Below are 57671 nucleotides of genomic sequence, written 5' to 3' on the forward strand. Positions count from 1 at the left end.
TAAGATATTCACTACTAAACTTTTATCGAGCACTTTTGCCATGTCGCAACAACCTTATACACATTGCATGTCTCACCTTCTCATTTCGCTCAGGTGCAAACAACATCAGGTCCCATTTTTAGGAATTACGGAACGCGTTTGAGTTCTTTCTTCACTTTATGGCTTTGCAATAAAATGAAGGTTTCCGGACGGTTAAGCAGCAGCCATTCTTTGAGGCTGCCGGCTTTAATTCGGCGCCCCAGATATCGAATCGCATTGAGCACATATTCCGGTACAGGCGTTTGATTGTAGAGCGACAGATAGATCATTAAACGGAAGGAGTGAATAAGGTAAGCTTTTTCCAGCGCCTTTTTTAATTCACTTTGGGTCTGCGCACAACATAAGGTGTCATAGGTGGCAATAAACGCATTGTAACGTTGGGCGAAAAAGGATGGACTTTTACTGCTGTTAGTCAGTGATCCAACGCGGATACGCTGTTTGTAATACGTCTGGCGAGTGACCCATGCCTGTTGGCAATGCATAAATACCGATAAGGTAAATTTGTGATCTTCATGCACGCGATCGACGAAGCGCAAATGATGCTGCTGGATAACGGTTTTTCTTACCACATAATTCCAGGCCGCCGACGTATAGGAGCCATTATGCAGCAAACTTAGCAGGACATCCTGTGGCTTCTGAATGCCGGTCAGGTTATGCCTGACTTTAGGCCACGTCACGTCCGGTTTGTCTTCGCGGTAAGCGCTGGAATTAAAACAAAATAAATCGGTATCGGGATAATTGTCGACAACCTGGGCCAGCTCATTGACGAATCCTTCCACCACCACATCATCCGGGTCGCAAAAGAAAACGAACTGCCCTTCAGCGACCTCAACGCCTTTATCACGCGCATTACCTGCGCCACCGTTGGCAATAGTGATCAGTTTCACCTGAGGAAGATGGCCATAGTGCTGTTCAATTAACGCCACGGTTCCATCGGTAGAACTGTCGTTAACAATGATAATTTCGTTTGGCGCGCTAATTTGTCTTAATAATGAATCCACACATTCGACAATATATTTTTCAACATTGTAAGTGGGAATAATGACCGATAACAGGATGTCAGACATACAGGTTTTCTCTGCTGTTAGAAAAGGACAAATAAATCCACCAGCCCGAGACAGGCACTGACCAAAGGCGAATAGTAATTTTAAAATAACAGGCGCTTACATTGAGCAGAGACATTTTACTGCCTGAATGACTAAAATGCCTGCCTCAATCTCAACAGGGTCCGAATGTGACAAAAACCATGGTTAGAAAATCTGAAGAATAGCTCGCTGATAATCATCTCCCCGTTGAGGAACCATTTAGGCACGGCCGTCTGTTCAGGGGGGGTTTAGGCCGGACATCTGTAACTAAAAATGAATTGTTGTTAAAAACTTCGCCAGACTGCTGCACTTAACACGCACCGCCTGATGCAACTATTCCTAATCCCCTCTCGCCATCGCGTTAAATAACGTTGAATTTTAATTCTTTTTTCTTTTTCCTTCCTCCTGTGAATTTAAAAAAGCGAAAGGCGTGTTTTTCGTTTCACCTGAATGTTTCACTTTTCTGATACTCAAGTAACCAAATGTACGGATTTCCAGGTTTAAACGAATTTTATTCACCCGGATTAATGTATCGACTCTCCCGTCCTGGCGTTTTTAAGATTTGTCGCATCAGGTCTTTCTCAGAGACGCGGCGGTCTCGCTTCAGGCCTTTTGCCGGTTTTCACCTTTAGATTGTCAGAAAAATCATTTAAGCCGTGCCGTCGCCTCTGCCAGGATGAAAGCATCAGTTCTCAACAAAAGATAATCAATAACTTTCAGTTATAAGGAGTCGTAATGAGAGTGCTCACCCTGGCAGGTAGTCCGAGATTTCCTTCACGGTCCACATCGTTATTAGCGCTGTGCCAGCGCAAACTGGAAGCATCCGGTGTTGAGGTTATTCCCTGGAATATTCATAACTTTCAGCCTGAGGATCTGATCAACGCCCGCTTCGATTCCCCGGCTATTCTCGCCCTGAGCGAAGACCTGGCTCAGGCTGATGGCCTGGTCATTGCCACGCCGGTTTATAAGGCGTCTTTCTCGGGCGCGCTAAAAACCGTTTTGGATCTGTTACCTGAACGCGCGCTGGCCCACAAAGTGGTGCTGCCGTTAGCCAGCGGGGGCAGCGCTGGCCATATGCTGGCCCTGGATTACGCACTCAAGCCCGTATTAAACGCCCTGAAAGCCGAAGAAGTGCTTCATGGTGTTTACGCCGAAGATAAACAAATTCATCACTATGATCGCCAGCCGGAACTGGATCCGGTACTGGCTACCCGTCTGGAGGAAGCGGTGCACACGTTCTGGCTGGCGCTGTCCCGACGTCATCAGCCCGTTGCCCTGGCTGTGTAAGGAAACAATGATGAAACGAATAATCAGCGCGTGGTTAATGGCAGGGATGTTCGTGGCAGGCGCACAGGTGAATGCCGCAGAACCCGCCCCTGCACAGGTTCGCATCGGCTATCAAAAAGGATCGGTCAGTATGGTGCTGGCCAAGGAGCATCAGCTGCTGGAGAAGCGTTTCCCTGCTACCCGTATTCAATGGATCGAATTCCCGGCCGGACCGCAAATGCTGGAAGCGCTGAACGTTAACAGTATTGATATTGGCAGCACCGGTGATATTCCGCCTATTTTCGCCCAGGCAGCCGGGGCGGATTTGCTGTATATCGGCTCAGAGCCGCCTAAGCCGAAAGCTGAGGTCATCCTGGTCAGCCAGAACAGTCCGTTGAAGTCGGTTGCCGATCTCAAAGGCAAAAAGGTGGCGTTCCAAAAGGGTTCCAGCTCGCACAATCTGCTGTTGCGTGCGCTGGAAGAAGCGGGTCTCAGTATCAAAGATATCCAGCCGGTTTATCTGACGCCAGCCGATGCGCGCGCCGCTTTCCAGCAGGGTAACGTGGACGCCTGGGCAATATGGGACCCCTACTATTCTGCCGTACTGCTTCAGGGCAATGTCCGCGTGTTGAAAGACGGCACCACGCTGAACCAGACGGGACCGTTCTACCTTGCAACCCGCCATTTTGCGCAGGAACACAATGACTTCGTCTTAGCGACGTTAAAAGCCTTTAGTGATGCCGAAGCCCTGACGCGTAGCGAACGTGACCAGAGTATTCATCTGCTTTCGACATCGATCGGTCTGCCTGAGGCCGTCATTGCCAGCAACCTGGACCACCGTCCACCCAGCCCGGTCAGTCCGGTCAGTGCGCGCACGGTTGCTATGCAGCAGAAAACCGCCGATCTGTTTTATGCCAATCATCTGATTCCCGTAAAAGTATCGATTGCCGAGCGCATCTGGCATCCCCAGGCCGTGACGCAATAAGGAGAGAAAAATGAGTGTTTCCGTATTCTGGTTCCTTCCAACCCATGGTGACGGCCATTATCTTGGCACGGCTGAGGGCGCGCGTCCGGTTGATCATGCCTATTTACAACAGGTTGCCCAGGCTGCCGATCGTCTGGGATTTGGCGGCGTACTGATCCCTACCGGGCGTTCCTGCGAGGATGCCTGGCTGGTGGCGGCATCGCTGATCCCCGTTACGCAGCGTCTGCGCTTCCTTGTCGCGCTGCGTCCTGGCGTGATTTCCCCCACCCAGGCGGCGCGTCAGGCTGCAACGCTCGATCGTCTTTCCAACGGACGCGCGTTGTTCAACCTGGTGACCGGGGGCGATCCCGAGGAACTGGCCGGTGATGGCGTCTTTCTTGACCACCGTGAGCGCTATGCAGAATCGGCCGAATTTACCCGCGTCTGGCGCCGCGTGCTGGAAGGCGAAACGGTGGATTACGAAGGCAAGCACGTGCATGTACGAGGTGCGCGTCTGATGTTTAAGCCGGTACAGCAGCCTCGTCCGCCGCTGTGGTTCGGGGGTTCGTCAGAGCCCGCTCAGGATCTGGCTGCCGAACAGGTTGATGTGTACCTCACTTGGGGAGAACCGCCTGCACTGGTGAAAGAAAAAATTGAGCAGGTGCGGGCGAAAGCCGCAGCACAGGGCCGAAAAGTCCGGTTTGGCATCCGGCTGCATGTCATCGTGCGAGAAACCAATGAGGAAGCCTGGCAGGCAGCCGATAAGCTGATCGCGAATGTGGATGATGCCACCATCGCCAAAGCACAAAGTGCCTTCCAGCGCACCGACTCGGTAGGCCAACAGCGCATGGCCGCCCTGCACGGCGGACGCCGCGATAAACTGGAAATCAGCCCCAACCTTTGGGCTGGCGTTGGGCTGGTGCGCAGCGGGGCAGGCACCGCGCTGGTTGGCGATGCGCCTACCGTAGCGGCTCGCATGAAAGAGTACGAAGCCCTGGGCATTGAAACCTTTATTCTCTCTGGTTATCCGCATCTGGAAGAGGCTTATCGCGTCGGCGAGCTGCTGTTCCCCCATCTGGATCTGGCTATTCCCCAGATTCCCCAGCCTCGTGTTGTTCAGGCGCACGGTGAAGCGGTCGCCAATGATTTTACGCCAGAGAAAAAAGCCGCGCGGGCATGAGGAGATAACGATGACCAGACTACGTCAATCCTTCTCAGCGGCGCTGGTGCCCTGGCTGCTGCCGGTGTTACTGGTGGTGGTCTGGCAAGTTGCGTCACAGACCGGCTGGTTGTCCAGCCGTATCCTGCCAGCGCCGGAAAAGATTGTGACGACCTTTTGGCAGTTGGCTGTCAGCGGAGAGCTCTGGCAGCATCTCGCCATCAGCAGCTGGCGAGCGTTACTTGGCTTCAGCATTGGCGGATCGCTCGGCCTGGTACTGGGATTAATTACCGGCACTTCGCGACTGGGTGAGCGTTTGCTGGATACTTCGCTGCAAATGTTACGTAACGTGCCCCATCTTGCGCTGATCCCATTGGTCATTCTGTGGTTTGGCATTGATGAGTCAGCCAAAATTTTTCTGGTGGCGCTGGGTACGCTGTTTCCCATCTACCTGAATACCTATCACGGTATTCGTAATGTGGATCGTGGGCTGGTTGAGATGGCCCGTAGCTACGGCTTATCCGGCTGGAGCCTGTTTGTTCAGGTGATCTTACCGGGTGCGTTACCGAGCATCATGGTGGGCGTCCGCTTTGCTTTGGGGTTGATGTGGCTGACCCTGATCGTCGCCGAGACAATTTCGGCTAACGCAGGGATTGGCTATCTGGCCATGAATGCCCGTGAATTTCTGCAAACCGATGTGGTGATGGTCGCCATTATTCTTTATGCCCTGCTGGGAAAACTGGCTGATGTCAGCGCACTGCTGCTGGAACGCGTCTGGTTACGCTGGCATCCGGCCTATCAACGTCAGGAGAAAACAGCATGATAAACTCCGCCAGCCCGGCGCGTCTGAATGCGGGTACCCCCGTAGGTGTGAAGGGCGTCAGTAAAAAATACGGTGAACGCACCATTCTGAATCATATCGATCTGCATATTCCTTCCGGCCAGTTTGTTGCCGTAGTCGGCCGCAGCGGTTGCGGTAAAAGCACCCTGCTGCGTCTGCTGGCCGGTCTGGAAAGCACGACCCAGGGCGAGCTGCTGGCAGGCAATGCGCCGCTGCAGACCGCACGTGAAGAAACCCGGTTAATGTTCCAGGATGCGCGACTGCTGCCGTGGAAAAAAGTGATTGATAACGTCTCTCTCGGCCTGCGTGGCAAGGCATGGCGTAAAGCCGCCCTGGAGGCGCTGGAAGCGGTAGGCCTGGCGGACAGAGCGCAAGACTGGCCTGCCGCTTTATCCGGTGGGCAGAAACAGCGCGTGGCACTGGCCCGGGCGTTAATTCACCGTCCCGGCCTGCTGTTGCTGGATGAGCCTCTGGGTGCGCTGGACGCCTTAACGCGAATCGAGATGCAGGAGCTCATCGAATCGCTGTGGCAGCAGTACCACTTCACGGTTCTGTTGGTCACGCACGATGTCAGTGAAGCGGTCGCGATGGCTGATCGGGTATTACTGATAGAGGAAGGCCAGATAGGACTGGATTTGCAGGTCGATTTGCCCCGGCCACGGCGACGAGGCTCGGCGCGTCTGGCAGAGCTGGAAGCCGAAGTGCTGGATCGGGTGATGCGCCGCGGCGCGGCAGAAAAGCCCCCCCGCTACGCGCAACAGCGTTAAAGAAACGGCGGGCATTTTGCCCGCCGTTTCTTATCAGGCATTCAGTGCCTTGGTGATTTTCTCGTACAGATCGCCTGACAGTTTATCCAGTCCTTGTAACTGTTCCAGCGCCTGGCGCATCAGCGCCTGACGGTGGGCATCGTAACGTTTCAGACGAATTAATGGCTCAATCATACGCGAAGCCACCTGCGGATTGCGGGTGTTCAGATCCGTCAGCATCTCCACCAGGAAACGATATCCGCTGCCGTCTTCGGCGTGGAAGGCGGAAGGATTACCCGAAGCAAAAGCGCCAATCAGTGAACGGATGCGATTCGGGTTGCCCATACTGAAGGAACGATGTGACAGTAAACGGCGCACGTTGAGTAAGGCATTCTGCGCCGGGCTGGTAGCCTGCAACATAAACCATTTGTCCATGACCAGGCCATCCTTGTGCCAGCGCTCATCATAGTCGGCTAACAGCGCATCACGACAGGGTAACTGTGCCGCCACCGCAGCGGAGAGTGCCGCCAGGGAATCCGTCATGTTATTGGCATGGTGGTATTGCGCCTGCACCAGTTTATCCGCCAGATCCATATCACCAAACGCCAGATAGTACAGACAGATGTTCTTCAGCGAACGTTTGCCGATTTCCGCATGATCAACGTGGTACTCCGCCTGCTGATTGGCGTTATAAACGGCAAAGAATTCATCTGCCAGTTCCCGCGCCAGGGTACGAACCAGAGCTTCGCGCACCAGTGCAATTGCCTGAGGATCGATAATCTCAAACAGTTCGGCGATTTCGTTTTCGCCAGGCAGCGACAGAATCAGAGCGGTCAGCGCCGGATCGCTGTTGGCATCCAGCAGCACCGTGCGAAAGGCATCAGCGACATGCAACGGCAGCGACAGATGCTGGCCCTGCTGATGGCGCGCGACATTGAGGCGCAGGTAGGTCGCCAACAGACTTTGCGCCGCGTCCCAACGTGAAAAATCGTTGCTTGCATGACGCATCAGGAACGTCAGCTGCGCGTCGCTCCACTTGTAGTCGAGCTTCACCGGCGCGGAAAACTCACGCAGCAGCGATGGCACCGGCTGGAAGTAAACGTTGTCAAAAATAAAGGTCTGGAACTCTTCCGTTACGTTCAACACGTTATGCACCGGATGACCGTTGTGCTGCAACGGAATGACCTTACCCTGTCCGTCATACAGTTCGATGTCCAGCGGGATATGCAGAGGCAGTTTCTCTTTCTGCTCGGCCGTCGGCGGCGTGTGCTGCGTCACGTGAAGCGTGTACTGCTCCAGTTCCGGATTGTAGTCATCACGTACCGAGAGCGTAGGTGTACCTGACTGACTGTACCAGCGACGGAACTGGGAAAGATCAACGTTAGACGCGTCTTCCATGGCCTGAACGAAATCATCACAGGTCGCCGCGCTACCGTCATGACGTTCGAAATAGAGCTGCATGCCCTTCTGGAAATTCGCTTCGCCCAGCAAGGTGTGCATCATACGGATCACTTCTGATCCCTTTTCATACACCGTCAAGGTGTAGAAGTTGTTCATCTCGATAACCTGATCCGGGCGGATCGGGTGCGCCATCGGGCTGGCGTCCTCGGCAAACTGCGCGCCGCGCATAATGCGCACATTATCGATTCGGTTTACCGCACGCGATCCCAGGTCGGAACTGAACTCCTGATCGCGAAACACGGTCAGCCCCTCTTTCAGGCTCAGCTGGAACCAGTCGCGACAGGTCACACGGTTACCGGTCCAGTTGTGGAAATATTCATGACCGATGACCGCCTCAATCCCCAGATAATCTTTATCGGTGGCGGTTTCGGCTTTGGCCAGCACGTATTTGGAGTTGAAAACGTTAAGTCCTTTATTCTCCATGGCCCCCATGTTGAAGAAGTCCACCGCAACAATCATAAAGATGTCGAGGTCATACTCCAGGCCGAAACGCTCCTCATCCCACTTCATGCTGTTCTTTAATGACGTCATCGCCCAGTCGGCACGATCCAGATTGCCGCGATCGACGAAGATCTCCAACGCAACATTCCGACCCGAACGCGTAGTAAAGCTGTCACGCAGCACGTCAAAGTCGCCCGCGACCAGCGCAAACAAATAACAGGGCTTAGGAAACGGATCCTGCCACTTCACCCAGTTACGGCCCTTGTCGTCCTGACCGCTGTCAATGCGATTTCCGTTAGACAGCAGGAAAGGATAACGGCTGCCGTCGGCAATGACGGTGGTCGTGAAGCGTGCCAGCACGTCGGGGCGATCTAAATACCAGGTAATATGCCGAAAGCCTTCGGCTTCACACTGGGTACAGAGCGCTTCACCCGATTTGTATAAGCCTTCAAGGGCACTGTTACGATCGGGATGAATGTCATTGACGATTTTCAGCGTAAAGCTGTCCGGTAACTGGCTGAGCACCAGGCAACCCGCCTCTTCACGCCAGGCCGTCCAGGCCTGTCCATCCACTTCCAGCGAGATCAGCGTCAGATCTTCGCCGTCCAGACGCAGTTCAGCCTGGCTGTCTCCCTGACGCTTAACCTGACTCACCGCCGTCACCCGCGTGGTGCTTTCATCGAGTTCAAAGGTTAAATCGATATCGGTGATGGTGTAGTCTGGTGCACGATAATCGTGTCGATATTTTATTTGTGGCTGCTGCGTCATATTCCGTCCCGCATTAAGTAGTTATTCATCAACGTCTTTGCATTATTCACTCAAGTATAAGCCTTACGCGTCAAACGTCTAAGCATGATGCGCCGAGCTTAGCATGCACAACGTGCACATCAGGTAGAATGGCTACAATTTGTTAACAATGACACATTTCGTCCTCGACTCGCTATCCTGAAATATGCTGTGATCGCTGTCTATTAGTGATTTATACTTTTGCGTCTTTTACGACGTTTAATACACCGGGCTCTGCGCCACCGAACAGGATGCCGAAACGCGCCATGACAGGACATGCTTCCCCGATACTGACTTCGCTGCTGGATACGGATGCTTATAAGCTCCATATGCAGCAAGCCGTATTCCACCGTTACCATGATGTCACGGTGGCCGCGGAGTTTCGCTGCCGTAGCGACGAATTGCTGGGTTTTTATGCTGACGAGATCCGTACAGCCATTGACGCCATGCAGGCACTGGCGCTGACCGATGCTGAATATGCCTGGTTATCTGATCTGCCCTTCTTTGCTGATGACTACCTTAACTGGCTGCGAAATTTTCGCTACGACCCGCAGCAGGTAGAAGTTCGCAATCATCATGGCAAGCTGGCTATTCGTATTCAGGGCCCCTGGCGGGAAGTGATCATGTGGGAAGTCCCCCTGTTGGCCTTGATCAGTGAAGTGGTCCATCGCCACCGTACACCGGCCATCAGCAGCCAGCAGGCCGTGGATTTTCTGCATCAGAAACTCGCTACCTTTAAGACTCAGGTTGCCGACACTGACATGTCACGTTTTCGCCTGATGGATTTTGGTACCCGCCGCCGCTATTCCCAGGATGTGCAGGAATCGATCGTCAGCACGCTGAAACAGGATTTTCCCTGGCTGATGGGCACCAGTAACTACGATCTGGCCCGTCGCCTCGCACTCACGCCAGTGGGTACTCAGGCCCACGAGTGGTTCCAGGCTTTTCAGCAAATCAGCCCGGTACTGGCGAACAGTCAGCGCGCTGCCTTACAGGCCTGGCTGGATGAATATGACGACAAGCTGGGCATTGCACTCACGGACTGTATCGCCATGGATGCCTTCCTGCGGGATTTCGGCCCGGTGTTCGCCCGCCGTTACCAAGGGCTGCGTCACGATTCAGGTGACCCGGTTGAGTGGGGCGAAAAAGCGCTGGCCCATTATCAGAAGTTGGGTATCGATCCGCTCACGAAAATGCTGGTGTTCTCAGATAACCTCAATCTGGATAAATCGCTGGCGCTGTATCGCCACTTTGGTCAGCGTACCAACGTCGTCTTCGGCATCGGCACGCGCCTGACTTGTGATATTCCTGGCGTTACGCCGCTCAATATCGTGATCAAGCTGGTGCAGTGCAATGGTAAGCCGGTCGCCAAGCTTTCCGACAGCCCAGGTAAAACCATCTGTCAGGATAAAGCGTTCGTTAAGGCTCTGAGAAAAGCCTTTGATCTGCCACTGGTTAAAAAAGCCAGCTAGCGTCTTTGTTATCGGGGCGTTATCGCGCCCCGCCTTCCTGCAATAAATCGGTTATTCCCCTGAATTTTGCTTGTTTCCTGTTGACTCACAAGTAACATAGCTACACCCCACTCTGGGGAATTCATTCACACACTTCTTCTATATAGAGAGATATTTATGAGCGTAGTGCCTGTAGCGGATGTACTGCACGGTCGCGTCGCGGTTGACAGTGAAGTCACCGTACGTGGTTGGGTGCGTACCCGAAGAGATTCCAAAGCCGGTCTTTCCTTTATCGCTGTCTATGACGGCTCCTGCTTTAATCCCGTTCAGGCTGTCGTCAATAATTCTCTGAATAATTATCAGGACGAAGTGCTGCACCTGACCACCGGCTGTTCCGTCATTGTCACCGGTAAGGTCGTTGCATCTCCGGGTCAGGGTCAGGCATTCGAAATTCAGGCGACAAAGCTGGAGGTCGTGGGCTGGGTAGAAGATCCCGACAGCTACCCAATGGCGGCAAAACGTCACAGTATCGAATACCTGCGTGAGGTGGCCCACCTGCGTCCACGTACCAACCTGATTGGCGCCGTGGCGCGCGTTCGTCATACCCTGGCCCAGGCGCTGCACCGCTTCTTCCATGAGAACGGCTATTTTTGGGTTTCCACGCCGCTGATCACCGCCTCTGACACTGAAGGGGCCGGTGAGATGTTCCGCGTTTCGACGCTGGACATGGAAAACCTGCCGCGCAACGATCAGGGCAAAGTCGACTATTCGGAGGATTTCTTCGGGAAAGAGGCGTTCCTGACGGTTTCAGGGCAGTTGAACGGTGAAACCTACGCCAGCGCCTTGTCGAAAATCTACACCTTCGGCCCCACGTTCCGTGCGGAAAACTCCAATACCAGCCGCCATCTGGCAGAGTTCTGGATGCTGGAACCGGAAATCGCTTTCGCCTCATTAGACGATGCGGCAGCCCTGGCGGAAGCCATGCTCAAGTATGTCTTCAAAGCCGTGCTGGATGAGCGTGCAGACGATATGGCATTTTTTGCCGAGCGCGTAGACAACGATGCGATTAATCGCCTGGAGCGTTTTGTTACCACCGATTTCGCCCAGGTCGATTATACCGATGCCGTCGATATCCTGATGAACTGCGGGCAGACCTTTGAGAACCCGGTGTCGTGGGGCATCGATCTGTCCTCTGAACATGAACGTTATCTTGCCGAGAAGCATTTCAAAGCGCCGGTGGTGGTGAAAAACTATCCGAAAGATATCAAGGCATTCTATATGCGCCTTAACGACGACGGGAAAACCGTGGCCGCGATGGATGTGTTAGCGCCGGGTATCGGTGAAATTATCGGCGGTTCTCAGCGTGAGGAACGTCTGGATGTGCTGGATGCGCGTCTGGAAGAGATGGGGCTGAAAAAAGAAGATTACTGGTGGTATCGCGATCTGCGTCGCTATGGCACCGTGCCACATTCAGGGTTTGGATTAGGTTTCGAACGTTTGATCGCCTATGTCACCGGCGTACAAAATGTAAGAGATGTTATCCCCTTCCCACGGACGCCACGCAACGCGAACTTCTGATTTTCAGCATTAAATATAAGAAATTCATATATATAAAGAGGTCGGCATCGCCGGCCTTTTTTTATTTTTGTAAATTTTGATATGACTCACAAAGTTCCGTTATTTTTACATTTTGTAATACATTTTTTATATTTGAAACAAGATTACGACTTTTGTAGCATTTTCGCAGTAGAATTACCCGATGGGGGATGGAAAGATGCGTGCAGACACAGGAGACACCAAACTTCTTTCAAGGTTCACGTAAAGTTTTCTTGACGGCAGTGGCAGGTGTCCAAATAACTCCAATGAGGGTAATAAATAATGATGAAGCGCAACATTCTGGCAGTGGTTATCCCTGCTCTGCTCGCCGCCGGCGCAGCTAACGCAGCAGAAGTTTATAACAAAGACGGCAACAAGCTGGACCTATACGGTAAACTCGATGCGCGTCATCAGTTTTCTGACAACGCAGGCGCTGATGGTGACAAATCGTATGCTCGCTTCGGTTTTAAGGGCGAGACCCAAATTAATGACCAGATGACTGGTTACGGTCAGTGGGAGTACAACTTCCAGGCAAACAATTCTGAAGGCGGCGATGCGAACAATGGTAATAAAACACGTTTAGGCTTCGCCGGTCTGAAATTCGGTGACGCTGGCTCAATCGACTACGGCCGTAACTACGGTGTGGTTTACGATGCAATCGGCTGGACCGATATGCTGCCAGTATTCGGTGGTGACTCAGGTAACTCTGATAACTTTATGAATGGCCGTAGCACTGGTCTGTTGACTTACCGCAATACCAACTTCTTTGGTCTGGTAGATGGTTGGAACTTTGCTGTTCAATACCAAGGTAAGAACGACAACGCGAACAGAAATGGCCAAACTGCTAACGGCGATGGCTGGGGTGTGTCATCTTCCTATACTTCTCCAATCGGTGTAGGCGTTGTAGGTGCATATAGCAGCAGTGATCGTACTGATACGCAGTCTCAAGGTGTCGCGGCAAATGGTAACGTTATTGGTGCAGGTAAGCACGCTGAGAGCTGGGCAACTGCTCTGAAATATGATGCGAACAACATCTATTTGGCAGCGATGTATGGTGAAATGCGTAATGCAGCTCAAATTACAGTTCTGACCACACCTGGAAACACTGTTGACGCTTTTGCTAATAAGGCTCAGATTATTGAACTTGTTGCACAGTACCAGTTTGACTTTGGTCTGCGTCCATCTCTGGCCTACGTTCAGTCTAAAGGCAAAGATATCGAAGGTATTGGCGATGCTGATATCTACAAATATTTCGATGTTGCAGCAACTTACTACTTTAACAAAAACATAGCCACCTACGTTGATTACAAAATTAACCAGTTGAAAGACAACAACCCGCTGGGTCTGAATACAGATGACGTAGTTGGTGTTGGTCTGGTTTACCAGTTCTAACTTTGTTGATGCAGTACAAAAAACGGAGCTTCGGCTCCGTTTTTTATTGCCGTTTCCTCGCACTAAGCCCCGCGCTATCACACTGTTAACATTAGAACGGGTAATTCTGTCGCACAGACGATGAATTTTATCGCAAACGGTTGGCATTTCGCCGTGCTGACGTTAACCTGATGGTTCATTTGCTAAAGTTCACGCTACTGGACCCGACTCATGTTTGAATCGATCTCTGCTGCACCCGCTGACCCCATTCTTGGCCTGGCCGATCTCTTTCGTGCCGACGACCGCCCCAATAAAATCAATCTCGGTATTGGTGTTTACAAAGATGAAACCGGAAAAACCCCGGTGCTCACCAGCGTTAAGAAAGCAGAGCAGTACCTGCTTGAACACGAAACCAGCAAAAATTACCTGAGCATTGACGGTCTGCCAGATTTCGCGCACTGCACGCAGGAATTGTTATTTGGTCAAGGCAATGCCCTGATCGCGGCGGGCAGAGCCCGCACGGCGCAGACGCCGGGCGGTACAGGCGCACTGCGCGTCGCCGCGGATTTCCTGTCTACTCAGACGTCCGTTAAGCGCGTGTGGGTGAGCAACCCGAGCTGGCCGAACCACAAAAACGTGTTTAATGCCGCCGGGCTTGAGGTATGCGAATACCAGTACTATGACGCAGCAAACCATACCCTGGATTTTGACGGCATGCTGGCCTCACTGAAAGAGGTGAAAGCCGGTGATGTGGTGCTGTTTCATGGCTGCTGCCATAACCCGACCGGTATCGATCCTACTGCAGAGCAGTGGCAACAGCTGGCACAGCTCTCTCTGGCTAACGGCTGGCTGCCCCTGTTTGACTTTGCCTACCAGGGCTTTGCCCGTGGTCTGGAAGAGGATGCTGAAGGTCTGCGCATTTTTGCGGCAAGCCATCAGGAACTGATTGTCGCCAGTTCTTATTCCAAGAACTTCGGCCTGTATAACGAACGTGTGGGTGCGATTACGCTGGTTGCGGGCGATGCCGCGACGGCCGACACCGCATTCAGCCAGGTGAAATACACCATCCGCGCCAACTATTCTAACCCGCCGTCACACGGTGCGGCCGTGGTGGCCACGATTCTGGGCAACGACGCGCTCCGCACTATCTGGCAGCAAGAGCTGTCTGATATGCGTCAGCGTATCCAGCGCATGCGCCAACTGTTTGTGAACACCCTGGCGGATAAAGGTGCGCAGCAGGACTTCAGCTTTATCATCAAGCAGAATGGCATGTTCTCGTTCAGTGGGCTGACCAAAGATCAGGTCATTCGCCTGCGCGAGGAGTTTGGGGTTTATGCCGTTAATTCAGGCCGCGTAAACGTTGCCGGTATGACACCAGATAATATGTCTGCACTGTGCGAGGCGATTGTCGCCGTACTTTAAGCGCATCGCGTATAAAAAAATGGGCCACTCTGGCCCATTTTTTATTGCAGGAAAGGATTGGTCAGACGTTCACGCCCCAGCGTTGACACAGGCCCGTGACCGGGTAAAAACGTCACATCGTCGCCGAGCGGCAGCAGCTTATTATTTATCGCATCAATGAGATGTTGATGATTACCCTGCGGGAAGTCGGTACGCCCGACGCCGCCGCTAAAGATCACATCACCTGAGACCAGTAAGCGGCCTTTGGCATCAAAAAATACAATGTGCCCCGGCGTATGTCCGGGACAGTGCAGCACATCAAGCGTGACCTGACCAACCTGAACGGTATCCCCCTCCTCCAGCCAGCGATCCGGCGTCAACGGGGCACAATATTCCAGCCCAAACATTTGGCTTTGAGTAGGTAAGGATTCCAGCCAGAAAGCATCCTGCTTTTGCGGGCCGACCAGCGGCACCTGCCAGAATGCAGCCAGTTCTGCCGCTGCCCCAACATGATCGAGGTGACCATGCGTAAGCAGAATCTGTGCAGGCTTCAAATCAAGCTGCGCCAGCGTTTGCCTGATGGTATCGGCATCGCCACCCGGGTCCACCAGGGCCGATTCACGCGTGGTTTCGCACCAGATAACCGAACAGTTCTGGGCGAAGGCGGTGACGGGGATAATGTGATAATTCATAACGCTCCATGGTCGGCACCTGCAGCGTTGCCGACGTTACTACCAGTGCCTGACGGGACCGGTATCAATATGTACAAAGTTGCTGCTGGGGTAATATCCTACACCACCGGCACGCATTTTTAATGCGGCTTTGCGTACATTCGCCAGCGTCACCCCTTCAATGTGGAAATCCATCGCCTGGCCTTTGGTGTGATAACTGTGTTTTGCCACACCGGGCCCGGATTCCCGCAGCATATTGTTCGTCGCCAGTGAGCGATAGCCGGAGACGAGCTGGACGGGTTTGCGCGTTTCTAACAGCGCCTGAAGGCGATAGAGCTGGTCAAATAAGTGGGGATCGATACTTTTGGTTTTATTGGCACGGTAGTCGCGGAAAAAGTGGTTCAGGCGTGACAATTCACTTTTGTCGTAACTTTTACCGTTAAAGAATTCCGTTTTAAGGGTTTCACCAGTGTGAAGATTATTGAGCGTTAATATCCGCGGGCGTGAAGTGGAGAGTGAAGCCATCGCGGTCTCTGGCAGTAAGGCCAGGCCGGCAGCGGCACTTCCGCAAAGCAGCAGTTTGCGACGTAAAGAATCGATTGTAGACATGGAGCGGTTTACCTGAAAGCAGAGTCAAAGACATGTGCAAAAAACGTACTGGCGAACCATAACTTTATGGCGGTAGCACGTCAACCCATTATGGGCAAGTTTGGAAGGCGGCTCCGGATAAAGCCGCCTGAATGACAGGACTGAATAACGGACATACCGTACGACTAACGATTGAAAATCAACTATTAGAGTAATAACTGCTGCGCACGGCTTAAGACCTGGCTCGCCGAACGCGCCGTATTATCATAATTGTAAATATCTGTACGGAACTGCGTTTTGCCGTCATCCGCAACCCAGGCCGTTAAATAATACAAGTTAACCGGGATGCGATGCCGAATGGGTACATAGCGCGTGTCGCCCTGCTTGAGCGTGTCAGAGATACGCGCGTCATTCCAACCGACATCCTGCAACAGAATACCGGCCAGTTCCGAAGCTTTATTCACGCGCACGCAGCCCGAGCTGAGCGCACGAATATCGCGCTGAAACAGATTGTGGTTCGGCGTGTCATGCAGATAAATCGCATCCGAGCTTGGCATATTAAACTTATAGCGACCGAGTGAATTGGTTTGCCCAGGTGCCTGACGTATGCGGTAAGGGAAAGATGAGGCTGACACCATGCTCCAGTCAATCATGCTGGGATCGATGACTTCGGAATCGGCGCTCCAGCCAGACAGCAGCGTATATCCATGTTTATACAGATAGGTTGGGTCCTGTTTCACCTTAGGAATAATGTCCTGACGCACCAGATTGGTCGGCACATTCCAGGGCGGATTCAACACCACATTATTTAGTGCGCTTCGCATCAACGGCGTTTTACGATCTGGTCGTCCCACGATGACCCGGGAGGACAGCACTTTAGTGCCGTTGTTGTAATAATTCAGCGAATAGTTGGGGATGTTCACCATAATGCCGTTGTGCATATCATCCGGCAGCAAACGCAGCCGCTGGATATTCAGCGCCAGCAAGGCCGCACGCTGTTGAGGAGAGACATTCAGCCATTCCCGTGTACGCAGGCCAATCGCCCCATCGGCGTCCAGCCCCTGCCACTGTTGAAAGCGTTTTACCGCCGCGACCAGCTCATCGTTATAAACATTCACACTGCCGGGCGCAGCGGGAGCATTCTGGACGTTACCCTGAACACCGGGTGCCGCAGCAGGTATATCGTTAACCGTGACTGCCGAAGGGCTCACGGCGACAGGCTGCTCGCTGTGGCTGACGGCAACGGGTGCGGTGGGAACGGCATCCTCATTGGGCGCGGGTGCGGTTACCTGTGCACTCAGCATGCCGCTGCGGCGAAGAATTTCCCGCAACGCCGGCACATCGTCACTGACCTGTCCAGGTCGTAACGTGTCGCGATTTTTAATTTGTGGCCAGGGTTGTTTATCTTCAAGCAGGCTTTTCAGGGCCTTATGCATGAGTGGATACTGCGGATGCTGCGGCACCAGTGAATTAACAAACGCCGCCGAACTGCCCGCATTGACGGCATTTTGCCAGGCATTGATCACGGATACAGAAGGCACAGCCAGCTTGTAGGGCGTGGTGCTGTACAGCCAGATTTCTCCCTGAGCAGGCACCGAGGAGACAAACTGCAAATAGCCTAGCATCGCATCAGACAACGTGACATCACGGGCAAAGCCTGTGATGTCAGGATCGGTCAGGCGATCGACCCAGCGGGTAAACTGCGGCTGCACGCCGGAGAGGGCAACCTCCGCCAGCTGCTGCTGAAATTTCTGTACGGCTTCATGATCCTGCCAGATCGGCTGCATGTTACGCGCGGCGTAGAGCGCGGCCAGAGAAGCACCGTAAAAAGGCTGGCTGTCGCCTGAAAACGCCTGGCGAATCTTCTGCTGACTCTCACTGACGGATGTGGTGGCGTACGCCGCGTGCGTACCGGGCATCGCGGCGATGATCGCAGCCTGAGCCATTGCACAGGGAATGAGCGTGAGCGCTAGCGTCAGCCACGAACTAACCTGATGAATTTTGAAGCGTTTATACAGTAACATCCCTGCCCCCTTCATTGATCTACCGCGCAGCCTGTCAGGAAACAACTGCGATCGGGCTGTTACTCATATTATTGAGTATACAAATAAAAACGGCATTTGCCTCCTGTGACAAATGCCGTTACCAGATTAACTAATGGCGCTGTTTTTGACTATCTCTGCATCGTGAATATTATGTCGTGGTTTCACTCGCCGGATCGGCTTCGCTGCTGCGTTTCACGGGCAGTGGATCGGCCGCGAAGCCCCGCAATCCTACCACGTGAACGTGCTCGGTGTTGTTAAACACTTTACGCATCAGTTTATAGGTGGTGCCCTTCTCCGGACTGATATTTTCTGGCGCCGCGATCACCAGCTGCATCTCCAGTCGCTCACAGAGTTCAAACAGGGTCGCGATTGAGCGCGCATCCAGACGTGCGGCTTCATCCAGGAACAGCAGACGGCAAGGCGAAATATCTTTACCGCGCAGGCGACGTGATTCCTCTTCCCAGCTCTGCACCACCATGACCAGAATTGACATCCCCGTACCAATGGCCTCACCGGTGGAAAGCGCGCCACTTTCGGCACGCAACCAACCATCTGAACCCCGGTTGACCTCGACTTCCATCTCAAGGTAGTTACGGTAATCCAGTAGCTCTTCACCGATGGTTTGTGGTGTACGCTGCCCCATATCAATATGCGGATTCAGACGCTGGTAGAGTTTAGCCAGCGCTTCCGAGAACGTGAGTCGGTTGCTGTTAAACAGATCCTGATGCTGTTCGTGCTCTTCAGACAAGGTGTCCAGCAGCATGGCATGCGTTTCGCGCACGTTGACGTTCAGCCGGACGCTGCGCACCTGACCAAAGCTCACGGTTTGCAGCCCCTGATTCAGCTGGCGGATACGGTTCTGTTCACGCTGAATCGTTTTACGAATAATATTCGCGACGCTGCGTGAACTGATAGCCAGGGTTTGCTCACGGGCCGTCAGCTCTTCCGTCAGTCGATTGAGTTCAATCTCCATCTGCTCGATGGCTTCAACCGGATCGTCCGTGCGAATGATATCCTGGCGGATACGTTCGCGCAGATGTTGATACACGGCGATGAAAAACTGAATCTTACGTTCCGGGCGTTTCGGATCTTCAGACAAACGCAGCACATCGCGCAGATGTTCGTTATCGGCCACCGCCAGGCGCAGTGCGCCCAGTGCCTTATCCGACATGGAACGCAGTTCATCGCCACTGAGATAAGCCAGTTCACGACGATGCAGACGACGTTCAACACCGTTATCTTTCACCAGACGCAGCACCAGGCACCAGCCCGCCTTAGCACTCACCACCTGTTCGCGGATCTGGTGATAGTTACGTTCAAGCTGGCGCAGTTTTTTCTGCAGGTTGTCCATTTCTGCTTCGCAGAAAGTGAGCTGTTTCTCCAGCTGATTACGGCGGGCGCGGTTGTGACTTAACGCCGTATAAAGTTCATCCCGGCGGATACGCGCGCGTTCTTCCGCGCTGGCATCGGCCTGAACACCGATATCCTGCATTTCCTGCTGCAGCTCTTTCAGCATATCGCGCTTGGCATCATAGGCGCTTTTAAGCGATGCCAGCACCTGAGAATATTGCGTCAGCTGCGACTGATGGGCGCGCAAACGCTCACGACAGCGGCTGCGCTCGGCTTCTGCCTGCTCCAGCCTTTGACGCAGTTTGTCGCTGAGATCGTTGTTGCCGCCCAGCATGCTGGCAGAGTCGTCATAGCCGAAATGCGCACGGCGCTGCACCACTTCTGTCAAGGCAAACGCCTGCTGACGCGCGTTACGTTGCTGTTGCTGCGCCTGCTGGTAATCCGCCTGCAACTGCTCATGCTGTTCAGGATCGCTTTGCAGTACCGCAAGCATCGGCTCCAGTCTGGCCAGTTTTGCGCCATGCAAATGGAGGAAACGCGCGGCCTCCTGTGCCTCTTCAACCTGCTCGCGAATCTCCTCACAGCGATCCGCCAGCGTCTCATCCCGCAGCAGACTGATGCGCGGCAGCAGGCGATTAAGCTGTGCAACGCCCTCTTTTGCCAGTTCATACTGCTGACGCTGTTGCTGATTATTACTTTCATGCTGATTGAGCGCACGTTCCAGCTCACCGCGACGGGCGCCGAGCTGACGGATTTGCGCTTCTGGGTCATCATCAAAGGCCACCGCAAGATGGCTGCCGATAAAGCGACTAAATGACTGATGCAGACGTTGCGTCTTTTGTACGTCAAACGACAAGGTGGCGTAACGTTCCGCCAGCCGGTCGCGCTCGTTATTGAGTAATTCAAGCTGGTTTTCGCGCGCCGCCCGACCAAACAGCGGGATTTTCGGGAAGCGGGAATAGCGCCACTGACGCTCGGCGACTTTAACCACGACGGCGTTCTGGAGCTCGTCTACGCTAAACACGCTGTCATCAAACGACTGCGGATCCCCTTCGATCAGGTACAGATCTTCCGGGCACTCTTCTAAGCCATCGAGTTGCTCGCGCACCAGCGACAGATCGGGTACGACAATGGCGTGGCGCGATGGGCCGTACAAGGCAGAAAAGTAAGGCGCATCGTCCAGCGTTACGTCATCATAAATTTCCGACAACAGTACGCCGCCAAATCGCTCAGCCAGCTGATTCAGGCGAGGATCTTCGGCACCGCCCGGTTGGCTGAGACGTTCAATCTGCTGCTCAATTTCACGCTTGCGGGCTGCTACTTCGTCACGCTCAACGGTGGTTTCACGCTCGCGCTCCAGCAGCTGCTGCATGTATTCCGTCACATCCTGGCTGTTGGCCAGGTCCTGACCGGTTTGCTCACTGAGCTGAGTCAGGATTTCTTGCGCGGCCAGCCAGTGCGGCGCGCGCGCGGTCAGCGCGGTGATACGTTCGCGCAGTTGCTCAAGTTCCTGACGCATCATCATGCGCTGTTCGCCCGCGTCTGCCACGCTGCTGTTCAGCTGCTCGATTTGCGCTTCAAGCTCACGCTGAAGGCCTTCCAGCGCGTCAGGATCGTAATGCTGCCCCTGACGTTTACAGAACTCTGCCAGCAGACGCTCGGCTTCCTGCTGCTCACGCAGGCGCTGTTCGAGTTCATTCAGGCGCAGGCGCAGGGAGGAAAGCTGATCGGCATGGTGACGTTGATTGCTGGCATCGCGCAGCAGATCGCGCCCGACCTGCCAGGCTTCTTTGCGGCTAACCTCACCGGCAATGCTGGTGACCAGTGATAACGCCTGTTCAAACTGGCTGTGGGCGGCTTCCGCTACACTCAGCTTCTGCTCCAGATTCAGCAGTTGCCCGGTGGCTTCTTCTTCTTTGGCCTGGAAACTGGCCTGCCATTCGGCGGCATTATCGATGGTTAAGTCTGGCAACTGACAAAGCGTGCGGGCGCGTTCCAGCGCCTGTAATGCCTGTTGATACTGAATAGCACGGGTTTGCTGCACATCCAGCGCCTGCTGAAAATCGGCCAACTGGCTCTTCAGCTCATCCACTTCCAGTTCTGCGGCTTCGGCACGGGCCTCATTTTCTTCCTGGATTTCGCGCGCTTCAGCAACGACTTCGCTCTGCTCTTCCAGACGGATCGTAAGATCTTCAATATCGCTGTCATAGCGCGTAATTTTTTCCTGCTGGCGCATCGCCGTCTGCACCAGATTCAGGTGATCGCTCGCCGCCTGATAATCGACTTCGAGATCGTTTTCCGCCCCGCTATGTTCGGCCAGCTCGCGCGCCATCTCTACATGGCGGTACTGTTCAGAAGCCAGCTGTTTGCGACCGCTGAGCAGCTCATTGCGCAGCTGTAAGGCGCTGTCGAGGTGGATGCGTCGCTCGTTGGCATGACGCATATAATCCGCCGACACATAGCTGGTGGCCTCAGAAATAAGGTGCTTAAACAGGTCACGATCCGACTGGGTGACGCGGATCGCTTCCAGCGTCATACGGTTCTCGCGCAGCGCCGCTTCCATATCCTGAAAGGCTTTACGCACGCCGCTGTTTTCCGGCAACAGATAATCACGTAGCGAGCGGGTAATCGCACTGGAGATACCGCCGTAAAGAGAGGCTTCAATCAGGCGGTAAAACTTGCTGCGATCGCTGGCCGAACGCAGACGACGCGGGACAACGCCGAGATCAAACATCATGGCGTGATAGTCGGTGACCGAGCTGTACTGACGGAACTGCACGCCTTCCAGCGCCTCAACGCGTTCTTTTACCTCATTAAGCGGTAACACGCGCGCCTGACGGCTGTTGAGGATTTCCGTCAGCATATCAGTAGGCAGCGTATCTGTAGGTAAACCATGAATACTGAAAGGTTTGATATCGACTTTCTTATCGCGTCCGGCGATCTGCTGCAGTCTGACGCCCGCCACCACGCGTTGGTGACGTGAATTGACGACGTCCAGCATGGCATAGCAAACACCGGCACGGAGTTTACCGTGCAGGCCTTTATCACGTGATCCTGAGGTCGCGCCCGCTTCGGTCGTGTTACGGAAGTGCAGCAGCGTTAAGTCAGGGATAAGCGCCGTTACAAAGGCCGCCATGGTGGTTGACTTGCCTGCCCCGTTACCGCCCGACAGCGTGGTGACCAGTTCATCGAGATCAAAGGTTCGGGCAAAAAAACCGTTCCAGTTGATCAGCGTTAGCGAACGAAATTTGCCGCGTTCAATCATGCCTGTTCTTCCTCCGCGATATCACCCGCATCGCTGTCATTCTCATCACTGTCATCAGCCTCAGTCGTGGCCGTGGCGTTATCCAGCAACATTGCCTCACCGTCACGAATCAGGCGCAGCTGCGCTTCCCGCGGATCGTCACCGCTGCGCACATCGGCGCCGAAGCGAAAAACGGACTCGATAATACGGAACTTGCTGCTGTCGTTGCCAAAAAACCACACCATGCCAAGACGGCGCAGGCGGCTTAAAGACGCACGCATTTTTTCCTGCAGCTTGGCGCGATCGAGATCTGAGCCGGTTGAGCGCTGATTAACCAGTTTCAGCAGTTTACTTTCATCCGCCAGGGACAGCAGCTCGTCATAAAGTTCCTGCTGGGTAAAAATGCCTTCATTCGCCAGGCGTTCCGGGCTGAGATAGAGATAGCAAAGGATTTTACCGACCATCATATCCAGCTCAGACAGGACAGAACGGGGAATGAGCGTGGTTGAACGCGGACGCAGATAGAAGAATCCCTCTGGCGCGCGAATCAGCTCAACGTTGTAGCGGGTGTAAAACTCTTCCAGATACTGCTGGTAATCCATCAGAAAAGCATGATTGTCCAGCTCTTCGATACCAATGTGGCGTCCGGCGCGTAACTGGCTGTCCAGCGCCGGAAAAATCGGATTTGCCAGTGCCTGTGCCAGTTTAACCGGCATCACTTGTTCAATATTTGTCGATGACATGTGCCTGCACCTTGGCTCCGTAATCATTAATGGCTTGCCATTCCACAGGCAAGCCGGCTAAATCGGCTTCCGCTACGCCGAGCCGCACGGCCTGATCCACCACAATACGCGCCAGGTCAAAGTGACGCGCGCGTGGATATTGAGCCAGATAGTCGCGCATCACAGCGGCGAGGTTGAGCGGTTTTTGCTGCGTTTTATAAATCTCTAAGGCTTCTTCAATCATGGCCGCCAGCTGCTCGCGAATTTCATTGAATTCTTCAAACTCCAGCTCGGCCGGCAATTCGCCCATAACTTCGTCATTGCGCAGCGTCAGTTCGTCGTCACGCATATCGTAAAGACGTTCGGCGTTGGCATAGGTGAGCGCCCAGGGCGCATCAAAATAGTTCTGCACAGAAACACGCAAACGCTGGGCGAAAACGCGGTTTTTGTCCATGTCGATGGCGGTACGAATGAATTTATGCACGTGGCGATCGTAGCCAATCCAGAGATCGATGGCCTGCTGCCCCCAACTGGTAATGCGATCGAGTTTGCTTTGCAAATCGAAAACCAGTTTGTCGACAAAACCCAGATCCGGGCTGTCCAGCGTGGCATCCTGAATGCGCAGCAGATTTTCCTGCAGCTTATCGCCCGCTGCCTCCAGCGTATCCTGCAGTTCACGCAGCGTACCTGAGGTTTCCGACAGCAACATTTCACAGCTCGAAATCGCGGCTCGCCAGTCTTTGTTCAGCAGTTCGGCAATATCCGTCTTAACCGCCTGCTGTTGCTCATCCATCAGGCGCTGCGTCATATCGATACTGTCGAAAATTTCGGCCACCGAATATTTCAGCGGCGCGAACACGTTGCGGTGCCAGTGAAATTCATCGCCGTTTTCCTGAGCCGCATCCGCGGCGCGCTTCAGCTCCGCCGCCACGATAGAAAGCTGCATTGACAGGCGCAGCGTGGAGAATTCCCGCTGGCGAATATAGTAATCAGTGATGCCAATGGCCAACGGGGTCAGGCGATAAATCGCATTGCCCTCGGTTAACTCACTGGTAAAGCGGTTTAACAGGCGCTGGCGCACCATATCGTTGATGGCGTTGTTGGCGCGTACCAACACCGTTTCACTGGTTTGCTCAAAGGCTTTGCTGACGTGACGAAACGCATCAATCAGGTCACCTTCGCTCATTTCACCGTCCATGCGTTCGCCATTTAGCGTGGCGATGGCCAGCAAAAAAGCCAGACGTTCAACTGGCAGCGCAAGCGAGAAGTCATTCTTGCGCGCCCAGGATACCAGCTCCGGTACCGTCTGGGAAAATTCACTCATAATTCGTCCTTCTGCCCGGGTTTGCGCGCGGTCACGTGGATGTAACGCCCTAAGCTTAAAAAGGGTTCCTGGCGGCAAAAGCGCCGCTCCATCTCAATAATTTCGTCGTCGCTCTTTGGCTCGCCTTTAGGCGGCTTCATATAATCGCTGAATACGCGAATCCCGGCACGCCGTTCAATCTGAAAACCACAGTTCTCCAGCCAACGATACACGTCATCGGGATCGCGGGGATAGTCCGGTGACAGCGTGCGCTTCTTGCGTTTGGTCAAGTTAGTGCGCAGATAACCAAAGTTGCCCAGCGTCAGGGTGCGTAATGTTAACCCATGCAGGTTGTAAAACATCAACGACAGCACGCCGCCGGGGCGCAGTGTATCAAACAAGGCTTTTAACACCGCTTCAGGTTCCGCAACCCACTCAAGCACAGCGTGAAACAATACCAGATCCACCGGCTTATCCAAATGTTCACCGACCTGCTGCGCGCTAATTTGTTTGAATTGCATGTTGTGGCTCACACCCAGCGCATCCGCATTTTCCTGGGCACGGCGTAACATCTCTCCGGAAAGATCGCACAGCAGTATCTGGTGGCCCCGCCCAGCCAGCCCGCTGGACATCTGACCGATGCCGCCGCCCGCATCCAGTACGTTCAGCGCGGAGGATGACAGGCTGGGAAGAATCGTTTCCAGCTCATCCCATAAGATGGCCTGACGCACCAGGCCTTTGGTTGTGCCGTAAATGTTTTGCGAAAATTTATCCGCGAGATCGTCAAAGTTACGATCCTGCATGGCGTGGGCTCCGGTATGCTGCGGTGAAACATATGCTATTTTGTCACAGGTACGGTAAGAATGAAGCTTTGATACCATTCTTGCGCTCTGGCTGCTGTTTTTTCGGACAACAAGAGGTTTTTTACATGGTTTTTATGCTGAAAAAGGCCGTCGGTAACCTGTTGCTGCCCTTGCCTTTTCTGCTTTTACTGATGGCGGCAGGCATTTTACTGCTTTGGTTCAGCTGCTGGCAGAAAAGCGGCAAAATACTCATCTCGGTGAGCTGGCTGATAATATTACTGATTAGCCTACAGCCTGTGGCAGACCGCCTGTTATTGCCGGTGGAGTCGCACTATTCAACATGGAATGGTAGCCAGAAAGTGGATTACATCGTGGTACTGGGTGGAGGCTATACCTACAATCCTGCCTGGGCACCCAGCTCAAACTTGTTGAATAACAGTTTGCCTCGCGTGACAGAGGGCGTGCGTCAGTGGCTGCGTAACCCGCAGGCAACGATGGTCTTTACCGGTGCTGCTGCAGGGCACAATCCCAAAAGTAATGCGTGGGTGGCCGCACAGGTCGCCGAAAGCCTTGGCGTGCCTGACGCTCATATTTATATTCTGGATCAACCCAAGGATACTGAGCAGGAAGCGCGGGCGGTCAGCGCAGTGATCGGGCATCATTCCTTTTTACTGGTCACATCAGCGAATCATATGCCGCGTGCCATGCGTTTCTTCCAGCAGGCAGGGCTTAACCCGATTGCCGCACCGGCGAACCAGTTGGCAATTACCTCCCCGCTCAACTGGTGGGAGCGGGCTTTTCCTTCTCCGCTGTGGATGGGCCACAGCGAACGTGCCATCTATGAAACGCTCGGCAGTGCATTGCAACGCATTAATCCCCCCACCGAAACACCCGCTTCGTAGAAGCGTTGGAGGATGCGCACGACGCCGCGCGCATCCTTCAATCGGGTAATCAGAAGAGCGGAGAGCCGTAGTCACGCCCTGAAGCTGACGGATGACCTTAGCCGCGCATGGCAGCGCGCACACGAATCAGGTCCTCTGGCGTATCGACCCCAACGCCCGGCACCGTTTTTGCTACCGCCACGTGAATCTTTTCGCCGTACCACAGCACCCGGAGCTGCTCGAGTAATTCAATCTGCTCAAGTGGACAAGGTGCCCAGTCGATGTAACGGCGAATAAAGCCTGCCCGGTAGGCGTAAATGCCAATGTGCCGGAGCAGCGTATCGCCGATGCGATCGCGTGATTCCGCATAGCGCTCGCGGTCCCAGGGAATGGTCGCACGAGAAAAATACAGCGCATAGCCTTTGGCATCCATAACGACTTTCACAGCGTTAGGATTAAAGGCTTCTTCTGCATCGGTAATGGGCACGGCCAGCGTCGCCATACCGGCCTCAGACTGCGCCAGATTATTCGCCACCTGGTGCACGATTTCGGCCGGGATCATAGGCTCATCGCCCTGAACATTGACGATAATTTGATCGTCTGCGAACTGATACTTCTCAATCACTTCGGCAAGGCGTTCTGTGCCTGAATGATGATCGGCGCGCGTCATGCAAACTTCGCCTCCCGACGCTTCCACTGCGCTGGCCACATCCGGGTGATCGGTCGCCACGATAACCCGGCTGGCACCGGATTCGCGCGCGCGTTCCATCACATGTACCACCATCGGCTTGCCATGAATATCGACCAAGGGTTTACCGGGTAGACGGGTTGAGGCATAACGAGCAGGAATGATGGCAATAAAACTCATGGATGGATCTCTTCAACCGACAACGTACGGGCTTCGTTTTCCAACAGGACCGGAATGCCATCGCGCACCGGAAAAGCCAGTGCATCGGGCTTGCAGATCAGTTCTTGCTGTTCGTTGTTGTAATACAGCTTGCCATTGCAAACCGGGCAGGCAACGATTTCGAGTAAACGGTGATCCATATATCCTCCATCACGGACCGATAGCGTAAGCGCTAAAGCATATCACAGCGTTGATAAGAGCGGGTAAACCACACCGGTTGTGGCATCACGAATTATCCAGCGACCATAACCGCGGCCAGTGTGCCCGCAATGCCGGAGGAGCCTGCTGTAACACGACCGTCTCTGCACCCTGCCAGCGCGCGAAACGGGTAATTGCCCGTTGTGCATCCTGGAGAAAGGAGGTGGTGACAGAGACGTCGTGCTCCAGCCAGATATTTTTGATCTCCAACTGACGTGACGCGCGAATCATTCGTGCATCCAGCCGGGCTTTAAGCTGACCACGATGCAGCAAAGGTAAAACGAAGTAACCGTACCTGCGCTTTTCGGCAGGCGTGTAGCATTCGATACGGTAGTCAAAATCAAACAGTTCTCGCGCCCGCTTTCGATCCCAGACTACGGGATCAAATGGGGATAACAGCGCGGTGTGCGTCGCTTTCAAAGGCGTCGTTAATCCGGGCAGCGCGCTCTGGTGCAGCCACATCGCGCCCATCCCCTTGACCTCGACCGGAATAATGTCTCCCGCGACCTGCGCCGATTGGATAAAGGCTTTGATCGGTGCCTGTTTCAGCCGGTAATAATCGGCCAGCCATTCACTGCGAAAAATCCCCAGGCTGCGCGCACTGTTCATCAACATCAATTGGATCGCTTCATCCTCGCCGATCGCGTGGATCGCATCCTGCCAGTCCGGCATCACCCGGGTGCGTAAATCGTAGACTCGCTGAAAATTTCGGCGCTCTGCTACCATCAATTCACCTGCGCTAAACAGATTTTCGAGATGCCGCTTGTGCGGTTTCCACGCCCACCATCCCGGTTTATGATTTTTTTCGGTGGCAAAATCGGCCGATCTGACGGGGCCGTTATCGCGGATGTAGGTCAGTAAATCGGCCATCTCCTGCTGATACTCGGCAGCCCATTGCGCACTGTATTTCCAGCCCAGGCGTTCGGGCGAGAGCATGCGATGTCGCAGTAATTTGTAATCGTTGCGCGGAATAAAGCAGGCTTCGTGGGCCCAGTACTCAAAAATGTCCCCCTGAGCCAGGGATGTATCCAGCCAGGATTGAGGGTAATCCCCTAAACGACTAAACAGCACCAGATAAGGGCTTCGGGCAACCACATTGATGGTGTCGATTTGTAGTAAGGCCATTCGGGTAATACAGTCTGGAATGTCCTGCTGACGCGCCCGGCGGGCTGCCGGACGGAGCAGCCCCTGAGCTGCGAGGTGGATGTTACGTGCCTGCTGTCGCGAAAGTGAATGTATGCTCATTCTCTTCCTTATCAGATGGGGAGGTTAGTACTTTGCCCGGTGTGCAGACGTACGGCAAAGGTTTTCTATATCCTCTAACAGCAAGGTGGCTGCCTCGGCGTGCAGTTGTGCATCAACCGGCAGATACCACCACGAGGATTTTGCGAATGCCCGGCACTTTACCGCATCTTTTTCGGTCATCAACAGCATCTGCTCAGGCTGCAGCAGACGTGAAAGTTCTTCTTCGCTGTAAGCATGGTGGTCGGCAAAAGCGATTTCCGCTACAGGCGTTAACCCTTGCTGCTTTAAGGTATTAAAGAAGCGTGGCGGATGACCAATTCCCGCCATAGCAACAACGTTATGAAAGGTGCTGAGCGGGCGTTGTTCGCCGCTCAGCAGATGCGTCGCCTTGCCCGGGCGCAGTTGCATCGCAATTTCACCTGCCTGCGGTTCGCCGCCGTTGACGATAACGGCATCCACCGTTTTGAGACGTGAAGCGCGTTCGCGCATTGGGCCAGCAGGTAACCACCAGCCGTTGCCGAAACGGCGCACGCCATCCACCACGACAATCTCCCGATCGCGCTGCAAGGCGTAATGCTGCAGACCATCGTCAGTCACAATCAGATCCAGCTCGTGATGCTTCAGGAGAAGGTCAATGGCCTCACGGCGGCGCGGCGCAACGGCCACGGGCGCAGCCGTGCGCTGGGCGATCAGAACGGGTTCGTCACCCGCCTGTTCAGTGGCGGTTGCGGCAGTGACCTGCAATGGATAATGGTCTGCTTTACCGCCATAGCCTCGTGAAATCACGCCAACACGCAGGCCGCGTTGTTGCAGGGCCTCTACCAGCCAAATCACCACCGGCGTTTTGCCGTTCCCGCCTGCGGTTAAATTCCCGACCACCACGACAGGCACGGGCGCACGCCAGCTTTTGCGCCAGCCGCGTTGAAAACTGAAGCGGATCAATGCCGTAATCGCCCCGTATAGCACACTAAGTGGCCATAACAGTACCCATAAAGGCGATCGCCCGCTCCAGATGCGCTCAATCATTGGCCAAATTGCATTTTATGAAGTTGGGCATAGGCGCCTTTTTCCGCAAGGAGCACAGCATGCGTGCCGCGCTCGATAATTTTGCCCTCTTCCACGACCACAATTTCATCCGCTTTTTCGATAGTCGACAGGCGGTGTGCAATCACCAGGGAAGTACGGTTTTTCTGCAACTCATCCAGGGCTGACTGAATAGCACGTTCAGATTCCGTATCCAGCGCCGAAGTGGCCTCGTCAAGAATCAGGATAGGACAGTCGCGCAGTAACGCACGCGCAATGGCGATACGTTGACGCTGACCGCCAGACAACAGGACGCCGTTTTCGCCGATAACCGTATCCAGCCCTTTATCCATTTTATTGATAAAATCCATGGCATGAGCCATGGTCGCCGCTTTTTCAATCTCCTCACGGCTGTACTGCTCGCTGCGCGCATAGGCAATGTTATTGGCGACGGTATCATTAAACAGGTGCACATTTTGCGACACCAGCGCGACCTGATTACGCAATGACGATAACGTGTACTCGCGCAAATCGTAGCCATCCAGCAAAATGTTGCCCTGCTGAATATCATAAAAACGGGTCAACAGGCTTGCCATGGTCGATTTACCCGAGCCTGAACGCCCCACCAGGGCTACCGTTTTGCCTGCCGGCAGCGCCAGATTAATGTCTTTCAAGGCAGGCGTTTCACGGCCCGGATAGGTAAATGTCACATTACGGAACTCGACATCCCCTTTTGCGCGGGTAATTTCACGCTTACCGTTGTCAATTTCCTGCTCGCTGTCCAGAATGGAGAACAGCGTCTGGCAGGCCGCCATACCACGCTGGAACTGAGCATTCACGTTGGTCAGTGACTTCAGCGGGCGCATCAGCGCAATCATGGATGAGAACACCACAGTGATCGTACCGGCGGTCAAGGTATCCATTACGCTGGGGAAACTCGCCGCATAAAGCACAAATGCCAGCGCCAGCGAGGCAATCAGCTGAATAACAGGATCGGAGATCGAGGACGCTGACACCAGCTTCATACCCTGCTGGCGCATACGGTTGCTGACCTTGGCAAAACGCGCCGATTCGATTTCCTGTCCGCCAAAAATCAGCACTTCTTTATGCCCTTTCAGCATCTGCTCGGCACTGGTTGTCACCTGCCCCATGGTGTTTTGCATGGATTTGCTGATGTTGCGGAAACGCTTCGACACCATACGAATGGCAAAGGAAACAATGGGGGCGAGCACGATGAGAATCAGCGACAGCTGCCAGCTGTAATAGAACATCATGATAAACAGGCCGATGATGGACGCGCCTTCGCGCACGACCGTGACCAGTGCGCCTGATGAAGACGATGCAACCTGCTCCGAGTCATAGGTGATACGCGAGAGGAGCGTACCCGTAGACTGCTGATCGAAGAAGGCCACCGGCATGCCCATCATATGACTGAACAGACGCCGGCGCATGTTCATGACCACATTCCCGGATACCCAGGAAATGCAGTAGCTGGAAATATAGCTACTTACGCCGCGAACCAGCATCAAGCCAATAACTGCCAACGGCATCCACAGCATCACGGACCTGTCCGCTTTACCAAAGCCGTCATCCAGCAAAGGCTTCAACAGGGAGAGCATTAACGTATCGCCTGCGGCATTAATAATCAGGGCCGTAGCCGCCACAATTAAGCCAGCTTTGTTGGGTGCGATCATCGGCCAGAGTCGACGGAATGTCTGCCACGTTGAGAGATCTTTATCTTGATGCATTATTTATTCACGTTGTTGGAAATAGCCGGCCATTCTACCTGGATTCGCGTTTGACGCCAAACCACTGATGATACCAACGGGGCATTAATTGTTCTCTGAGGGTAAAAACCTGCATTTTACCTTTACCAACTCTGATGCTTATCTGTCCAGATTGCCCTGTATCGAGCCAGTTATAGCCATATTCGTGGTAATTACGTAATACAGGTTTAGCCGGCATTCGCCATGCATTATAGCGCGCCAGAGAGGCAATCGCGGTGTGTCCGGCCACGCTACGAAGCAGTAATCGGGAGGATGACGTGCGGCTGCCATGATGGGGAACCTGCAAAATATCGGCTTTTAGCTGCTGCTTCTCCAGCCTGACCAACTGCTGCTCAGCCAGTTTTTCCAGATCGCCGGTCAGCAACAGCCGGACATTTCCGTCATCAACGCTCACCACGCAGGAGTCGTTATTTTCACCTTTATTGGGTGAACTGAGTGGCCAGAGCACGCTGAAATTTAGCTGCTTCCAACGCCATGTCGCTCCCCGAACGCAGGCCAAATGGTGCGTTCCCTCCAGGCTGCTGCGCACCTTTATCCCAGGCCAGCGTTGCAGAATGGCAGCGAGCCCGCCGGTATGATCGAGATGTCTGTGGCTCAGGATAACCTCCTGCAATACCAGACCTTTATGTTGTAACCAGGGCGTAATCACGCGTGTTCCTGCATCACTGTGTTGCCAGCGTGGCCCCGTATCGTACAACACGGCCTCACGGCCCTGACTGATGACCACGCTCAAGCCATGCCCGACATCCAGCATATCAATGCGCCATTCCCTTTCCGGTTTGTAGTGGCGGGAAAACACCATGGCCAGTGCGATAGCGCTGCAGCTCCACGGCAGGCTGAACAGTGCACCAGTGCGCCAGACCAGCAAGCCGCCCCACACCATGAGCATAAAAAAGGCTGCCCCCTGCAATGGCCACCAGCCCGGCGGCAACAGCGCCAGGCTGGTTAACAGAAAACGAAGAGAGCCATCTGCCGCCAGCCAAAACCAGGTGGAGAGTGCCGGCACCGGTAGCAGCATCGCAACCAGTATTAACGGCACCGTGACAAATGACACCACCGGGATGGCCAGCAGATTGGCTATCAGCGCCGTTATACTGATGCCGTTGAACAAGCCAGCCTGTAACGGCAGCATCAAAATCATCATGCCTGACTGCAGGTGGAGAAGCTGTATCGGTAACCAGCGGCGTGCGTGCCGAAAGCGCGCCGCCAGTGGGAACCAGTGGTACCAGGTCAACAGCATGCCCACCGCTAATACAGAAAGCCAGAAGCTGTCAGAGAGTACCGTAAGCGGATCGACGGCAAGCAGTAAACCCACACACAGCGTCCAGACTTGCCAGCTACTCAACTGCACGCCAACGAAACGTGTTACAGCCCAGAGTGTCAGTGCCAGTAATGCCCGCTGCGCAGGTGCATGCCCCCCGGAAAGCCAGGTATACAGCGCGGCAAAAAGCCAGCCCATAATGACAGGATACAGATAGCTGACAGCGCGGGCCGGAAACAGAATCTGGCTTCCTCGTGCCAGTAACCACCCTGTCCCTGCTGCCAAAGCAATGTGCATGCCTGAAATTGCCATAAGGTGCGCGGTACCGGTATCCCTTAACAGCTGTCGGGTCGCCTCGCTGAGGTTGTCCCGGATGCCAAAGGTTAACGCTTCAAGCGTGGCTGAGGCAGGCAAGTGGCCGTTTTGCTGACGATGGTGAGTGATAAATCGCCAGCGCACGCTGCAGGAGGCGTGCGTGATGGTCTGGGAAACAATACGGCCCTGCACGGGTGCATGATTCGCCATGGCGAAGCGCTGCGCATCAAACGCCCCTTCGTTGAGCCTGGCATGCACCGCTCTCAGCCTGAGCATCATCTTTCCACGCTGGCCGGGGCAATACTCACTGGCGTTATCCGGCAACGAAAGCCACGCAAAGCGCGGCGGGAAGAGAATGTGATCGTCCACTTTTAGCAATCTGACTCTGATGCGCGAATGCGCCTGATGGACGTCCTCAATTTGCACATCAAACTTCCCCGGGGCAGCAATCATCATTTCGGTGTCTTTTACCAGTGATTGTGCATTAAAAAGCCCCCACGCCGTGAACAGGAGCGTCACGCCGGCGATGCGGATCCTGCGATGAGACAAGGCAAGCACGCAGACACCACTCAACAGCACCACCACTATGGTGAAAGGGGAAGGAAGCCCGGGTAACACCAGTAAGGGTAACGTCGTGATCGCGGCGATTCTTGCCAGTAAAATCCATGTCAACATAATGCATCCCGCTCCTGTCGTGCCACAAGTATGCCGCACGACTTCTCAGGATAAAGCGTATTCGTTGTTCACCAGGTGAAGGATCGCAGTAAAAATCGGCCGTTGCAGCGAAGAGACATTTTTCTGGAAGAGAGATCCATTGCAGGTGACAAGCAAAAAAAAACGACATCCGGAGATGTCGTTTAGGCGGTTCGGTATCGGCTTAGCCGTAAATGTTTGCACGGTCACGCAGTTCTTTGCCCGGCTTGAAGTGGGGAACGTATTTACCTTCCAGATCCACTTTGTCACCCGTTTTCGGGTTACGACCGGTGCGCGGAGCGCGATAATGCAACGAAAAGCTGCCGAATCCCCGGATTTCAATGCGTTCGCCCTGTGCCAGCGTCGTGGCCATGTGCTCCAGCATTTCTTTGACTGCATCCTCAACGACTTTCGCCGGTATATGAGTATGCTGTCCCGCCAGCCTTTCAATCAGTTCTGACTTGGTCATGTAACCTCCGGTTAATCCCTACAGGAATGTATGACAGCTTTTACCGAAACCGGGCGAATAAATCCGCCCGGTGCAAGGTCGATTACTCGCCTTTAGCCGCTTTGAACGCTTCAGCCATAGCGCTAGAGAAGTTGCCTTCTTCCTGTTTGGTGTTAACAGTATTGATGGCTTCTTTCTCGTCAGCCTGGTCTTTCGCACGAACAGACAGGCTAACAACGCGGTTTTTACGGTCAACGCCGGTGAATTTAGCTTCAACGTCGTCGCCTACGTTCAGAACCAGCGTAGCGTCTTCGATGCGGTCCAGTGAAGCTTCAGAAGCGCGCAGGTAACCTTCAACGCCGTCTGCTAATTCAACTGTAGCACCTTTAGCATCAACTGCAGTCACTTTACCGGTGACGATGGCACCTTTCTTGTTCAAAGTGATGTAGTTGTTGAACGGATCTTCTGCCAGCTGTTTAACGCCCAGAGAGATACGCTCGCGCTCTGCATCAACCTGCAGTACAACGGCAGCGATTTCGTCACCTTTTTTGTACTCACGAACGGCTTCTTCGCCAGTCGCGTTCCAGGAGATGTCAGACAGGTGAACCAGACCGTCGATGCCGCCGTCCAGGCCGATGAAGATACCGAAGTCAGTGATTGACTTGATTTTACCTTCAACGCGATCGCCTTTATTGTGAGTCTCGGCGAACTGCTGCCATGGGTTAGATTTGCACTGCTTCAGACCCAGGGAGATACGACGACGCTCTTCATCGATGTCCAGAACCATTACTTCAACCACATCGCCTACGTTGACAACTTTAGACGGATGGATGTTTTTGTTGGTCCAGTCCATTTCTGAAACGTGTACCAGACCTTCAACGCCTTCTTCGATTTCTACGAAGCAGCCGTAATCAGTCAGGTTGGTCACACGACCAGTCAGCTTGGTGCCTTCTGGATAGCGCTTAGCGATAGCCACCCATGGATCTTCGCCCAGCTGCTTCAGACCCAGAGATACACGGGTACGCTCGCGGTCGAATTTCAGGACTTTAACGTTGATTTCATCGCCAACATTCACGATCTCGCTTGGATGCTTAACGCGCTTCCAGGCCATATCAGTGATGTGCAGCAGGCCGTCAACGCCGCCCAGATCAACGAACGCACCGTAGTCAGTCAGGTTCTTAACGATACCTTTGACTTCCATGCCTTCCTGCAGGTTTTCCAGCAGCTGATCGCGCTCTGCACTGTTCTCAGATTCGATAACCGCACGACGTGAAACCACGACGTTGTTGCGTTTCTGATCCAGCTTGATCACTTTGAATTCAAGCTCTTTGCCTTCCAGGTGCAGCGTGTCACGCACTGGACGCACATCTACCAGTGAACCTGGCAGGAACGCACGGATACCGTTCAGCTCAACTGTGAAGCCACCTTTGACTTTGCCGTTGATAATACCGGTAACAGTTTCAGCTTCTTCGTAAGCTTTTTCCAGCGTGATCCAAGCTTCATGACGCTTAGCTTTCTCACGGGACAGCAGAGTTTCACCGAAGCCGTCTTCCACTGCGTCCAGAGCAACGTCAACTTCGTCACCAACCTGGATTTCCAGTTCGCCGGCTGCGTTTTTGAACTGCTCTGCAGGAATTGCAGATTCAGATTTCAGGCCCGCATCAACCAGAACGACGTCTTTGTCGATAGAGACAACGACGCCACGAACGATGGAACCCGGGCGGGTTTCGATTTCTTTCAGGGATTCTTCAAATAGTTGAGCAAAAGATTCAGTCATATTGATAATCTTAGGATTCTTCAATTTAACGTCCATCTGACTTCATGTCGGATGGGGTTGTTTCACATGCCCTGCACCGGATCCCTGGCACAGGGTTAATACAATTCGTTTAAACCAAAATGTTAAATGCCCAGCGTTTTGCGGGCATAATCTAGCGCTTTATCAATAACTTGCTCGATAGACATCTGTGTTGAATCCAACACTAACGCATCTTCAGCAGGCACTAATGGCGCTATAGCGCGGTTACGATCGCGGTCGTCGCGCTCTTTTATCTCGGCTAAAAGGCGATCAAAGTTAACATTAAAGCCCTTGTCCTGCAACTGTAGCATACGTCGTTCTGCACGGACTTCCGGGCTGGCATCAAGGAAAATCTTCACAGGCGCGTCGGGGAAAACAACGGTTCCCATATCACGCCCATCGGCAATCAAGCCGGGAGCCTCGCGAAAGGCGCGCTGGCGGCGTAACAGGGCTTCACGCACGCGAGGAAATGCCGCAACGCGCGACGCGGTATTGCTCACTTCCTGGGTGCGAATTTCGCTGGTGACTTCTTCGCCTTCAAGGATGACCTGCATCTCACCGTTCTGTGAGATGAAGCGCACATCAAGGTGAGCGGCAATCGGCACCAGTCCTTCTTCAGATTCGATATCAACCTGGTGATGTAATGCAGCTAACGCCAGAACACGGTAAATCGCGCCAGAGTCCAGTAAATGCCACTGCAATGCTTCCGCCATCGCTTTGCACAGGGTGCCCTTTCCCGCACCACTTGGCCCATCAATAGTTATGACCGGGGCAGTTGCTGTCATTATTCCCTCCTGTTGCTGCGCGCATTTTGGCCAGTTGGCCATCACAAATGTCGGGCATTATACGCTGCCCTGCGACACGGCGTTACCCTTAAGAGAGAAGGTTAGGCGAAATTTCGTCTGAAAAAGGGCTTTTTGACGCGAGAAATGAGACAGGGAAAACGGCCCGGTGAAATACTCACCGGGCACAGGACTCAGGCGTTATGGCTAATTTTTGCCAGTTGCTCAAAATAGTCAGGGAAGGTTTTAGCAGTACAGCCCGGGTCAAGAATTGTTACGGGCGTATCTGATAACGCCACCAGCGAAAAACACATAGCCATACGATGGTCGTTATAAGTTCCGATGTCAGCATGCATCAGCTTAGCCGGCGGGGTAACACGGATAAAGTCGTGCCCTTCTTCGACGTCAGCCCCAACTTTACGGAGTTCTGTTGCCATCGCCGTCAGGCGATCGGTTTCTTTAACCCGCCAGTTGTAGATATTGCGCAGTTGGGTCGTGCCTTCAGCAAACAGCGCAGCAGTGGCAATTGTCATCGCGGCATCGGGAATATGGTTCATATCCATATCAATAGCCTGCAGCTTGCCCGCCGTACAGGCAATGAAATCGTCACCCCACTCGATGGTGGCACCCATTTTTTCCAGCACGTCGGCAAAACGAATATCGCCTTGCACGCTATGACGACCGATACCGGTCACGCGCACAGTGCCGCCTTTAATCGCGGCCGCCGCCAGGAAATAGGACGCAGAAGACGCATCGCCCTCCACCAGATACTCCCCCGGTGACTGATACTGCTGTTTTCCCTGGATCAGGAAATGCTGGTAGTGCTGATTTTCAACCTCCACGCCAAAACAGCGCATCAGGTGCAGGGTAATGTCGATGTAGGGTTTCGAGACCAGATCGCCTTTAATCGTGATTCGCGTGTCTTCCTGAGCTAACGGCGCCGTCATCAGCAACGCGGTCAAAAACTGACTGGATACGCTACCGTCAACGGTGACCTCTCCGCCCGTAAAGCCGCCACGCAGACGAACAGGTGGATAATCCGTATTCTCAAGGTAATCGATTTGGGCGCCGCCCTGACGTAGCGCGTCAACCAGATGCCCTATCGGCCGCTCTTTCATCCGCGGTTCGCCCGTCAGCACCACATCCTGCTCGCCAAGGCACAGCGCCGCAGCCAGCGGACGCATAGCCGTACCAGCATTGCCCAGGAAGAGTTCAACGGGTTGTGACGCCTGAAGCGGTCCGCCCTTTCCGGTAACGTCGCAAACGGTACGATCGCTGGAAAGCGTGAAATCGACGCCCAGAGCCTTAAGCGCATTAAGCATGTGCTTAACATCATCACTGTCCAGCAGATTAGTGAGTCGGGTTTTGCCGTTCGCCAATGCGGCCAGCAGCAGCGCGCGGTTTGAAACACTCTTGGAGCCGGGCAAATTAACCGTGCCATTTACGCGAGCAATGGGCTGAAGGGTCAGGGAATCTTGCATGTGAAACTCTATCCTCAAAAAAACGACAACTCCGCCGTATGGCGGAGTCAGGTGTCAGCAATCCCACTGACTGGGGAATAATCAGCCGTGGCGGCGTTCGAAATCGATCATGAAGTCTGTGAGGGCTTTAACACCTTCCAGCGGCATCGCATTGTAGATGGATGCACGCATGCCGCCAACAACGCGATGGCCTTTCAAGGCATGCAAACCTGCTTTAAATGACTCTTCCAGGAACAGGCTGTCGAGTGACGCATCCGCCAGTTGGAAAGGAATATTCATTCGCGAACGGTTCAGCAGAGCAACATCGTTACGGTAGAAATCACTCTTATCGATGAGGTCGTAAAGCAAGCCCGCTTTTGCCTGATTAATTTTTTCAATTTCACCGACGCCGCCTTTCTGCTTCAGCCACTTGAATACCAGACCGCTCAGGTACCAGGCGAACGTTGGCGGCGTGTTGAACATGGAGTAGTTTTCCGCCAGAACACTGTAATCCAGAATGGAAGGCACACTTTGATGCGCTTTACCTAACAGATCGTCCCGGACGATGACCAGGGTAATGCCCGCCGGACCAATATTTTTCTGGGCGCCCGCATAAATCACGCCATAGCGGCTGACATCAATAGAGCGGGATAAAATCGTGGAAGAGAGATCGGCAACGACGACCTTGTCGCCAAAATCAGGTTCTTCATCAATGGCAACGCCGTCAATGGTTTCATTCGGGCAGAAGTGCAAATAGGCTGCCGCATCGCTGACGTCCCACTCACGCATAGGCAGAATGGCGCGTTTTCCCTCAAGGGTCGTTTTGACATCCAGCGTGCGGGGCGAACAATATTTTGCCGCTTCTTTAATGGCGCTGTGCGCCCAGTAGCCGCCGTCGGCATAATCCGCACTGGTGGCGCTGCCCAGCAGGTTACCCGGTACCGCAGCAAACTGCGCACGTGCGCCGCCGTGGCAGAATAAAACTTTGTAATTAGAGGGGATTTTTAGCAGATCACGGAAGTCCGCTTCCGCTTCCTCGGCCACCTGAATAAACTCTTTACTGCGGTGACTGATCTCCATTACTGAAGTCCCCAGACCATGCCAGTTTGTCAATTCTTGTTCTGCACGGCGGAGCACTTCGCTCGGCAGCATCGCTGGCCCAGAGCTAAAATTATAAATTTGCGTCATTTCCCTCACCACTGTCATATCGAACGGTTATGAATAACGATTCGGTTTTATCACTGCATTCTGGTGGCTGCAATCATAAATCTAACACCGGTCACATTTTTTCAGCACGGCGCACCGGAGGTTATGTTACCAATGCAAGCCAACACAAAATATTGTGAGGGACGTTCCTTTCACTCGCTGCCGGTATTGGCAGACAAACCCTGACATGAGAAAACGTCCAGTAAAATTGCAGCGACTTGATAGCGAACAGGCGGTAAAAAACGTATCATTGCGCGCTTTAGGCACCCTATTCACAGAGAGAGCGGCACCATGACGCAAACTTTTATCCCGGGCAAAGATGCCGCCCTGGAAGACTCCATTACGCGTTTCCAGACCAAACTGCAGGATCTGGGCTTTAATATAGAAGAAGCTTCCTGGCTTAATCCCGTTCCACACGTCTGGTCTGTGCATATTCGCGACCGCGACTGTCCACTCTGCTTTACCAATGGCAAAGGTGCCAGCAAGAAAGCCGCCCTGGCTTCCGCATTGGGTGAATATTTTGAGCGCCTGTCCACGAACTACTTTTTTGCCGATTTCTGGCTGGGTAACCGCATCGCTCAAGGCGATTTTGTTCATTACCCCAATGAAAAATGGTTTGCGCTTCCGGAAGATGACAGCCTGCCAGAGGGGATCCTGGACTCACGCCTGCGTGCCTTTTACGATCCTGAAAATGCGGTGGCCGCATCAGACCTGATCGATCTCCAGTCGGGTAACAGCGAGCGCGGTATTTGCGCCCTGCCTTTTACCCGCCAGTCCGATCAGCAAACCGTCTATATCCCGATGAACATCATTGGCAACCTTTACGTATCGAACGGCATGTCGGCCGGCAATACGGCCAATGAGGCCCGGGTGCAGGGATTATCCGAGGTCTTTGAGCGCTACATTAAGAACCGTATCATTGCCGAATCGATCAGCCTCCCAGCCATCCCTGAGTCAGTGATGGCGCGCTACCCTTCCGTGGTCGAGGCCATTGCGCGCCTGGAAGCTGAAGGCTTCCCAATCTTTGCGTATGACGCGTCGCTGGGCGGTAAATATCCGGTTATCTGTGTGGTCCTGTTTAACCCTGCCAATGGCACCTGTTTCGCGTCCTTCGGTGCGCATCCGGACTTTGGCGTTGCGCTGGAGCGCACCGTTACTGAACTGCTCCAGGGCCGCAGCCTCAAGGATTTGGACGTCTTTACCCCACCCACCTTTGATGATGAAGAAGTGGCAGAGCACGCCAATCTGGAAACCCACTTTATTGATTCAAGCGGCCTGATTTCCTGGGATATGTTTAAAGAAACGGCCGATTATCCGTTTGTTGACTGGACGTTTGCTGGCACTACCGAGCAAGAGTTCAGCACGCTGATGGCCATTTTTGCTGCCGAAGATCAGGAAGTTTATATCGCGGACTACGAGCACTTAGGCGTTTATGCCTGCCGCATTATTGTGCCGGGCATGTCCGATATCTATCCGGCCGAAGACCTGCTGCTGGCAAATAACAGCATGGGCGCAGGCATTCGTGACACGCTGCTTGCCCTGCCCGGCAGCAACTGGAATCCAGAAGAGTACCTTGATCTCATTTCGCAGTTGGATGAAGAAGGTTTTGATGACTTCACCCGCGTCCGTGAGTTACTTGGCCTGGCAACGGGTAAAGATAATGGCTGGTATACCTTACGCATCGGGGAGCTTAAAGCCATGCTTGCGCTGGCCGGCGGCGATCTGGATCAGGCATTGATCTGGACAGAATGGACCATGGAATTCAACGGCTCCGTGTTCAGCCCAGCGCGGGCAAATTATTATCGTTGCCTGCAAACTCTGCTACTTCTGGCCATGGAAGACGAGCGTAATCCACTGGAATATCACGCCGCCTTTGTCCGTATGTATGGCGCAGAGGCGGTAGAAGCGGCATCCGCAGCCATCAGTGGTGAAGCAGCCTTCAACGGTCTTCAGTCGGTAGACAGCGACCTGACCGCTTTCCCTGCTCATCAGGCGCTACTGGCGGCTTATGAAAAATTGCAGCGTGCCAAACGCCGCTACTGGGAAAATGCCTAAGCTGGCGTTGAACATTCACGCGGGTTAGCCTGACAATCATGCCTGAGGCACTGAACCTGTTCAGTGCCTTTTTATTGATCCTTATGTATTCCTGCCATTAATAGATTAATGTCATTATTTTTCTGCTAAATAGCGACACCAACAACCTATCTTATTAACAAATCTTCAATATTTCAGCCTTGATTACGCCCTCTCGTTAAACAAAACCTGTATTATTTAAAATAAATTTATTCATTATTTTTCATGACGTTAGTTCCAAAAACCACCTTTCTTGTTAAACCTTTACCGTTGTTGCTCTGCTGGACATGATCTATATCAACTTTAATCACAGGTGCATTTGTTATTATTTTTTTCAGACAACTTTTGGAGTGAGTTAGTGTGAAAGCTGACAATCCTTTTAATCTGTTATTACCCGCCGCGATGGCAAAAGTGGCTGAAGACGCTGGCGTCTACAAAGCCACCAAGCATCCGCTGACGACAACCTTTCTCGCGTTTACCGCAGGCATGTTTATCTCCATCGCTTTCGTGTTTTACATCACAGCCACCACCGGCAGCGGTGAAATGGCTTACGGCATGGCTAAGCTCGTCGGGGGGATATGTTTCTCACTCGGGTTGATACTCGTTGTGGTATGTGGTGCCGACCTGTTTACCTCCACCGTGCTGATCGTCGTTGCGAAAGCGAGTGGCCGCATCACCTGGGGGCAACTGGCACGTAACTGGATCAACGTTTATGTTGGTAATCTGGTCGGTGCGCTGTTTTTTGTCGCGCTGATGTGGTTTTCCGGTGAGCATACGGTGGCCAACGGCGCATGGGGTTTAAACGTGTTGCAGACTGCCGACCATAAAATGCATCACACGTTTGTTGAAGCGGTCTCTCTGGGTATTCTGGCTAATTTGATGGTCTGTCTGGCGGTCTGGATGAGCTATTCAGGACGGACCTTAATGGATAAAAGCCTGATTATGATTTTGCCGGTGGCGATGTTTGTTGCCTGTGGTTTTGAACACAGTATCGCAAATATGTTTTTAATTCCTTTCGCCATCGTCATTCGCGATTTTTCTGGCCCGGAATTTTGGCATGCTGCGGGCGCGACGGCAGCACAGTTTCCGGCCCTTTCTGTGAAAAACTTTATTTTCGACAATCTGATTCCAGTCACGCTCGGCAACATTATCGGCGGTGGAGTGCTGGTCGGATTGACCTACTGGGTAATTTACTTACGCGGTGGACACGAAGCGCACTAATCCAGCCTCGAGGGTTCATCCCAACCGGATCGACCCAAGAGCAAAAGTCTCCTTAAATAAGGCAGGTATAATATGACCGAACTTAACGCAAAACTGGCCTCAGCCTGGCAGGGTTTTACTGAAGGCGAATGGCAGAACAGCGTCAACGTACGCGACTTCATCCAGAAAAACTATACGCCGTATGAAGGCGATGAATCTTTCCTCGCTGGCGCCACCGAAGCCACCACTAAACTGTGGGAAAGCGTGCTGGAAGGCATTAAAGTTGAAAACCGTACCCACGCACCCGTCGATTTTGATACCGATCTTGCTTCTACCATCACCTCGCACGATGCCGGCTATATCAATAAATCGCTGGAAAAAGTTGTTGGCCTGCAAACGGAAGCGCCGCTGAAACGCGCCATTATTCCTTTTGGCGGCATTAAGATGGTCGAGGGTTCATGTAAAGTTTACGGGCGCGAACTCGATGCTTCACTGAAAAAAATCTTCACCGACTATCGTAAAACGCACAATCAGGGCGTGTTTGATGTTTATACCCCTGACATTTTACGCTGCCGTAAATCAGGTATATTAACCGGCCTGCCTGATGCCTATGGTCGTGGACGCATCATCGGTGACTACCGTCGTATCGCCTTATACGGCATTGACTACCTGATGGCCGATAAGTTTGCTCAGTTTGCGTCTCTGCAAAGCGACCTGGAAAATGGCGTCAACCTGGAAGCCACCATTCGTCTACGCGAAGAAATTGCTGACCAGCATCGGGCGCTTGGACAAATCAAAGAGATGGCAGCCAAATATGGTCACGATATCTCAGGTCCGGCGACCAATGCAGTCGAAGCCGTTCAGTGGACCTATTACGGCTATCTTGCCGCAGTAAAATCACAGAACGGTGCAGCCATGTCCTTTGGCCGTGTTTCAACCTTCCTGGACGTGTTCATTGAGCGCGATCTCAACGCCGGTAAGCTGAACGAAGCGCAGGCGCAGGAACTGATTGACCACCTGGTAATGAAACTGCGCATGGTCCGCTTCCTGCGCACGCCTGAGTACGATGAACTGTTCTCTGGCGACCCCATCTGGGCAACGGAATCGCTGGCCGGTATGGGCGTTGATGGGCGTACGCTGGTGAGTAAAACCACCTTCCGTTTCCTCAATACACTTTACACCATGGGCCCTTCACCTGAGCCTAATATGACCATTCTGTGGTCTGAGAAGCTGCCGGTTAACTTTAAAAAGTATGCGGCGAAAGTGTCTATTGATACGTCATCACTGCAGTATGAAAACGACGACCTGATGCGTCCCGATTTCGACAACGATGACTATGCAATTGCCTGCTGCGTCAGCCCGATGATCGTCGGTAAGCAAATGCAGTTCTTCGGTGCCCGCGCCAACCTGGCGAAAACCCTGCTCTACGCAATCAATGGCGGCGTGGACGAAAAACTGAAAATGCAGGTCGGACCAAAAGAAGCCAAGATTACCGATGAGGTGCTTGATTTTGACGTGGTAATGGCGCGTCTGGATCACTTTATGGACTGGCTGGCGAAACAGTACGTCACTGCACTGAACATCATCCACTTCATGCACGATAAATACAGCTATGAAGCCGCGCTGATGGCACTGCACGATCGTGACGTTTACCGCACCATGGCATGCGGTATCGCCGGACTCTCTGTCGCGGCCGACTCGCTGTCTGCCATCAAATACGCGAAGGTGAAACCGGTGCGTGATGAAGATGGCCTGGCCATCGATTTCGACATCGAAGGAGAGTATCCGCAGTTCGGGAATAACGATCCTCGCGTTGACGATCTGGCCTGCGACCTTGTTGAACGCTTTATGAAAAAGATTCAGCAACTCGAAACCTACCGCAACGCTATACCGACCCAGTCTGTGCTGACCATTACCTCTAACGTGGTTTACGGCAAGAAAACCGGTAATACGCCAGACGGTCGCCGTGCAGGCGCGCCTTTTGGTCCGGGCGCTAACCCGATGCACGGTCGCGATCAGAAAGGTGCCGTAGCCTCGCTGACCTCGGTGGCGAAACTGCCCTTTGCTTACGCAAAAGACGGTATCTCCTACACTTTCTCTATCGTGCCTAATGCGTTAGGCAAAGATGACAATGTGCGTAAAACCAATCTGGCAGGCTTGATGGACGGTTACTTCCATCATGAGACCAGTATTGAAGGCGGTCAGCATCTTAATGTGAACGTAATGAACCGGGAGATGTTAATGGACGCGATGGATAATCCTGAAAAATATCCTCAGTTAACCATTCGCGTCTCCGGCTACGCCGTTCGCTTTAATTCGCTGACAAAAGAGCAACAGCAGGACGTGATCACCCGTACCTTTACACAATCGCTGTAAGCGCTGTCGCCATCAGCCCTTTCTGAGGCTCCTTCATGGAGCCTCATATTCAAAGTCTGCTTTGGTCGTTGTCTGAAATACGGATAACCACCAAAATTGATTTCCTGTTCAGAGCACACCAGAGAGTGTGCCACCTGCTCCGCAGGCTTACCTGGAGAAACATCGCAATGTCAGCCATAGGTCGCATCCACTCATTCGAATCATGCGGAACCGTAGACGGTCCCGGCATCCGGTTTATTACCTTTTTCCAGGGTTGCCTGATGCGTTGCCTTTACTGCCACAACCGCGATACCTGGGACACGCACGCCGGTAAAGAAATCACCGTTGAGGCGCTGATGGCGGACGTTCTGTCCTACCGTCACTTTATGAATGCCTCTGGCGGTGGCGTCACCGCATCGGGTGGCGAAGCTATTCTTCAGGCTGAGTTTGTGCGTGACTGGTTTCGTGCCTGCAAGGCAGAAGGCATACATACCTGTCTGGATACCAATGGTTTTGTTCGCCGCTACGATCCGGTCATTGATGAGTTACTGGACGCAACAGATTTAGTGATGCTGGACCTTAAACAGATGAATGACGAGGTTCACCAGATTCTGGTTGGCGTATCTAACCATCGTACGCTTGATTTCGCTCGCTACCTACAGAAAAAAGGCAAACGGACATGGATCCGTTTTGTCGTCGTGCCAGGCTACTCAGATGACGACGATACCGTTCATCGCCTGGGGGCGTTTACCCAGGATATGGCGAACGTTGAAAAGATCGAGCTTCTGCCTTATCACGAACTGGGTAAACATAAGTGGATCGCGATGGGCGAAGAGTACAAGCTTGATGGCGTGAAACCGCCCACTAAAGAGACGATGGAGCGGGTAAAAAACATTCTTCTCCGCTACGGACATGAAGTCATGTATTGAAAACGGGGCGGAGATCTCTACCGCCCCGCAGGAACCTTTCAGGAAGGCGCACTGACCACCATGCAACAACGAGGCACAGTGCTGCCCTCTGCAGAAGGCATTCAGGCATGCGCCACGGGCGTGGCATGATGATCGGCTTTACGCAACAGCATCACCAGGTAAACCAGCGCCACTGCCGCAATCATAACGAACAGTAAACGGTCTGAGTAACTCTGCATCAGCATTGCTGTCATGCTCGGCCCCGCCAGACTGCCCAGTGTATAGCTCAGTAACAGCGCCTGATTCATGGCCACCAGTTCGTGATGCGCCACGGTTTCGCAGGCCCACGACATCGCCACAGGGTAAAGCGTAAAACCCGCCAGCCCCAGAACAAACAAGGCAGGTGCCATCGCGGCATTGGTTAGCATCGCAATCGCGCCCAGGATTACCACAAATACCTGCACACGCAACACCATCATGCGGCCAAAGCGATCGGCAAGGCGCCCAATCGGCCACTGCCCGACAATACCTGAACTAACGAGTAACGCCATCCAGTAACCTACGTTTGCATCGCTCATGCCCTGATGGGAAAGATAGAGCGGCATCAAGCCATATAACGAACCTAAAACAATCCCGGAGATGATGCAGCCGTTGATGCCCAGGCGCGAACTGCGGCGGCGTAGCATGGGTAAGATACGGCCACCCGGCAAGGCTTCAGCCGGATCACGGCTGGCAGCAACCTGTGTGAAGATCAGCGGTAAAATGGCACAAATCACCGTCGCGGTTACCCAGGGGATCACACTTAACAGCTCTGTGGAAAGTTTGCTCACCAGTAGCTGCCCGGCAACCGTTCCCAGATAATAGACAATCATATAGGCAGCCAGGAGCTGCCCACGGTTACGCACCGTGCCGCTGCACAATAAAGCGCTTTCAACCACGACCCACACTAAGGCGCAGCCGACACCCGCGCTAAAACGCAACAGCGTCCATGACCAGAAACCTGCCAGCACCATCATACACAGGGTTGCCACCGCAAACAGGCCGGTTGCCAGATAATAACTACGGTTAAATCCATACTGTTTAATCAGCCAGCCCGCCAGCAACGTGCCAAGGAGATTGCCGGTGTAATACGACGAACTCACCACGCCCACCTGCCAGGTAGCCAGAGCATCATGCGTCAGCCAGAGAGGCACTAACGTATTCAGCACAGCAATTGAAACTGTCATTAACAGCAGGCCGCAAAGCAGCAGTATCACAGGACGTGACCAGGTCGACATAGGGAATTAAAACCAAAAGAAATGAAGGAAATTGCGCGCAGTTTGCCACTGCGTTATTTAAAGTCAACGGGGCCAAACGCACCGCAGCACATTTTGCTGCCCGACAATTTAATTTATTTATCTTCAGTAAGTTAGCGGCATATTTTACGTCAGGGAAAATAAAGCTATCTTACTGATAATGTAGATTTTTACGCTTTCGGCATCGGGATATATCGATAACGTTTATTTGTGATAAATTCTGATACCGTCCTTTGGCATCGATCCGTCTTTCGGACCAAAAAAAAACCCAGCAGCCGCTGGGTTTTTCAGAGAATAACGGGCGATTAACCAATAAATTCCAGGCCCTTCATATAAGGACGTAACACTTCAGGCACGGCGATGCGGCCATCCTGCTGCTGGTAGTTTTCCAGCACCGCCACCAGCGTGCGTCCCACAGCCAGACCGGAACCATTTAATGTATGGACCAGACGCGGCTTTTTATCCTGCTTACTGCGGGTCCTTGCCTGCATACGGCGAGCCTGGAAATCACCCATGTTTGAACAAGAGGAGATTTCACGGTACGTATTCTGCGCCGGTAACCACACTTCTAAATCGTAGGTTTTGGTCGCACCAAAGCCCATATCGCCGGTGCACAACAGCACTTTACGATAAGGCAGATTCAGCAGCTGTAAGACTTTTTCGGCGTGGCCGACCAGCTCTTCCAGGGCATCCATTGAGGTTTCAGGCGCCACTATCTGTACCATCTCGACTTTATCGAACTGGTGCATACGAATAAGCCCGCGCGTGTCACGGCCATAGGAACCCGCTTCAGAGCGGAAGCATGGCGTGTGAGCCGTCAGCTTAAGCGGCAGGTTTTCTTCCTCGACGATTTCATCGCGTACCAGATTGGTCAGCGGCACTTCGGCAGTAGGAATCAACGCATAATGGCTGCTTTCTGACTCTTCTTCCAGCGGCCGGGTGTGAAAAAGATCTTCACCAAACTTTGGCAACTGTCCTGTTCCGTACAGGGTCGCATGGTTGACCAGATAAGGCACATAGGTTTCCAGATAGCCATGCTGCTCGGTATGCAAGTCAATCATAAACTGGCTGAGCGCACGGTGCAGGCGGGCAATCTGGCCCTGCATCACGACAAAGCGTGAACCGGTGAGTTTGACCGCCGCAGCAAAATCCAGGCCTTTCGCGGCTTCGCCCAGCTCAACATGATCTTTCACCTGAAAATCAAACTGACGCGGCTCACCCCAGCGGCTGATTTCCAGGTTTTCGGTATCGTCTTTACCCAGCGGTACAACATCTGCAGGCAGATTCGGCAACGCCAGGCTGAAGTCACGAATCTGATTTTGCAGTTCATCCAGTTCTGCTTTGGCAGCATCCAGGCGTTCGCCCAGGCTGTTCACTTCCTGACGCAGTGGCTCGATGTCTTCCCCACGTGCTTTGGCCTGACCGATGGATTTGGATCGGGAGTTACGCTCGGCCTGCAGATTTTCAGTTTCTACCTGCAAGACTTTGCGACGCTCTTCGAGCGAACGCAGCATTTCCACATCCAGTTTGAATCCTCGGCGTGCCAGTTTTTCTGCGACTGCGTCTGGCTCATTACGCAGCAGATTGGGATCGAGCATGCTTATCCTGTGTATTTATGAGTTGAAAGAAGGGACGCATTCCAGCTGGAATGCGTTGAAAACATTGACCACATTACCGCAACGTCTGTTTTAGCGGTAGCGTTTTGTCTGGCTATTTTGATCGAGTTCAGTAAGCCAGGCCAGCTTTTCGCCAATTTTGCCTTCAAGACCGCGTTGGGTGGGATGATAGTAACGTGTTTGTGCCATTTGCGGAGGGAAATAGACCTCACCAGCCGCATAGGCGTTGGCTTCATCATGGGCATAGCGATAGCTTTCACCCAGGCCCATTTCCTTCATCAGCTTAGTGGGGGCATTGCGCAGATGATCGGGAACATCAAAATCAGGGTGGTCGCGCGCATCGCGCATCGCCGCTTTAAAGGCGGTATAAACGGCATTACTTTTTGGCGCACAGGCGAGATACACGATGGCCTGAGCAATCGCCCGCTCCCCTTCTGCCGGACCCACGCGGGTGAAACAGTCCCACGCCGATATCGCCACCTGCATGCCGCGCGGATCGGCATTGCCCACGTCTTCAGAGGCAATGGCCAACAGACGACGCGCGACATACAGCGGATCACCCCCTGCGGTAATAATCCGGGCGTACCAGTACAGGGCAGCATCGGGTGCTGAACCGCGAACAGACTTATGTAACGCAGAAATAAGGTCGTAAAAGCGGTCACCCTTGTTATCAAACCGGGCAGATCGCTCCCCGGCAACTTCAGTCAACAGCTGTGGCGTCAGTTCTCTTTTGCCTTGCGCGTTGGTTTCGGCCATATCGGCCATCATTTCCAGCGTGTTAAGCGCACGGCGCGCATCGCCGCTCACCAGCTCAGCGATCATGCGGCGCGTATTATTCGGTAACAGGATATCGCTGTTGCCATAGCCGCGATCGGCATCTTGCATGGCCTGGTCAAGCACCTGCTCAATGTCTTCTGTGGTCAGGGACTTCAGTAGATAAACGCGGGCGCGTGACAGCAGTGCGGAATTAAGCTCGAAACTGGGATTTTCAGTGGTCGCGCCAATGAAGGTAATGGTGCCGTCTTCAATATGCGGCAGGAAGGCATCCTGCTGACTTTTATTGAAACGGTGCACCTCATCCACGAAAAGGATGGTGCGACGGCCGGCCTGCTTGCTCAAGCGCGCACGCTCTATCGCTTCACGAATTTCTTTGACGCCGGAGGTGACGGCAGAGATGCGTTCAACGTCCGCGTTACCGTAGTGCGCGATAATCTCGGCCAGTGTGGTTTTGCCTGTTCCCGGCGGTCCCCAGAGAATCATTGAATGCAAATGGCCAGCCTCAATGGCGCGCGGCAGCGGTTTCCCCGCAGCCAGCAGGTGCTGCTGACCAATATAGTGCTTCAGGGTTTCTGGCCGCATACGCGCGGCCAGAGGTTTAAAATCTTCGCTGGAGAAATCCAGAGACAGGTTGCCCACTACCACCTCACTGACGTTGATCATCCACCGTGACGCCTTTCGGCGGGGTGAAAGTGAATTTATCCGGACTGATAGGGCCGTTTTTCTGGCTCTTCAGCTGGTAGTTACTGCGCTGTCCATCCTGCTCTACGGCGCTGAACTGATTAATCGTGCCATCTGGCGTTACGTCGATAGTGAACTGCTTGAGGTTGCCGTCGCTTTTCTTCGGCGTCAGTTCAAATTTATCGCCCTGCTGCTTAACGTTGTATTGCTGCCAGTCGCTGGACTGATTGCGGGCAATTAACATAAACGGCGTATTGCTGGTGGCATTCTTTAACAGACTTACCGTAGCCTGCTCTACAAACGGGTTGTAGAACCATAACGATTTTCCGTCAGAGACAATGACGCTCTCGTCAGGCGCGGTCATGTGCCAGTTAAACAGGCTTGGGCGCTTGACCCACAGTTCACCTTCTCCATCCTGCACGTTAGCACCGCTGCCATCGGTCACCTTTTGCGTAAAGCTGGCGTGGAAGCTGTTTACTTTATTCAAACGCTGTTGCAGGTCACTTGATGCATCAGCGAAAGCGCTGGCTGAACCCAAAGCGGCCAACAGGCCTAAGGCAATTACGCGTAATTTCATCTGCTTAAATCCTTATTAAATCGTTTCCCGTTGATAACGCTACTAAGCCTGGTCGCTGTCCTGCGTTTAATACAGGAGAAAAAACCGAAAGCCTAATCAACTATGGGGGTAAACGGCTAAAAAACAATGAGCCAGCAAGAACTGGCCCATTGATTTATGTTTCAAAGCTTATCGTTCAGACTCTACATATCGTGGGGAGGCGGTGACAGCACTTCGCGGTTACCGTTATGTCCCGGTGCCGAAACGATGCCCTGGGCTTCCATCTGCTCAATGATGCGCGCGGCGCGGTTATAGCCAATACGGAACTGACGCTGAACGCCTGAAATCGAGGCGCGGCGCTTGTCCACCACGAAACCCACCGCCTGATCGAACAACGGATCCAGTTCTTCATCGCTGTCGATGCCGCCCGCACCTTCGCTCTCTTCGCCCGCTGTAATGCTTTCAATGTATTGCGGACGTCCACGCGCTTTCCAGTCCTGGACCACCGCATGCACTTCCTGATCGCGTACAAAGGCACCGTGAACACGAACCGGCATGGAGGAGTTTGGCGGCATATAGAGCATGTCACCCATGCCCAGCAACGACTCCGCGCCGCCCTGGTCGAGGATGGTGCGCGAGTCAATTTTGCTCGACACGGTAAAGGCGATACGGGTTGGAATGTTGGCCTTGATCAGGCCGGTAATCACATCCACCGAGGGACGCTGGGTGGCCAGCACCAGGTGGATACCGGCCGCACGTGCTTTCTGCGCCAGGCGGGCAATAAGCTCTTCCACTTTTTTACCCACGGCCATCATCAGGTCGGCGAACTCATCCACCATCACCACAATGTAAGGCAGTTTTTCCAGCACCGGCGGCGTCATGTCCATACTGTCGCCCGGTTTCCAGAACGGATCGGGGATTGGACGGCCCATCGCCTCAGCCTGCTCAACTTTCTCGTTGTAGCCCGCAAGATTACGCACGCCAAGTGCCGACATCAGTTTATAGCGGCGCTCCATCTCACCGACGCTCCAGCGCAGCGCATTCGCCGCATCTTTCATATCGGTGACGACTTCGGTGAGTAGATGCGGAATGCCTTCATAGACCGACAGCTCAAGCATTTTCGGGTCGATCATAATAAAGCGCACTTCTTCCGGCGTGGCTTTATACAACATGCTGAGAATCATGGCGTTTACGCCGACTGACTTACCCGAACCGGTGGTACCGGCAACCAGTAAGTGTGGCATCTTCGCCAAATCGGCCACTACCGGCTGACCGGCAATGTCTTTACCCAGTACCACGGCCAGAGGTGAAGGATTGTCACGGAATTTTGGACAATCCAGCACTTCACGTAAGTAAACGGTCTGACGGTGCTTATTCGGTAATTCCAGTCCGACATAGGGCTTACCCGGAATCACTTCAACAACGCGCACCGCCGTGGTGGACAGTGAACGGGCCAGATCGCGCGACAGGTTAGAAATACGCGCCGCTTTCACGCCCGGTGCCAGATCCAGTTCAAAGCGGGTAATGACCGGGCCGGGAGAGATGCCGACGACCTCAGCCTTAACACGATAATCGCCCAGGCGCGATTCAACCAGGCGCGCCGTCTGCTCAAGGGCAAACATGTCAACCGGCTCTTCTTCTGCAGGCGGTGCGGTTAACAGATCCAGAGAAGGCAACGGCGTAGAGGGTTTTTCCAGCGGCTGTTCATGACGCATCAGGAAAGGATGAATCAGGCTGTCATGCAACGACGGCTTCGCCTCTTCCACCGATTCGGGCTGCTCGACAGGTGCCGCGAAGGTATCCGACGCAACGTTCTGCGTCGGCATGCTTCTCTGCGCGGCCGCATGCGTCGGCGCAGCCTGTACTTGCTGCCACGGCTCATGTTTTGCCGCGACCTCATCCGTTTCCGGCGTTGCCGCAATGGTGAACAGCGGCTCAACCGGGCCGTCGTCAACCAGATCTTTCATCGGTGAGAAATCAAAGGCCGCAGACGTGTCCAGGTTGAATACCGGCGCATTGTTGGCAGATTCGGTCTCATAACGCTGTTGCTGCTGCTCGGCGAACTGACGGGCCAGGGATGCCTGCTCTAGAGCCTGTTCATCGTCTTCACTCTGTTCATCCTCTTGCCAGCTCTCGCCATAACGCTGTTGCTGCTCAGACTGAAACGCCTGACGTAACTCAGCCTGTTGCAGAGCATCCTGCTCCTCCGCTGACCAGTCTGGATTATGCGGCTGATCGGAAGCCTGTGGAGCCGCCGGGGCTTCAGACAGTCTGGCTTTCTCTTCTGCCATGCGCTGGGAAGGAAGTTTAATTCCGTAAGAAGCCAGTTCGCGTCGGGTCGGTAATTTAACCGGGTTTGGCCGCGGTAACGCCGGACCTATCCCCTGCTTCACCTGTGGATTCGCCTGATTTTCAGGCACAGGTTCAAACAGGGGCGACATCGAGGCCGCGGCTTTTCCTGCCGCGCCTGCCGTTACCGCACTGCTCAGGATTGCAGCAGAGGCTGCCTCGCGCCAGTTGCCCATCTTCGGCGCATCATCCTCATAGGCCGTAAAGGGTGCTGAGGATGCGGGTGTTTCATCCGGCATTTCAAAACGGTACAGAGGCGGTTCACTGACCGGTTTATCCTGCGGAACAGGATCACGCGGTGCAAAATGACGCTCTGGAGCAGGATGAGGTACAGCCGCTTCCTGGGCGGGCGCGGCGACAGTATTCACGGGCGCAACCGCAGGCTGGGCTGCAGATGGGGCTGACGGCGGCACGGTAGCCGTGGTAAAGGTTGATGCCACGCTGGCTGCAGGTTGCTGGACGGGTGCCACCGGCATTTCAGCAGCGTCGGTGGTTGCCGCGACGGCAGCGCGGGTCGCTGTTGCCGCCTTAGCCAGCAGCGGATCGTGCTCGTCCAGATCGGGCTGCGCCTTACGGGGCGCAGAAAGCAGAACGTCATCGTCGTCATGGGGCTGCGCGTGAAGAACAGGCACATCATCTTCATGATGTTCGCCCTCGTCCTCTTCCTGCCAGGGTTCGTCGTGACGTGAACGGTTGCTGGCAAATGTCAGCACGCCCATGACCACGCCACCGATTCGTTCTGCAATGGTCAACCACGACCAACCGGTATACAGCGTAATGCCCGCTGCCCAGATGCAAAGCAGAGTGAGGGTGCCACCAGCAGGACTAAACCAAGGTGAAATCGCATTGCTGACGAGGCTGCCGATCACGCCGCCTGAAGCAAAGTACCAGATGTCGTCAGCATTCAGTGCAGCCATGCCGCAGGTCGTCACGACCAGGGCCAGTACGCCAATTAAGCGCAAACCTACGGCGAAATAGTCGAAGTAGTCCTGATTATCGCGCTGGCGAAAGGCTATCCAGCACAATCCAAGGATCACCGGTGGAATGGCGTAAGCCATCACGCCAAAGATGAACAACAGCGTGTCAGCCAGCCATGCCCCTACCGTACCGCCGATATTATGGATAGGCTCGTGCCAGGCCGTCTGCGACCAGCTCGGGTCGGAAGGATTAAAACTGACCAGGGAAACCATCAGGTAGACGGCAAACAACGCCACCAGAATGAGCAACGCTTCCAGCAGACGGCGTCCACTGCTCAGCGACTGTAACGAAACGTCTTTATCTTCTGTGTATTCCTGGCTCAAGAGAACTCTCCAGGTGCCTGTAAAGTAAGAAACAACAGCGTCGGGCTCACCCGACGCTGGTCCTGTATGTATTCACAGGAGTGTACCGAAATTTCACAGGCTTTGCACCTGCCACGCATCAGCGCGTTTTGATCACCAGACGGTTACTCTGTTTGACCTCTTCCATCACCACGTAAGTACGCGTGTCGTTTACACCCGGCAGGCGCAGCAGGGTTTCCCCCAGCAGCTTGCGGTAGGCGGACATATCGGGCACGCGTGTTTTCAGCAGGTAGTCGAAATCACCAGAAACCAGGTGACACTCTTGAGTTTCCTCAAGTTTTTGCACAGCGGCGTTAAATTGCTCAAACACATCTGGTGCGCCACGATTCAGAGTAATCTCAACGAATACCAGTAATGAGGCGTCCAGGTAGTGAGGGTTAAGTTGCGCAGTATAACCAAGGATGAATCCCTGGCGTTCAAGACGACGTACACGCTCAAGACAAGGTGTAGGCGATAATCCTACACGTTTGGAAAGTTCCACGTTTGAGATACGACCGTCTTTCTGCAATTCATTCAGAATATTTCTGTCGATCCTGTCGAGGTCTTTACCGGGGCGTTTCTTATTATCTACCATTATTATTGTCTCTCTTAATTCCTTCCCTTTACCTGCCATCCCCTGAAAACGCTCATTGTTCGGGGCATTTTTTGAAGTGAAATAACGGCGTCTCAGTGCTGTCGCACCTATGTGTATGACGCATGTTGTCTGTCCACATCATGCGTCATGACTCATATCAGACGACAAAATTCGTTCGGCACATTGCCCAAAACCCGGCGGCAAAACCCGTTTTGTTCCGAAGATGTCATTCGCTTCTCACACTGTTTTCGCAAATGCGCAGGCGATTGTCAAAGTAAAATGTCTAAATTCAGGACAAGATGCCAGACACATCGCTGGGTCACTGTTTTTAAATGAGTATTTTCGGGCGATAAGGTGCAACAACGTGAATTTTTGCCCCCTTTTGGCGCAAACCGCAGGCAAAAAGTGCAATCATCGTCTACGCCTTTTGCAGTAATCGCTAACAAACGCGCGCAAGTGTTGTCAATGACACGGCTTATTCCCTACAATCGCAGGCTATGTCAGACGAATGAAACTGAGGAACGCATGAGTACGGCTAAACACAGTAAGTTGCTCATTCTGGGCTCTGGTCCAGCAGGTTATACCGCAGCCGTTTATGCTGCACGCGCGAATCTGAATCCGGTGTTGATTACCGGTCTGGAAAAAGGCGGACAGCTGACGACCACGACGGAAGTGGAAAACTGGCCGGGCGACCCGCACGATCTGACAGGTCCATCGTTAATGGAACGCATGCATGAGCATGCCGAGAAATTTAACACTGAGATCATTTTTGACCACATCCATTCCGTGGATCTGCAGAATCGTCCGTTCCGTTTAACCGGTGACAGCGGCGAATACACCGCAGATGCCCTGATTATTGCCACAGGTGCATCGGCACGCTACCTCGGCCTGCCGTCAGAAGACGCGTTTAAAGGCAAAGGCGTTTCGGCCTGCGCTACCTGTGATGGTTTCTTTTACCGTAATCAGAAAGTCGCCGTGATCGGGGGCGGTAATACGGCGGTAGAAGAAGCACTTTATCTGGCCAATATCGCCGCTGAAGTGCATTTAATTCACCGTCGCGACAGCTTCCGCGCCGAGAAAATTTTGATCGATCGCCTGATGGAAAAAGTCAGCAACGGCAACATTGTGCTGCATACCCACCGTACGCTGGAAGAAGTGGTTGGCGATCAGATGGGCGTGACCGGACTGACGCTGCGTTCAACGCTGGACGACAAAACCGAGTCGCTGGAAGTCGCTGGCCTGTTTGTGGCGATTGGCCACAGCCCAAACACAGCGATTTTCGACGGCCAGTTAGCGCTGGAAAATGGCTATATCAAGGTTCAGTCTGGCCTGCACGGCAATGCAACCCAGACCAGCATTCCGGGTGTGTTTGCTGCAGGTGATGTGATGGACCATATCTATCGCCAGGCCATTACCTCTGCGGGCACCGGCTGCATGGCTGCTCTGGATGCAGAACGTTATCTTGATGGTCTGGTTAAAAACGATAAGTAAGTTGTTAATAACCTGATCTTAATTGTTTGAGGCGACTGTTTTTCAGTCGCCTTTTTTATTATCACCATGCTAAATTCATGCGCCAGGCGGGAGGGGCTCGCCTCTTTTCCTTTGTCTTCGCCACTGTGGGTTTCGCATGAACAAATCGCGGCAGCAGCACCTTACCCGTTGGCTTCGTCAACAGCGGCATCATGCCGGTCCCTGGTTACGGCTCGCCTCACTGTCAGGTTCCGCCAGTGCGTTGCTGATTATCCTGCAGGCCTGGCTGCTGGCGTCGTTGCTTCAGGCATTGATTGTGACGCACCAGTCGCCCCCGTCGCTTCTTTCACAGTTTATGTTACTGCTGCTGTGCTTCGTGCTGCGGGCGATGCTGAACTATGCGCGCGAGCAGGCAGGATTCCGTGCCGGTCAGGCTATTCGCCAGGCGCTGCGCAAACAAATTCTGGACCGTTTATCCGCGCTGGGCCCCGCCTGGATTCAGGGCAAACCGGCCGGCAGTTGGGCAACCTTGCTGCTGGAACAGACAGAAGATATGCAGGCGTACTATGCGCGCTACCTGCCGCAGATGACGCTGGCGGCCGTCATCCCCTGCGCCATTTTGATTGCGCTGTTTCCTTTAAACTGGGCCGCCGGATTGATTCTGCTGGCTACGGCACCGTTGATTCCGCTGTTTATGGCGCTGGTGGGCATGGGCGCGGCCGATGCCAATCGGCGCAATTTTCTGGCCCTGGCGCGCCTGAGTGGTGACTTTCTTGATCGCCTGCGCGGCCGGGAGACGCTGAGGCTGTTTCATCGGGCCGAAGCAGAAAAACAGGCCATTGCCGCCGCCACGACGGACTTTCGTCAACGCACCATGGACGTCTTACGGCTGGCTTTTCTCTCCTCCTCCGTTCTGGAGTTTTTTGCGTCATTAGCTATTGCTGTGGTCGCGGTTTATTTTGGTTTTTCCTACCTGGGTGAGTTGCACTTTGGCGATTATGGCAAGGGCGTTACGCTGTTTGCCGGTTTTCTGGTGTTGATTCTGGCCCCGGAATTCTTTCAGCCTTTGCGCGATCTCGGCACCTTCTACCATGCTAAAGCGCAGGCCATCGGCGGCGCCGATGCCATTGAGCGCTTTATGCA

General features: G+C 53.6%; 43 protein-coding genes (2 of these 43 only partly in view). 16 read left to right on the forward strand and 27 right to left on the reverse strand.

Annotation, left to right across the window (positions count from 1 at the left end; all coding sequences use genetic code 11):
• Both PAGR_RS14110 and PAGR_RS14115 read right to left on the reverse strand, forming a co-directional pair.
• Positions 1-42, reverse strand: partial view of a flippase gene (locus tag PAGR_RS14110; protein ID WP_013025266.1) — the 5' end (the start) only. The gene continues 1260 nt to the left of window position 1, outside the view; the window shows 42 of its 1302 coding nt (coding positions 1-42); its start codon is at positions 40-42; its stop codon lies beyond the left edge, outside the window.
• 83 nt (positions 43-125) lie between these two features.
• Positions 126-1106, reverse strand: coding sequence for a glycosyltransferase (locus PAGR_RS14115; RefSeq protein ID WP_014606180.1), 981 nt, complete (start codon positions 1104-1106; stop codon positions 126-128).
• 753 nt (positions 1107-1859) lie between these two features.
• Here PAGR_RS14115 and ssuE point away from each other — a divergent pair.
• Genes ssuE through ssuB form a run of 5 tightly spaced genes read left to right on the forward strand, consistent with a single transcriptional unit; the run spans position 1860 to position 6121 of the window.
• A complete protein-coding gene (gene ssuE, locus PAGR_RS14120; RefSeq protein ID WP_013025264.1) occupies positions 1860-2411 on the forward strand; it encodes an NADPH-dependent FMN reductase in 552 nt (183 codons plus the stop codon).
• Between the two features lie 10 nt (positions 2412-2421).
• Positions 2422-3375: a sulfonate ABC transporter substrate-binding protein gene (locus PAGR_RS14125; RefSeq protein ID WP_014606181.1), complete on the forward strand. Its 954-nt coding sequence runs from the start codon at positions 2422-2424 to the stop codon at positions 3373-3375.
• 10 nt (positions 3376-3385) lie between these two features.
• Entirely contained in the window at positions 3386-4534 is a 1149-nt protein-coding gene (ssuD, locus tag PAGR_RS14130) for an FMNH2-dependent alkanesulfonate monooxygenase (RefSeq protein ID WP_014593339.1), read from the forward strand.
• 10 nt (positions 4535-4544) lie between these two features.
• The gene (gene ssuC, locus PAGR_RS14135) at positions 4545-5336 is read left to right on the forward strand and encodes an aliphatic sulfonate ABC transporter permease SsuC (protein ID WP_014606182.1); all 792 of its coding nucleotides are present in this window, start codon (positions 4545-4547) and stop codon (positions 5334-5336) included.
• A complete protein-coding gene (gene ssuB / locus PAGR_RS14140; RefSeq protein WP_013025261.1) occupies positions 5333-6121 on the forward strand; it encodes an aliphatic sulfonates ABC transporter ATP-binding protein in 789 nt (262 codons plus the stop codon). The genes ssuC and ssuB overlap by 4 nt, the downstream gene beginning before the upstream one ends.
• A 33-nt stretch (positions 6122-6154) precedes the next feature.
• Here the strand turns inward: ssuB and pepN are convergent, their stop codons facing one another.
• Positions 6155-8770, reverse strand: coding sequence for an aminopeptidase N (gene pepN, locus PAGR_RS14145; RefSeq protein WP_014606183.1), 2616 nt, complete (start codon positions 8768-8770; stop codon positions 6155-6157).
• Positions 8771-9054: 284 nt separating this feature from the next.
• On the opposite strand from pepN, the gene pncB reads away from it, so the two are divergent.
• The 4 genes from pncB to PAGR_RS14165 all read left to right on the forward strand — a co-directional run bounded on the left by pncB (position 9055) and on the right by PAGR_RS14165 (position 14628).
• Positions 9055-10260, forward strand: coding sequence for a nicotinate phosphoribosyltransferase (gene pncB / locus PAGR_RS14150; protein ID WP_024470935.1), 1206 nt, complete (start codon positions 9055-9057; stop codon positions 10258-10260).
• Positions 10261-10416: 156 nt separating this feature from the next.
• Positions 10417-11817, forward strand: a complete 1401-nt coding sequence (gene asnS, locus PAGR_RS14155; protein WP_014606184.1) for an asparagine--tRNA ligase — start codon at positions 10417-10419, stop codon at positions 11815-11817.
• A 300-nt stretch (positions 11818-12117) separates the two neighbouring features.
• On the forward strand, positions 12118-13227 hold the full coding sequence (ompC, locus tag PAGR_RS14160; protein ID WP_014606185.1) for a porin OmpC: 1110 nt from the start codon (positions 12118-12120) through the stop codon (positions 13225-13227).
• A gap of 210 nt (positions 13228-13437) precedes the next feature.
• Positions 13438-14628 (forward strand): amino acid aminotransferase, encoded by a 1191-nt coding sequence (locus PAGR_RS14165; protein ID WP_013025256.1) that lies wholly within the window; start codon positions 13438-13440, stop codon positions 14626-14628.
• Positions 14629-14669: 41 nt separating this feature from the next.
• Here PAGR_RS14165 and PAGR_RS14170 read toward each other — a convergent pair whose 3' ends face one another.
• The 7 genes from PAGR_RS14170 to cmoM form a co-directional block, all read right to left on the reverse strand.
• A complete protein-coding gene (locus PAGR_RS14170) occupies positions 14670-15299 on the reverse strand; it encodes an MBL fold metallo-hydrolase (RefSeq protein ID WP_014593331.1) in 630 nt (209 codons plus the stop codon).
• A 39-nt stretch (positions 15300-15338) separates the two neighbouring features.
• Complete coding sequence (gene mepK, locus PAGR_RS14175; protein ID WP_013025254.1) at positions 15339-15887, reverse strand: peptidoglycan L,D-endopeptidase MepK; 549 nt, start codon at positions 15885-15887, stop codon at positions 15339-15341.
• A gap of 185 nt (positions 15888-16072) precedes the next feature.
• On the reverse strand, positions 16073-17890 hold the full coding sequence (gene ldtD / locus PAGR_RS14180) for a L,D-transpeptidase (RefSeq protein ID WP_014606186.1): 1818 nt from the start codon (positions 17888-17890) through the stop codon (positions 16073-16075).
• 169 nt (positions 17891-18059) lie between these two features.
• Positions 18060-22526, reverse strand: coding sequence for a chromosome partition protein MukB (gene mukB, locus PAGR_RS14185; protein ID WP_014606187.1), 4467 nt, complete (start codon positions 22524-22526; stop codon positions 18060-18062).
• Positions 22523-23248 carry a chromosome partition protein MukE gene (gene mukE / locus PAGR_RS14190; RefSeq protein ID WP_014606188.1) on the reverse strand — a complete coding sequence of 242 codons (726 nt, stop codon included), beginning with the start codon at positions 23246-23248 and terminating at the stop codon, positions 22523-22525. The genes mukB and mukE overlap by 4 nt, the downstream gene beginning before the upstream one ends.
• Positions 23229-24551 (reverse strand): chromosome partition protein MukF, encoded by a 1323-nt coding sequence (mukF, locus tag PAGR_RS14195; RefSeq protein WP_013025250.1) that lies wholly within the window; start codon positions 24549-24551, stop codon positions 23229-23231. Before mukF ends, mukE begins: the two co-directional genes overlap by 20 nt.
• A complete protein-coding gene (gene cmoM, locus PAGR_RS14200; RefSeq protein ID WP_014606189.1) occupies positions 24548-25333 on the reverse strand; it encodes a tRNA uridine 5-oxyacetic acid(34) methyltransferase CmoM in 786 nt (261 codons plus the stop codon). The genes mukF and cmoM overlap by 4 nt, the downstream gene beginning before the upstream one ends.
• Positions 25334-25458: 125 nt before the next feature.
• Between cmoM and elyC the strand changes: the two genes are divergently transcribed.
• Entirely contained in the window at positions 25459-26235 is a 777-nt protein-coding gene (gene elyC / locus PAGR_RS14205) for an envelope biogenesis factor ElyC (RefSeq protein WP_014606190.1), read from the forward strand.
• A gap of 97 nt (positions 26236-26332) precedes the next feature.
• Here elyC and kdsB read toward each other — a convergent pair whose 3' ends face one another.
• The 11 genes from kdsB to serC form a co-directional block, all read right to left on the reverse strand.
• Positions 26333-27082, reverse strand: coding sequence for a 3-deoxy-manno-octulosonate cytidylyltransferase (kdsB, locus tag PAGR_RS14210; RefSeq protein ID WP_013025247.1), 750 nt, complete (start codon positions 27080-27082; stop codon positions 26333-26335).
• Complete coding sequence (locus PAGR_RS14215; RefSeq protein ID WP_013025246.1) at positions 27079-27261, reverse strand: Trm112 family protein; 183 nt, start codon at positions 27259-27261, stop codon at positions 27079-27081. Before PAGR_RS14215 ends, kdsB begins: the two co-directional genes overlap by 4 nt.
• Before the next feature lie 85 nt (positions 27262-27346).
• Positions 27347-28564, reverse strand: coding sequence for a winged helix-turn-helix domain-containing protein (locus tag PAGR_RS14220; RefSeq protein ID WP_014606191.1), 1218 nt, complete (start codon positions 28562-28564; stop codon positions 27347-27349).
• A 24-nt stretch (positions 28565-28588) separates the two neighbouring features.
• Complete coding sequence (gene lpxK, locus PAGR_RS14225) at positions 28589-29590, reverse strand: tetraacyldisaccharide 4'-kinase (RefSeq protein ID WP_014606192.1); 1002 nt, start codon at positions 29588-29590, stop codon at positions 28589-28591.
• A complete protein-coding gene (gene msbA / locus PAGR_RS14230) occupies positions 29587-31335 on the reverse strand; it encodes a lipid A ABC transporter ATP-binding protein/permease MsbA (RefSeq protein ID WP_013025243.1) in 1749 nt (582 codons plus the stop codon). Before msbA ends, lpxK begins: the two co-directional genes overlap by 4 nt.
• Before the next feature lie 34 nt (positions 31336-31369).
• Positions 31370-33625, reverse strand: a complete 2256-nt coding sequence (locus tag PAGR_RS14235; protein WP_014606193.1) for a DNA internalization-related competence protein ComEC/Rec2 — start codon at positions 33623-33625, stop codon at positions 31370-31372.
• Between the two features lie 202 nt (positions 33626-33827).
• Positions 33828-34112, reverse strand: coding sequence for an integration host factor subunit beta (gene ihfB, locus PAGR_RS14240; RefSeq protein WP_003849360.1), 285 nt, complete (start codon positions 34110-34112; stop codon positions 33828-33830).
• Between the two features lie 82 nt (positions 34113-34194).
• Positions 34195-35868: a 30S ribosomal protein S1 gene (gene rpsA / locus PAGR_RS14245; RefSeq protein WP_026021040.1), complete on the reverse strand. Its 1674-nt coding sequence runs from the start codon at positions 35866-35868 to the stop codon at positions 34195-34197.
• 122 nt (positions 35869-35990) lie between these two features.
• The gene (gene cmk, locus PAGR_RS14250; protein WP_014606194.1) at positions 35991-36671 is read right to left on the reverse strand and encodes a (d)CMP kinase; all 681 of its coding nucleotides are present in this window, start codon (positions 36669-36671) and stop codon (positions 35991-35993) included.
• Positions 36672-36862: 191 nt separating this feature from the next.
• The gene (gene aroA, locus PAGR_RS14255; RefSeq protein WP_014593322.1) at positions 36863-38149 is read right to left on the reverse strand and encodes a 3-phosphoshikimate 1-carboxyvinyltransferase; all 1287 of its coding nucleotides are present in this window, start codon (positions 38147-38149) and stop codon (positions 36863-36865) included.
• A gap of 81 nt (positions 38150-38230) precedes the next feature.
• Positions 38231-39316: a 3-phosphoserine/phosphohydroxythreonine transaminase gene (gene serC / locus PAGR_RS14260; RefSeq protein ID WP_014606195.1), complete on the reverse strand. Its 1086-nt coding sequence runs from the start codon at positions 39314-39316 to the stop codon at positions 38231-38233.
• 309 nt (positions 39317-39625) lie between these two features.
• Between serC and ycaO the strand changes: the two genes are divergently transcribed.
• The 4 genes from ycaO to pflA all read left to right on the forward strand — a co-directional run bounded on the left by ycaO (position 39626) and on the right by pflA (position 45891).
• A complete protein-coding gene (ycaO, locus tag PAGR_RS14265) occupies positions 39626-41389 on the forward strand; it encodes a 30S ribosomal protein S12 methylthiotransferase accessory factor YcaO (protein WP_013025236.1) in 1764 nt (587 codons plus the stop codon).
• Between the two features lie 378 nt (positions 41390-41767).
• On the forward strand, positions 41768-42628 hold the full coding sequence (gene focA / locus PAGR_RS14270) for a formate transporter FocA (protein ID WP_013025235.1): 861 nt from the start codon (positions 41768-41770) through the stop codon (positions 42626-42628).
• Between the two features lie 72 nt (positions 42629-42700).
• Positions 42701-44983 carry a formate C-acetyltransferase gene (gene pflB / locus PAGR_RS14275; RefSeq protein WP_014606196.1) on the forward strand — a complete coding sequence of 761 codons (2283 nt, stop codon included), beginning with the start codon at positions 42701-42703 and terminating at the stop codon, positions 44981-44983.
• Between the two features lie 167 nt (positions 44984-45150).
• On the forward strand, positions 45151-45891 hold the full coding sequence (pflA, locus tag PAGR_RS14280) for a pyruvate formate lyase 1-activating protein (RefSeq protein ID WP_014606197.1): 741 nt from the start codon (positions 45151-45153) through the stop codon (positions 45889-45891).
• A 101-nt stretch (positions 45892-45992) separates the two neighbouring features.
• Here the strand turns inward: pflA and PAGR_RS14285 are convergent, their stop codons facing one another.
• The 6 genes from PAGR_RS14285 to lrp all read right to left on the reverse strand — a co-directional run bounded on the left by PAGR_RS14285 (position 45993) and on the right by lrp (position 55058).
• On the reverse strand, positions 45993-47147 hold the full coding sequence (locus tag PAGR_RS14285; RefSeq protein WP_013025232.1) for an MFS transporter: 1155 nt from the start codon (positions 47145-47147) through the stop codon (positions 45993-45995).
• Positions 47148-47470: 323 nt separating this feature from the next.
• A complete protein-coding gene (serS, locus tag PAGR_RS14290) occupies positions 47471-48763 on the reverse strand; it encodes a serine--tRNA ligase (protein WP_013025231.1) in 1293 nt (430 codons plus the stop codon).
• A 90-nt stretch (positions 48764-48853) separates the two neighbouring features.
• Positions 48854-50197, reverse strand: a complete 1344-nt coding sequence (locus PAGR_RS14295; RefSeq protein ID WP_044042560.1) for a replication-associated recombination protein A — start codon at positions 50195-50197, stop codon at positions 48854-48856.
• Positions 50198-50204: 7 nt separating this feature from the next.
• On the reverse strand, positions 50205-50816 hold the full coding sequence (gene lolA / locus PAGR_RS14300; RefSeq protein ID WP_014593314.1) for an outer membrane lipoprotein periplasmic chaperone LolA: 612 nt from the start codon (positions 50814-50816) through the stop codon (positions 50205-50207).
• 182 nt (positions 50817-50998) lie between these two features.
• The gene (locus tag PAGR_RS14305; RefSeq protein ID WP_014606199.1) at positions 50999-54445 is read right to left on the reverse strand and encodes a DNA translocase FtsK 4TM domain-containing protein; all 3447 of its coding nucleotides are present in this window, start codon (positions 54443-54445) and stop codon (positions 50999-51001) included.
• A gap of 118 nt (positions 54446-54563) precedes the next feature.
• On the reverse strand, positions 54564-55058 hold the full coding sequence (gene lrp / locus PAGR_RS14310) for a leucine-responsive transcriptional regulator Lrp (RefSeq protein ID WP_006118610.1): 495 nt from the start codon (positions 55056-55058) through the stop codon (positions 54564-54566).
• A 525-nt stretch (positions 55059-55583) separates the two neighbouring features.
• Between lrp and trxB the strand changes: the two genes are divergently transcribed.
• Together trxB and cydD are read left to right on the forward strand one after the other, a co-directional pair.
• Positions 55584-56549 carry a thioredoxin-disulfide reductase gene (gene trxB / locus PAGR_RS14315; RefSeq protein WP_014606200.1) on the forward strand — a complete coding sequence of 322 codons (966 nt, stop codon included), beginning with the start codon at positions 55584-55586 and terminating at the stop codon, positions 56547-56549.
• A 136-nt stretch (positions 56550-56685) separates the two neighbouring features.
• Positions 56686-57671, forward strand: partial view of a heme ABC transporter permease/ATP-binding protein CydD gene (gene cydD, locus PAGR_RS14320; protein WP_014606201.1) — the 5' portion only. It continues 784 nt past the right edge of the window; only the first 986 of its 1770 coding nucleotides appear in the window; it begins with the start codon at positions 56686-56688; its stop codon lies beyond the right edge, outside the window.

The sequence above is a fragment of the Pantoea ananatis PA13 genome, assembly GCF_000233595.1.
Classification (GTDB): Bacteria; Pseudomonadota; Gammaproteobacteria; order Enterobacterales; family Enterobacteriaceae; genus Pantoea; species Pantoea ananatis.

What these genes read in the sequence shown, in the direction of transcription:
- PAGR_RS14115 (WP_014606180.1), bottom strand. Translation starts at nt 1,106, where the DNA reads ATGTCTGACATCCTGTTATCGGTCATTATTCCCACTTACAATGTTGAA.
- ssuE (WP_013025264.1), top strand. Translation starts at nt 1,860, where the DNA reads ATGAGAGTGCTCACCCTGGCAGGTAGTCCGAGATTTCCTTCACGGTCC.
- PAGR_RS14125 (WP_014606181.1), top strand. Translation starts at nt 2,422, where the DNA reads ATGAAACGAATAATCAGCGCGTGGTTAATGGCAGGGATGTTCGTGGCA.
- ssuD (WP_014593339.1), top strand. Translation starts at nt 3,386, where the DNA reads ATGAGTGTTTCCGTATTCTGGTTCCTTCCAACCCATGGTGACGGCCAT.
- ssuC (WP_014606182.1), top strand. Translation starts at nt 4,545, where the DNA reads ATGACCAGACTACGTCAATCCTTCTCAGCGGCGCTGGTGCCCTGGCTG.
- ssuB (WP_013025261.1), top strand. Translation starts at nt 5,333, where the DNA reads ATGATAAACTCCGCCAGCCCGGCGCGTCTGAATGCGGGTACCCCCGTA.
- pepN (WP_014606183.1), bottom strand. Translation starts at nt 8,770, where the DNA reads ATGACGCAGCAGCCACAAATAAAATATCGACACGATTATCGTGCACCA.
- pncB (WP_024470935.1), top strand. Translation starts at nt 9,055, where the DNA reads ATGACAGGACATGCTTCCCCGATACTGACTTCGCTGCTGGATACGGAT.
- asnS (WP_014606184.1), top strand. Translation starts at nt 10,417, where the DNA reads ATGAGCGTAGTGCCTGTAGCGGATGTACTGCACGGTCGCGTCGCGGTT.
- ompC (WP_014606185.1), top strand. Translation starts at nt 12,118, where the DNA reads ATGATGAAGCGCAACATTCTGGCAGTGGTTATCCCTGCTCTGCTCGCC.
- PAGR_RS14165 (WP_013025256.1), top strand. Translation starts at nt 13,438, where the DNA reads ATGTTTGAATCGATCTCTGCTGCACCCGCTGACCCCATTCTTGGCCTG.
- PAGR_RS14170 (WP_014593331.1), bottom strand. Translation starts at nt 15,299, where the DNA reads ATGAATTATCACATTATCCCCGTCACCGCCTTCGCCCAGAACTGTTCG.
- mepK (WP_013025254.1), bottom strand. Translation starts at nt 15,887, where the DNA reads ATGTCTACAATCGATTCTTTACGTCGCAAACTGCTGCTTTGCGGAAGT.
- ldtD (WP_014606186.1), bottom strand. Translation starts at nt 17,890, where the DNA reads ATGTTACTGTATAAACGCTTCAAAATTCATCAGGTTAGTTCGTGGCTG.
- mukB (WP_014606187.1), bottom strand. Translation starts at nt 22,526, where the DNA reads ATGATTGAACGCGGCAAATTTCGTTCGCTAACGCTGATCAACTGGAAC.
- mukE (WP_014606188.1), bottom strand. Translation starts at nt 23,248, where the DNA reads ATGTCATCGACAAATATTGAACAAGTGATGCCGGTTAAACTGGCACAG.
- mukF (WP_013025250.1), bottom strand. Translation starts at nt 24,551, where the DNA reads ATGAGTGAATTTTCCCAGACGGTACCGGAGCTGGTATCCTGGGCGCGC.
- cmoM (WP_014606189.1), bottom strand. Translation starts at nt 25,333, where the DNA reads ATGCAGGATCGTAACTTTGACGATCTCGCGGATAAATTTTCGCAAAAC.
- elyC (WP_014606190.1), top strand. Translation starts at nt 25,459, where the DNA reads ATGGTTTTTATGCTGAAAAAGGCCGTCGGTAACCTGTTGCTGCCCTTG.
- kdsB (WP_013025247.1), bottom strand. Translation starts at nt 27,082, where the DNA reads ATGAGTTTTATTGCCATCATTCCTGCTCGTTATGCCTCAACCCGTCTA.
- PAGR_RS14215 (WP_013025246.1), bottom strand. Translation starts at nt 27,261, where the DNA reads ATGGATCACCGTTTACTCGAAATCGTTGCCTGCCCGGTTTGCAATGGC.
- PAGR_RS14220 (WP_014606191.1), bottom strand. Translation starts at nt 28,564, where the DNA reads ATGAGCATACATTCACTTTCGCGACAGCAGGCACGTAACATCCACCTC.
- lpxK (WP_014606192.1), bottom strand. Translation starts at nt 29,590, where the DNA reads ATGATTGAGCGCATCTGGAGCGGGCGATCGCCTTTATGGGTACTGTTA.
- msbA (WP_013025243.1), bottom strand. Translation starts at nt 31,335, where the DNA reads ATGCATCAAGATAAAGATCTCTCAACGTGGCAGACATTCCGTCGACTC.
- PAGR_RS14235 (WP_014606193.1), bottom strand. Translation starts at nt 33,625, where the DNA reads ATGTTGACATGGATTTTACTGGCAAGAATCGCCGCGATCACGACGTTA.
- ihfB (WP_003849360.1), bottom strand. Translation starts at nt 34,112, where the DNA reads ATGACCAAGTCAGAACTGATTGAAAGGCTGGCGGGACAGCATACTCAT.
- rpsA (WP_026021040.1), bottom strand. Translation starts at nt 35,868, where the DNA reads ATGACTGAATCTTTTGCTCAACTATTTGAAGAATCCCTGAAAGAAATC.
- cmk (WP_014606194.1), bottom strand. Translation starts at nt 36,671, where the DNA reads ATGACAGCAACTGCCCCGGTCATAACTATTGATGGGCCAAGTGGTGCG.
- aroA (WP_014593322.1), bottom strand. Translation starts at nt 38,149, where the DNA reads ATGCAAGATTCCCTGACCCTTCAGCCCATTGCTCGCGTAAATGGCACG.
- serC (WP_014606195.1), bottom strand. Translation starts at nt 39,316, where the DNA reads ATGACGCAAATTTATAATTTTAGCTCTGGGCCAGCGATGCTGCCGAGC.
- ycaO (WP_013025236.1), top strand. Translation starts at nt 39,626, where the DNA reads ATGACGCAAACTTTTATCCCGGGCAAAGATGCCGCCCTGGAAGACTCC.
- pflB (WP_014606196.1), top strand. Translation starts at nt 42,701, where the DNA reads ATGACCGAACTTAACGCAAAACTGGCCTCAGCCTGGCAGGGTTTTACT.
- pflA (WP_014606197.1), top strand. Translation starts at nt 45,151, where the DNA reads ATGTCAGCCATAGGTCGCATCCACTCATTCGAATCATGCGGAACCGTA.
- PAGR_RS14285 (WP_013025232.1), bottom strand. Translation starts at nt 47,147, where the DNA reads ATGTCGACCTGGTCACGTCCTGTGATACTGCTGCTTTGCGGCCTGCTG.
- serS (WP_013025231.1), bottom strand. Translation starts at nt 48,763, where the DNA reads ATGCTCGATCCCAATCTGCTGCGTAATGAGCCAGACGCAGTCGCAGAA.
- lolA (WP_014593314.1), bottom strand. Translation starts at nt 50,816, where the DNA reads ATGAAATTACGCGTAATTGCCTTAGGCCTGTTGGCCGCTTTGGGTTCA.
- lrp (WP_006118610.1), bottom strand. Translation starts at nt 55,058, where the DNA reads ATGGTAGATAATAAGAAACGCCCCGGTAAAGACCTCGACAGGATCGAC.
- trxB (WP_014606200.1), top strand. Translation starts at nt 55,584, where the DNA reads ATGAGTACGGCTAAACACAGTAAGTTGCTCATTCTGGGCTCTGGTCCA.